The 57,671-nt window shown below is 68.7% G+C and carries 50 protein-coding genes and 1 pseudogene (2 of these 51 only partly in view); 35 read left to right on the forward strand and 16 right to left on the reverse strand.

The features are described from left to right. From carA to K7711_RS24245, 11 genes and pseudogenes are all read left to right on the forward strand, one after another. Window positions 1-155 carry the end of a glutamine-hydrolyzing carbamoyl-phosphate synthase small subunit gene (gene carA / locus K7711_RS24195; RefSeq protein ID WP_222971807.1) on the forward strand. Its footprint begins 946 nt before the window's first position, so only the last 155 of its 1,101 coding nucleotides appear in the window; its start codon lies beyond the left edge, outside the window; the stop codon is at window positions 153-155. Beyond that, the gene (gene carB / locus K7711_RS24200; RefSeq protein ID WP_235747644.1) at window positions 155-3,568 is read left to right on the forward strand and encodes a carbamoyl-phosphate synthase large subunit; all 3,414 of its coding nucleotides are present in this window, start codon (window positions 155-157) and stop codon (window positions 3,566-3,568) included. The genes carA and carB overlap by 1 nt, the downstream gene beginning before the upstream one ends. A 25-nt stretch (window positions 3,569-3,593) precedes the next feature. Beyond that, complete coding sequence (locus K7711_RS24205; RefSeq protein ID WP_222971701.1) at window positions 3,594-3,905, forward strand: hypothetical protein; 312 nt, start codon at window positions 3,594-3,596, stop codon at window positions 3,903-3,905. Then, window positions 3,902-4,726, forward strand: a complete 825-nt coding sequence (pyrF, locus tag K7711_RS24210; protein ID WP_222971702.1) for an orotidine-5'-phosphate decarboxylase — start codon at window positions 3,902-3,904, stop codon at window positions 4,724-4,726. Before K7711_RS24205 ends, pyrF begins: the two co-directional genes overlap by 4 nt. A gap of 624 nt (window positions 4,727-5,350) precedes the next feature. Then, window positions 5,351-5,671: an integration host factor, actinobacterial type gene (gene mihF, locus K7711_RS24215; protein ID WP_040824977.1), complete on the forward strand. Its 321-nt coding sequence runs from the start codon at window positions 5,351-5,353 to the stop codon at window positions 5,669-5,671. Window positions 5,672-5,678: 7 nt separating this feature from the next. Then, complete coding sequence (gene gmk / locus K7711_RS24220; protein WP_040824976.1) at window positions 5,679-6,260, forward strand: guanylate kinase; 582 nt, start codon at window positions 5,679-5,681, stop codon at window positions 6,258-6,260. A 69-nt stretch (window positions 6,261-6,329) separates the two neighbouring features. Continuing rightward, complete coding sequence (gene rpoZ, locus K7711_RS24225) at window positions 6,330-6,605, forward strand: DNA-directed RNA polymerase subunit omega (RefSeq protein ID WP_025350704.1); 276 nt, start codon at window positions 6,330-6,332, stop codon at window positions 6,603-6,605. A 49-nt stretch (window positions 6,606-6,654) separates the two neighbouring features. Then, a complete protein-coding gene (coaBC, locus tag K7711_RS24230; RefSeq protein WP_222971703.1) occupies window positions 6,655-7,872 on the forward strand; it encodes a bifunctional phosphopantothenoylcysteine decarboxylase/phosphopantothenate--cysteine ligase CoaBC in 1,218 nt (405 codons plus the stop codon). A 200-nt stretch (window positions 7,873-8,072) separates the two neighbouring features. Next, complete coding sequence (gene metK, locus K7711_RS24235; RefSeq protein ID WP_222971704.1) at window positions 8,073-9,287, forward strand: methionine adenosyltransferase; 1,215 nt, start codon at window positions 8,073-8,075, stop codon at window positions 9,285-9,287. 262 nt (window positions 9,288-9,549) lie between these two features. After that, a pseudogene (locus K7711_RS24240) lies at window positions 9,550-9,858 on the forward strand (primosomal protein N' family DNA-binding protein); the annotation flags it as partial. Window positions 9,859-10,506: 648 nt separating this feature from the next. Continuing rightward, window positions 10,507-12,210 (forward strand): primosomal protein N', encoded by a 1,704-nt coding sequence (locus K7711_RS24245; protein ID WP_222971819.1) that lies wholly within the window; start codon window positions 10,507-10,509, stop codon window positions 12,208-12,210. Window positions 12,211-12,476: 266 nt separating this feature from the next. On the opposite strand, the gene K7711_RS24250 is transcribed toward K7711_RS24245, so the two are convergent. Further along, window positions 12,477-13,322, reverse strand: coding sequence for an SDR family oxidoreductase (locus K7711_RS24250; RefSeq protein WP_222971705.1), 846 nt, complete (start codon window positions 13,320-13,322; stop codon window positions 12,477-12,479). Window positions 13,323-13,397: 75 nt separating this feature from the next. On the opposite strand from K7711_RS24250, the gene K7711_RS24255 reads away from it, so the two are divergent. Beyond that, window positions 13,398-13,976, forward strand: coding sequence for a TetR/AcrR family transcriptional regulator (locus K7711_RS24255; protein ID WP_222971706.1), 579 nt, complete (start codon window positions 13,398-13,400; stop codon window positions 13,974-13,976). A 39-nt stretch (window positions 13,977-14,015) separates the two neighbouring features. On the opposite strand, the gene K7711_RS24260 is transcribed toward K7711_RS24255, so the two are convergent. Continuing rightward, window positions 14,016-14,738, reverse strand: a complete 723-nt coding sequence (locus tag K7711_RS24260) for a TetR/AcrR family transcriptional regulator (protein ID WP_308014915.1) — start codon at window positions 14,736-14,738, stop codon at window positions 14,016-14,018. A gap of 67 nt (window positions 14,739-14,805) precedes the next feature. Here K7711_RS24260 and K7711_RS24265 point away from each other — a divergent pair, with 67 nt between their 5' ends. The 6 genes from K7711_RS24265 (at window position 14,806) to K7711_RS24290 (ending at window position 21,676) form a co-directional block, all read left to right on the forward strand. Continuing rightward, window positions 14,806-16,239: a carotenoid oxygenase family protein gene (locus tag K7711_RS24265; RefSeq protein ID WP_222971707.1), complete on the forward strand. Its 1,434-nt coding sequence runs from the start codon at window positions 14,806-14,808 to the stop codon at window positions 16,237-16,239. A 99-nt stretch (window positions 16,240-16,338) separates the two neighbouring features. Beyond that, the gene (locus K7711_RS24270; protein WP_372460181.1) at window positions 16,339-17,022 is read left to right on the forward strand and encodes a PadR family transcriptional regulator; all 684 of its coding nucleotides are present in this window, start codon (window positions 16,339-16,341) and stop codon (window positions 17,020-17,022) included. Window positions 17,023-17,176: 154 nt separating this feature from the next. Next, on the forward strand, window positions 17,177-18,142 hold the full coding sequence (locus K7711_RS24275; RefSeq protein ID WP_308014916.1) for an esterase/lipase family protein: 966 nt from the start codon (window positions 17,177-17,179) through the stop codon (window positions 18,140-18,142). 56 nt (window positions 18,143-18,198) lie between these two features. After that, window positions 18,199-18,783, forward strand: coding sequence for a peptide deformylase (gene def, locus K7711_RS24280; protein WP_222971709.1), 585 nt, complete (start codon window positions 18,199-18,201; stop codon window positions 18,781-18,783). Next, window positions 18,783-19,706, forward strand: a complete 924-nt coding sequence (gene fmt / locus K7711_RS24285) for a methionyl-tRNA formyltransferase (protein WP_222971710.1) — start codon at window positions 18,783-18,785, stop codon at window positions 19,704-19,706. The genes def and fmt overlap by 1 nt, the downstream gene beginning before the upstream one ends. Window positions 19,707-20,254: 548 nt before the next feature. Then, complete coding sequence (locus K7711_RS24290) at window positions 20,255-21,676, forward strand: RsmB/NOP family class I SAM-dependent RNA methyltransferase (RefSeq protein ID WP_222971711.1); 1,422 nt, start codon at window positions 20,255-20,257, stop codon at window positions 21,674-21,676. Window positions 21,677-21,723: 47 nt separating this feature from the next. On the opposite strand, the gene K7711_RS24295 is transcribed toward K7711_RS24290, so the two are convergent. The 5 genes from K7711_RS24295 to K7711_RS24315 are packed head-to-tail and all read right to left on the reverse strand — an operon-like array spanning window position 21,724 to window position 25,088. Then, window positions 21,724-21,966, reverse strand: coding sequence for a ferredoxin (locus tag K7711_RS24295; RefSeq protein WP_222971712.1), 243 nt, complete (start codon window positions 21,964-21,966; stop codon window positions 21,724-21,726). Continuing rightward, window positions 21,963-23,312: an NADH-ubiquinone oxidoreductase-F iron-sulfur binding region domain-containing protein gene (locus K7711_RS24300; protein ID WP_222971713.1), complete on the reverse strand. Its 1,350-nt coding sequence runs from the start codon at window positions 23,310-23,312 to the stop codon at window positions 21,963-21,965. Before K7711_RS24300 ends, K7711_RS24295 begins: the two co-directional genes overlap by 4 nt. Continuing rightward, entirely contained in the window at window positions 23,309-23,878 is a 570-nt protein-coding gene (locus K7711_RS24305; protein WP_235747645.1) for a ferric reductase-like transmembrane domain-containing protein, read from the reverse strand. Before K7711_RS24305 ends, K7711_RS24300 begins: the two co-directional genes overlap by 4 nt. Before the next feature lie 8 nt (window positions 23,879-23,886). Next, window positions 23,887-24,819 (reverse strand): FAD:protein FMN transferase, encoded by a 933-nt coding sequence (locus K7711_RS24310; protein WP_235747646.1) that lies wholly within the window; start codon window positions 24,817-24,819, stop codon window positions 23,887-23,889. After that, window positions 24,816-25,088, reverse strand: coding sequence for a hypothetical protein (locus K7711_RS24315; protein ID WP_222971714.1), 273 nt, complete (start codon window positions 25,086-25,088; stop codon window positions 24,816-24,818). Before K7711_RS24315 ends, K7711_RS24310 begins: the two co-directional genes overlap by 4 nt. A 495-nt stretch (window positions 25,089-25,583) precedes the next feature. On the opposite strand from K7711_RS24315, the gene K7711_RS24320 reads away from it, so the two are divergent. Then, window positions 25,584-29,441: a Pls/PosA family non-ribosomal peptide synthetase gene (locus tag K7711_RS24320; RefSeq protein WP_222971812.1), complete on the forward strand. Its 3,858-nt coding sequence runs from the start codon at window positions 25,584-25,586 to the stop codon at window positions 29,439-29,441. Beyond that, window positions 29,441-30,784 carry a M1 family metallopeptidase gene (locus K7711_RS24325; protein WP_222971715.1) on the forward strand — a complete coding sequence of 448 codons (1,344 nt, stop codon included), beginning with the start codon at window positions 29,441-29,443 and terminating at the stop codon, window positions 30,782-30,784. Before K7711_RS24320 ends, K7711_RS24325 begins: the two co-directional genes overlap by 1 nt. A gap of 10 nt (window positions 30,785-30,794) precedes the next feature. Here the strand turns inward: K7711_RS24325 and K7711_RS24330 are convergent, their stop codons facing one another. Then, on the reverse strand, window positions 30,795-32,867 hold the full coding sequence (locus tag K7711_RS24330) for an NAD(+) synthase (RefSeq protein ID WP_222971716.1): 2,073 nt from the start codon (window positions 32,865-32,867) through the stop codon (window positions 30,795-30,797). A 143-nt stretch (window positions 32,868-33,010) separates the two neighbouring features. Here K7711_RS24330 and K7711_RS24335 point away from each other — a divergent pair, with 143 nt between their 5' ends. Together K7711_RS24335 and trxA are read left to right on the forward strand one after the other, a co-directional pair. Beyond that, the gene (locus K7711_RS24335; protein WP_222971717.1) at window positions 33,011-33,469 is read left to right on the forward strand and encodes a MerR family transcriptional regulator; all 459 of its coding nucleotides are present in this window, start codon (window positions 33,011-33,013) and stop codon (window positions 33,467-33,469) included. Continuing rightward, a complete protein-coding gene (trxA, locus tag K7711_RS24340) occupies window positions 33,456-33,797 on the forward strand; it encodes a thioredoxin (RefSeq protein ID WP_308014917.1) in 342 nt (113 codons plus the stop codon). The genes K7711_RS24335 and trxA overlap by 14 nt, the downstream gene beginning before the upstream one ends. A 218-nt stretch (window positions 33,798-34,015) precedes the next feature. On the opposite strand, the gene K7711_RS24345 is transcribed toward trxA, so the two are convergent. Both K7711_RS24345 and K7711_RS24350 read right to left on the reverse strand, forming a co-directional pair. Continuing rightward, window positions 34,016-34,939 carry a SigB/SigF/SigG family RNA polymerase sigma factor gene (locus tag K7711_RS24345; RefSeq protein ID WP_372460182.1) on the reverse strand — a complete coding sequence of 308 codons (924 nt, stop codon included), beginning with the start codon at window positions 34,937-34,939 and terminating at the stop codon, window positions 34,016-34,018. Beyond that, entirely contained in the window at window positions 34,939-35,361 is a 423-nt protein-coding gene (locus K7711_RS24350; protein ID WP_222971718.1) for an ATP-binding protein, read from the reverse strand. The genes K7711_RS24345 and K7711_RS24350 overlap by 1 nt, the downstream gene beginning before the upstream one ends. A 235-nt stretch (window positions 35,362-35,596) precedes the next feature. Here K7711_RS24350 and rpe point away from each other — a divergent pair, with 235 nt between their 5' ends. Then, window positions 35,597-36,250, forward strand: coding sequence for a ribulose-phosphate 3-epimerase (gene rpe / locus K7711_RS24355; RefSeq protein ID WP_040824996.1), 654 nt, complete (start codon window positions 35,597-35,599; stop codon window positions 36,248-36,250). Window positions 36,251-36,263: 13 nt separating this feature from the next. On the opposite strand, the gene K7711_RS24360 is transcribed toward rpe, so the two are convergent. Further along, window positions 36,264-36,692 (reverse strand): hypothetical protein, encoded by a 429-nt coding sequence (locus K7711_RS24360; protein ID WP_308014918.1) that lies wholly within the window; start codon window positions 36,690-36,692, stop codon window positions 36,264-36,266. A 553-nt stretch (window positions 36,693-37,245) separates the two neighbouring features. Between K7711_RS24360 and K7711_RS24365 the strand changes: the two genes are divergently transcribed. From K7711_RS24365 to K7711_RS24380, 4 genes are all read left to right on the forward strand, one after another. After that, on the forward strand, window positions 37,246-37,866 hold the full coding sequence (locus K7711_RS24365; RefSeq protein ID WP_040824959.1) for a riboflavin synthase: 621 nt from the start codon (window positions 37,246-37,248) through the stop codon (window positions 37,864-37,866). A 75-nt stretch (window positions 37,867-37,941) separates the two neighbouring features. Continuing rightward, window positions 37,942-39,192 carry a bifunctional 3,4-dihydroxy-2-butanone-4-phosphate synthase/GTP cyclohydrolase II gene (locus K7711_RS24370; RefSeq protein WP_222971719.1) on the forward strand — a complete coding sequence of 417 codons (1,251 nt, stop codon included), beginning with the start codon at window positions 37,942-37,944 and terminating at the stop codon, window positions 39,190-39,192. 46 nt (window positions 39,193-39,238) lie between these two features. Beyond that, entirely contained in the window at window positions 39,239-39,718 is a 480-nt protein-coding gene (ribH, locus tag K7711_RS24375) for a 6,7-dimethyl-8-ribityllumazine synthase (protein ID WP_040824995.1), read from the forward strand. 4 nt (window positions 39,719-39,722) lie between these two features. Beyond that, window positions 39,723-40,229, forward strand: coding sequence for a PH domain-containing protein (locus K7711_RS24380; protein ID WP_222971720.1), 507 nt, complete (start codon window positions 39,723-39,725; stop codon window positions 40,227-40,229). A gap of 203 nt (window positions 40,230-40,432) precedes the next feature. On the opposite strand, the gene K7711_RS24385 is transcribed toward K7711_RS24380, so the two are convergent. Then, window positions 40,433-42,370, reverse strand: coding sequence for a gamma-glutamyltransferase family protein (locus K7711_RS24385; RefSeq protein WP_222971721.1), 1,938 nt, complete (start codon window positions 42,368-42,370; stop codon window positions 40,433-40,435). 213 nt (window positions 42,371-42,583) lie between these two features. Between K7711_RS24385 and K7711_RS24390 the strand changes: the two genes are divergently transcribed. Further along, on the forward strand, window positions 42,584-44,056 hold the full coding sequence (locus tag K7711_RS24390) for an amino acid permease (protein ID WP_222971722.1): 1,473 nt from the start codon (window positions 42,584-42,586) through the stop codon (window positions 44,054-44,056). Here K7711_RS24390 and K7711_RS24395 read toward each other — a convergent pair. Then, window positions 44,053-44,853 (reverse strand): ABC transporter ATP-binding protein, encoded by an 801-nt coding sequence (locus K7711_RS24395; RefSeq protein ID WP_222971723.1) that lies wholly within the window; start codon window positions 44,851-44,853, stop codon window positions 44,053-44,055. The two genes, K7711_RS24390 and K7711_RS24395, sit on opposite strands and share 4 nt — an antisense overlap. 76 nt (window positions 44,854-44,929) lie before the next feature. Here K7711_RS24395 and K7711_RS24400 point away from each other — a divergent pair, with 76 nt between their 5' ends. Continuing rightward, window positions 44,930-45,613 (forward strand): HAD family hydrolase, encoded by a 684-nt coding sequence (locus tag K7711_RS24400; protein ID WP_222971724.1) that lies wholly within the window; start codon window positions 44,930-44,932, stop codon window positions 45,611-45,613. Window positions 45,614-45,641: 28 nt separating this feature from the next. Here K7711_RS24400 and K7711_RS24405 read toward each other — a convergent pair whose 3' ends face one another. Together K7711_RS24405 and K7711_RS24410 are read right to left on the reverse strand one after the other, a co-directional pair. Continuing rightward, window positions 45,642-46,346 (reverse strand): haloacid dehalogenase type II, encoded by a 705-nt coding sequence (locus K7711_RS24405; protein ID WP_222971725.1) that lies wholly within the window; start codon window positions 46,344-46,346, stop codon window positions 45,642-45,644. 47 nt (window positions 46,347-46,393) lie between these two features. Beyond that, the gene (locus tag K7711_RS24410) at window positions 46,394-48,109 is read right to left on the reverse strand and encodes an FAD-binding dehydrogenase (protein ID WP_222971816.1); all 1,716 of its coding nucleotides are present in this window, start codon (window positions 48,107-48,109) and stop codon (window positions 46,394-46,396) included. A gap of 146 nt (window positions 48,110-48,255) precedes the next feature. On the opposite strand from K7711_RS24410, the gene K7711_RS24415 reads away from it, so the two are divergent. Then, window positions 48,256-49,470: a winged helix-turn-helix domain-containing protein gene (locus K7711_RS24415; RefSeq protein WP_222971726.1), complete on the forward strand. Its 1,215-nt coding sequence runs from the start codon at window positions 48,256-48,258 to the stop codon at window positions 49,468-49,470. A gap of 53 nt (window positions 49,471-49,523) precedes the next feature. Continuing rightward, window positions 49,524-51,467, forward strand: coding sequence for a CocE/NonD family hydrolase (locus K7711_RS24420; protein ID WP_222971727.1), 1,944 nt, complete (start codon window positions 49,524-49,526; stop codon window positions 51,465-51,467). 2 nt (window positions 51,468-51,469) lie between these two features. Here K7711_RS24420 and K7711_RS24425 read toward each other — a convergent pair whose 3' ends face one another. Beyond that, window positions 51,470-52,489, reverse strand: coding sequence for a bile acid:sodium symporter family protein (locus K7711_RS24425; protein WP_222971728.1), 1,020 nt, complete (start codon window positions 52,487-52,489; stop codon window positions 51,470-51,472). Window positions 52,490-52,560: 71 nt separating this feature from the next. Between K7711_RS24425 and K7711_RS24430 the strand changes: the two genes are divergently transcribed. From K7711_RS24430 to K7711_RS24445, 4 genes are all read left to right on the forward strand, one after another. Beyond that, the gene (locus K7711_RS24430) at window positions 52,561-53,436 is read left to right on the forward strand and encodes a LysR family transcriptional regulator (protein ID WP_222971729.1); all 876 of its coding nucleotides are present in this window, start codon (window positions 52,561-52,563) and stop codon (window positions 53,434-53,436) included. Window positions 53,437-53,489: 53 nt separating this feature from the next. Next, a complete protein-coding gene (gene uvrC / locus K7711_RS24435; protein ID WP_222971730.1) occupies window positions 53,490-55,598 on the forward strand; it encodes an excinuclease ABC subunit UvrC in 2,109 nt (702 codons plus the stop codon). Between the two features lie 122 nt (window positions 55,599-55,720). Next, complete coding sequence (gene rapZ / locus K7711_RS24440) at window positions 55,721-56,659, forward strand: RNase adapter RapZ (protein WP_222971731.1); 939 nt, start codon at window positions 55,721-55,723, stop codon at window positions 56,657-56,659. Then, a protein-coding gene (locus tag K7711_RS24445) for a gluconeogenesis factor YvcK family protein (RefSeq protein ID WP_222971732.1) crosses the window boundary here: on the forward strand, window positions 56,656-57,671 show its 5' portion. The gene runs 31 nt beyond the window's last position; only the first 1,016 of its 1,047 coding nucleotides appear in the window; its start codon is at window positions 56,656-56,658; its stop codon lies off the right edge, out of view. Before rapZ ends, K7711_RS24445 begins: the two co-directional genes overlap by 4 nt.

Here is a 57,671-nt window from a genome sequence, read left to right on the forward strand (position 1 = left end):
TCAGCCACACCTGCGCCAACGACGGCACGGTGGAAGGCGTGCGGCTGGTGGACGGCCGCGCCTTCTCGGTGCAGTACCACCCCGAGGCCGCCGCCGGGCCGCACGACGCCGCATATCTCTTCGACCGTTTCGCCGGTCTGATGGAAGGAGCCTGATGCCTCGCCGCGAGGATCTACGCCACATCCTGGTGATCGGCTCGGGCCCGATCGTGATCGGCCAGGCCTGCGAATTCGACTACTCCGGCACCCAGGCGTGCCGGGTGCTGCGGTCCGAGGGACTGCGGGTGTCGCTGGTGAACTCGAACCCGGCCACGATCATGACCGATCCGGAATTCGCCGACTCCACCTACGTCGAGCCGATCACCCCGGAATTCGTCGAGAAGGTCATCGACAAGGAACGCCCCGACGCGATCCTGGCGACTCTCGGCGGGCAGACCGCGCTCAACACCGCTGTGGCCCTGCACGAACGGGGTGTGCTGGCCAAGTACAACGTGGAGATGATCGGCGCCGACTTCGACGCCATCCAGCGCGGTGAGGACCGGCAGAAGTTCAAGGACATCGTCGCGAAGGTCGGCGGCGAGAGCGCGCGCTCCAAGGTCTGCTACACCATGGACGAGGTCCGCGAAACCGTTGCCGAACTCGGCTTCCCGGTGGTCGTGCGGCCGTCGTTCACCATGGGCGGGCTCGGTTCGGGCATGGCCTACAACGACGACGATCTGGACCGCATCGCCGGTGGCGGCCTGGCCGCCTCGCCCACGGCCAACGTGCTGATCGAGGAATCCATCCTGGGCTGGAAGGAATTCGAGCTCGAACTGATGCGCGACCGCCGCGACAACGTGGTGATCGTCTGCTCGATCGAGAACGTCGACCCGATGGGCGTGCACACCGGCGACTCGATGACCGTCGCCCCGGCCATGACGCTCACCGATCGCGAGTATCAGAAGATGCGCGATCTGGGCATCGCGATCCTGCGCGAGGTCGGCGTCGACACCGGCGGCTGCAACATCCAGTTCGCGGTGGACCCGGCCGATGGTCGACTGATCGTGATCGAGATGAATCCGCGCGTCTCGCGCTCGTCCGCATTGGCTTCCAAGGCAACGGGTTTCCCGATCGCGAAGATCGCCGCGAAGCTGGCCATCGGGTACACCCTGGACGAGATCGTCAACGACATCACCAAGGAGACCCCGGCCTGTTTCGAGCCCACGCTCGACTACGTGGTCGTGAAGGCGCCGCGGTTCGCGTTCGAGAAGTTCCCGGGTGCGGACCCGACGCTGACCACGACCATGAAGTCGGTCGGCGAGGCGATGTCGTTGGGCCGCAACTTCTCCGAGGCGCTGGGCAAGGTGCTGCGCTCGCTGGAGACCAAGTCGGCGGGCTTCTGGACCCAGAGCGACGGCGAGTGGACCGACGTGCAGGCCGTCCTGGACGATCTGAAGGTCCCGACCGAGGGCCGGATCTACCAGGTCGAGCGCGCGCTGCGACTGGGCGCGAGCATCGAGGACGTCGCGGCGGCCTCGGGGGTGGACCCGTGGTTCGTGGCCGAGGTCGCGGGCTTGGTCGAGCTGCGTCAGGAGATCATCGACGCGCCGGTACTGGACGAGCCGCTGCTGCGCACCGCCAAGCACTACGGCCTGTCCGATCGCCAGATCGCCGCGCTGCGACCCGAACTCGCGGGTGAGGGCGGGGTGCGCGAGCTGCGTCATCGGCTGGACATCCGCCCGGTGTTCAAGACCGTGGACACCTGTGCCGCCGAATTCGAGGCCAGGACCCCCTACCACTACTCGGCCTACGAGCTGGATCCGGCGGCGGAGTCCGAGGTGGCCCCGCAGCCCGAGCGCGAGAAGGTCATCATCCTGGGTTCGGGCCCGAACCGCATCGGTCAGGGCATCGAGTTCGACTACTCGTGCGTGCATGCGGCGCAGACGCTGTCGGCCGCCGGATTCGAGACCATCATGGTCAACTGCAATCCGGAGACCGTCTCGACCGACTACGACACCGCCGACCGCCTCTACTTCGAGCCGCTCACCTTCGAGGACGTGCTCGAGGTCTACCACGCGGAGTCCGGATCGGGCACCGTGGCCGGTGTGATCTGCCAGCTGGGCGGGCAGACCCCGCTGGGCCTGGCGCAGCGGCTGACCGATGCGGGTGTGCCCGTGGTAGGCACGTCGGCCAAGGCCATCGACCTGGCCGAGGATCGCGGTGAGTTCGGTGAGGTGCTGACGGCGGCAGGCTTGCCCGCGCCCAAGTACGGCACCGCCACCACCTTCGCGCAGGCGAAGAAGATCGCCGCCGCGATCGGCTACCCGGTGCTGGTGCGCCCGTCGTACGTGCTGGGCGGTCGCGGTATGGAGATCGTCTACGACGAGAAGTCGCTGGCGGACTACATCTCTCGCGCCACCGAGATCACCCCGGACCACCCGGTGCTGGTCGACCGGTTCCTGGAGGACGCCATCGAGATCGACGTCGACGCGCTGTGCGACGGCGAGGAGGTCTACCTCGGCGGCGTCATGGAACACATCGAGGAGGCCGGTATCCACTCCGGCGACTCGGCCTGCGCGCTGCCGCCGATCACGTTGGGGCGCAGCGATATCGAAGCGGTGCGCCGCTCGACCGCCGCACTCGCCAAGGGAATCGGCGTGCAGGGCCTGCTGAACGTGCAGTACGCGCTCAAGGACGACGTGCTGTACGTCCTCGAGGCCAATCCGCGCGCCAGCCGCACCGTGCCGTTCGTGTCCAAGGCCACCGCGGTGCCGCTGGCCAAGGCCGCGGCGCGAATCGCGCTGGGCGCCACCATCGCCGGGCTGCGCAAGGAAGGTCTGCTGCCCGCGGAGGGTGACGGCGGGTACGCGCCGATCGAGGCGCCGGTCGCGGTCAAGGAGGCTGTGCTGCCGTTCCACCGGTTCCGCCGCCCGGACGGCACCGGTATCGACTCGCTGCTCTCGCCGGAGATGAAGTCCACCGGTGAAGTCATGGGCATCGACGCGGATTTCGGCACCGCCTTCGCCAAATCGCAGAGCGCGGCCTACGGTTCGCTGCCCACCGAGGGAACCGCGTTCGTCTCGATCGCGAACCGGGACAAGCGCGCCATGGTGTTCCCGGTCAAGCGCCTGCACGACTTGGGATTCCGCATCCTGGCCACCGACGGGACCGCGGAGATGTTGCGGCGCAACGGAATTCCGTGCGAGCGCGTGCGCAAGCAGTCCGATCCGGCGTTCGTCGGTGAGGTCGGTGGAAGCTCCGGGGAAATCGCCGGGCCTTCGATCGTCGACCAGATCAAGGACGGCGAAATCGATATAGTGTTCAACACCCCGTACGGTAATTCCGGACCTCGAGTCGACGGCTACGAGATCCGCACCGCCGCCGTGGGCGCGAATATCCCGTGTATCACGACGGTGCAGGGTGCGGCCGCTGCCGTGCAGGGCATCGAGGCCACAATCAATGGTGGGATCGGTGTGCGATCCCTCCAGGAGCTGCACGCCGTCCTACGGGCCGGTGCCAGCGAACTACCGGCAGGCGGTAGCGAGCGCGATCATCAGGCGCCCGTTGACGCCGCTATCGAGAACAGCTGAGAGAGGAACGAAAACGGTGGGAGCCATGGGTTTTGGTGCGGGACCCCGGCCGGGGACGCCGCGTCGGCGGCGAACCGGTCTCGGCGAGGTACGGGTGCCGGGTGGTGATATCCGGGTGATGCGCAAGGTCGGCGGGTACAGCACCGTCGGCTTCCGCGCCAACCCGCCGATCGATCGCACCCGGGCCTCGGCGCCCGCGGAGCAGTCCGAGTTCGAGCGTGAGCTCGAGGCCATCGACCGCGAACTGGCCGCCGCGGAACGTGATCTGGCCGTCAAGGGGGGGCTCGCCGAGCCGCGTGAGCCCGCTGCGGCCGGTTCGGCGGCGGAGTCACGGTGAAGCCGTTCGGTGTCCGGCTGCACGATGCGATGGGCCGGCACGGTCCGGTGTGCGTCGGCATCGACCCGCATCCGCAGCTGCTGCGCGCTTGGGAGCTCGCCGAGGACGTCGAGGGGCTGAAGCGATTCGCCGATGCCTGCGTGGACGCCTTCGCCGGCCGGGTCGCGCTGGTGAAGCCGCAGGTGGCGTTCTTCGAGAGCTACGGCTCTGGCGGCATCGTCGTGTTGGAGGACACCATCGCGGCCCTGCGCGAGGCCGGCACGCTGGTACTCGCCGACGCGAAACGCGGCGATATCGGCTCGACCATGGCCGCCTACGCGCAGGCCTGGCTGGCGGACGGACCGCTGGCCAGCGACGCGCTGACCGTCTCGCCCTATCTCGGTTTCGGCTCGCTGTCGCCCGCGCTGGAGCTGGCCGCGGCGAACGGCCGTGGGGTGTTCGTGCTCGCCGCCACGTCCAATCCCGAAGGCGCGCAGGTGCAGCGCGCCGCCGCGGCCGAGGGACGCAGCATCGCGCAGACCATGGTCGACGAGGCCGCCGCGCGTAATGCGGGCGCGGAATTCGGCTCGGTCGGCGTCGTCATCGGCGCCACTCTCGCCGAGGCTCCCGACCCGAGCCGCCTCAACGGCCCGATCCTGATGCCCGGCGTCGGCGCGCAGGGCGGGGGAGCGGATTCGATTCGCGCCCTGGTGCCCGCGCAGAGCCTGGGGGCCGTGGTGCCCAACGTCTCACGGGAGGTGCTGGGCGAGGGGCCGTCGGTGGCGGCCCTGCGAACGAGGGTGACCCAGCTCGCCGACGAATTCGCCTTCCTGCAGAACTGAGTTCGGCCGCGGCGGTGAAACGCTGCGGTGACCTCGACGATCGGACCGGTCGCCCCGCACGGCGGGGCGACCGGTCCGTTTTCTGTGAAAGCCGCACTGAGCCATCGGATACGGGTGTCGGGCCAGGAACGCGACAAATGCGCTTTACGCCGTCAGAGTGGCGCAGGGGCGGCGGTGCGGGGCCGTTGCGTGGCAATCCGGTGCCGCCGCTCGTCCGCGCGGGCGTGATGTGCCGAGCGTGTGCTCGCCGGATGGCTCGCCGCGGTGGTTGTCGAAGGCGACACGCTGCGCAAAAATGTACGACACGCGGATAAATTCCAGAAAATTCCTGGTCGGGCGATAACAGCGGGGTTACGAGTTGTCCGGCCGGTTCATCCGGTACCGCGAGTACCCCGTATCTGGTGAAGAAATTGCTGGTCAGATGGCTTTTCATGATTTTTCCGCAGGACGTCGCCGGATCGCCGGAAATCCCGGCCGTACCTCGCGTGAACGCCCCGGCAAGCGCCCGAATCACCCGCTGACCTGGGGGGTGGGTTCGCAATCGGCAGGCCGCGTGGGTACGGTCGCTGAGACCGCCGGGTTACCGGGGGTAGATCATGCAATGAACGATGAGACGGAGGAACCGTGGCCCTTCCCCAGCTGACTGACGAGCAGCGCGCCGCTGCTTTGGAGAAGGCGGCTGCCGCTCGCCGCGCTCGGGCAGAGCTCAAGGAGCGCCTGAAGCGTGGCGGCACCGACCTGAAGACGGTCCTGAAGGATGCCGAGACCGATGAGGTTCTGGGCAAGATGAAGGTGTCCGCACTGTTGGAGGCCCTGCCGAAGGTTGGCAAGGTCAAGGCGGCGGAGATCATGACCGAACTCGAGATCGCGCCGACCCGCCGCCTGCGTGGCCTGGGCGACCGTCAGCGCAAGGCGCTGTTGGCGAAGTTCGACTTCGAAGCCTGATCCGAGGGTGGTCGAGCACACGAAGACGGGTCGACTGGTAGTACTGGTCGGCCCCTCGGCCGTCGGGAAGTCCACCGTGGTCCGCTGCGTCCGCGAGCGGCTGCCGGAATTGGTGTTCAGTGTGTCGGCCACCACCCGGGCCCCGCGGCCCGGGGAGGTCGACGGCCGGGACTACCGGTTCGTGACCAGGGCAGAATTCGACACCATGATCGAAAAGGGGGAGATGCTCGAGTGGGCCGATATCCACGGCGGCCTGCAGCGGTCCGGGACACCGGCCGCACCGATTCGGGCGGCGCTGGCCGCCGGGAAATCGGTTCTCGTGGAAGTGGACCTCGCGGGTGCGCGCTCCATTCGCGCCGCGATACCCCAGGCGCTGCTGGTATTCCTGGCGCCGCCCAGCTGGGAGGAGCTGGTCGCCCGGCTGACCTCGCGTGGCACCGAATCGCCCGAGGTGATCGAACGCCGATTGCTGACCGCCAAGACCGAACTCGCCGCATGTGACGAGTTCGACACAGTGATCGTGAACGACGAGGTGACTGCTGCCTGTGAGCAGTTGGTATCGTTGTTCGTTAGCACAAATTCGCGATAGAGCCCGCCCGGTGTCCGGGCGGCGGCTCTGTCCACCAGACCACTACACAGACCCGCAGGAGCCTCACCAGTGAGCGACACCAAGACCGTGCCCGCGTACGACACCCCGGTCGGCCTCACCAACCCGCCGATCGACGAGCTGCTCGAGCGCACGTCGTCCAAGTATGCGCTGGTCATCTACGCGGCCAAGCGGGCGCGCCAGATCAACGACTACTACAACCAGCTCGGCGACGGGATCCTCGAGTACGTCGGTCCCCTGGTCGAGCCCGGCCTGCAGGAGAAGCCGCTCTCGGTGGCCATGCGGGAGATCCATTCCGACCTGCTCGAACACACCGAAGGCGAGTGAGTCAGCGCCGCGAGGCACAGTGACCCGACGCACCGAAGAGGCATGAGGTATGCGGATCGTTGTCGGCGTAGGCGGCGGGATCGCCGCCTACAAGGCCTGCTCACTCGTTCGTAAATTCACCGAGACCGGACACGACGTCCGGGTGATACCGACCGAGTCGGCGTTGCAGTTCATCGGCAAGGCCACCTTCGAGGCCCTGTCGGGCAATCCGGTGCACACCGGCGTCTTCGCCGATGTGCCCGAGGTTCCGCACGTGCGCCTCGGCCAGGAGGCCGATCTGGTCGTCATCGCCCCCGCGACGGCCGATCTGATGGCGCGCGCCGCGATGGGCCGCGCCGACGACCTGCTGACCGCGACGCTGCTCACCGCGCGATGTCCGATCCTGTTCGCCCCGGCCATGCACACCGAGATGTGGGAGCATCCGGCCACGGTCGCCAATGTGCGCACGCTGCGTGCGCACGGCGCGATCGTCGCAGAACCGGCCTCCGGGCGGCTGACCGGCGCGGATACCGGTCCCGGGCGGCTGCCCGAGGCGGAGGAGATCTTCGCGCTGGCCTCGCTGCTGCTCGAACGCGACGATGCGATACCGCGCGATCTCGAGGGTCGTCGCGTCGTGGTGTCGGCGGGCGGTACCCGTGAGCCGTTGGATCCGGTGCGTTTCCTCGGCAATCGCAGTTCGGGCAAGCAGGGTTTCGCCCTGGCGCGCCTGGCGGCGCAGCGTGGTGCGCGGGTGACCCTGATCGCCGGAAATACGATCGGCCTGGACGCCCCGGCCGCGGTGGAGTTGGTGCACGTGACCACCGCCGAACAGCTGCGCGTCGCGGTCGACAAGCACGCCACCGGCGCGGATGCGGTGATCATGGCCGCCGCGGTGGCAGACTTCCGTCCGATCAACGTCGCCGCCGCGAAAATCAAAAAAGGCGCCGGGGAACCCAATTCGATCGAGCTGACCAAAACCGAAGACATTCTGGCGGGTCTGGTGCAGGCTCGCCGGGACGGTCAGCTGACCGGAACCGCGATCGTCGGATTCGCCGCCGAGACCGGTGACGAACACGGCGACGTCCTCACCCACGCGCGCGCGAAACTGAAGCGCAAGGGGTGTGATCTGTTGGTAGTGAACGCGGTCGGCGAGGGCAAGGCCTTCGAGGTCGACCACAACGACGGCTGGCTGCTGGGTGCCGACGGCACCGAACAGGCCCTCGATCACGGATCGAAGGCATTGCTGGCCAGCCGGGTGCTGGATGCGCTCGGTCCGCTGCTGCGCTGAGCAGTCGGCGGATTCGGCCTATCCTGCAAGAAGGCACACGATGCTCCACGGCATCGGGTGCACGGTTTCACCGATCGCCAAAACGGGGCCCTGTGGAGGCGTTGTGGCTGGTGCGGGCGTCCTTGCGACGTCATGCGAGACCCCACTGCGTCGGTGGTTTGGAATAGTGACGAGAAACCCGTTGAGGGAGAGGGAGAACTGTGGGCACGAGTGGCAGCCGCCTATTCACCAGTGAGTCCGTGACCGAGGGCCATCCGGACAAGATCTGTGACGCTATCAGCGATTCCGTTCTCGACGCCCTGCTCGCGCAGGATCCGCACAGCCGGGTGGCGGTCGAGACCTTGGTGACCACGGGGCAGGTGCACGTCGCCGGTGAGGTGACCACCGAGGCCTACGCGGACATCCCCACGATCGTGCGGGAGAAGGTCCTGGAGATCGGATACGACTCCTCGGCAAAGGGTTTCGACGGTGCGTCCTGCGGTGTGAACATCGCGATCGGCGCGCAGTCGCCCGATATCGCGCAGGGTGTCGATCATTCGCACGAGGCTCGCGTCGGCGGTTCCGACGACGAGATCGAGCGCCAGGGCGCCGGTGATCAGGGCCTGATGTTCGGGTACGCCACCAAGGAGACCCCCGAGCTGATGCCGCTGCCGATCGCGCTGGCGCACCGCCTGTCGCGGCGTCTGACCGAGGTGCGCAAGTCCGGTGTGCTGCCGTACCTGCGTCCGGACGGCAAGACCCAGGTGACCATCGAATACGAGGGTGCGCAGCCGGTGCGCCTGGACACGGTAGTGCTGTCCACCCAGCACGCCGCCGACATCGATCTGGACAACCTGCTGGCCCCCGACATCCGCGAGAAGGTCGTGCAGGCGGTGCTGGGCGAGTTGGAGCTGCCCAATCCGCTGGACACCTCCGATTTCCGGCTGCTGGTGAACCCGACGGGCAAGTTCGTGCTCGGCGGGCCGATGGGCGATGCGGGTCTGACCGGTCGCAAGATCATCGTCGACACCTACGGCGGTATGGCCCGGCACGGCGGTGGCGCGTTCTCCGGCAAGGACCCGTCGAAGGTGGACCGTTCGGCCGCGTACGCCATGCGCTGGGTCGCCAAGAACGTCGTCGCGGCGGATCTGGCCGAGCGGGTCGAGGTGCAGGTCGCCTACGCGATCGGCAAGGCCGCCCCGGTGGGTCTGTTCGTCGAGACCTTCGGCACCGAGAAGGTCGACCCGATCGCGATCTCCGCGGCCATCGGCGAGGTCTTCGACCTGCGTCCGGGCGCGATCATCCGCGATCTGGATCTGCTGCGTCCCATCTACGCGCCGACCGCCGCGTACGGCCACTTCGGCCGCACCGACATCGATCTGCCCTGGGAGCGCACCGATCGTGCCGACAAGCTCCGCGCCGCGGCAGGTCTGTAGGCCATTGGCATACTGCATCGGCTCCGCACGGCCGCACCGCGAAACGCGGTGCGGCCGTGCGGTGTCCGTGGGAGGCCGCGTCGGATCGCGCGTGAGTTCGGTGCGCGCGGCCACCGGACAGTAATTGGCCGAGGCCACGGTGCCCGCGGGAGCCGCCGGATCCGCCTCCGACGCGGCGGGTGCGGGGAAGCGGCGCGGGAAACGAGCGGGGACGTCCGCGTCCGAGGCGGCCCTCTCCCACCCCGTCGCACGGGTTCTGCCGATGCTGGAACCGGCACATCTCGATCGTGACTTCGACTATCTCGTCCCGTCCGAGATGGACGAGCTCGCTCAGCCGGGTGTGCGTGTGCGCGTGCGTTTTTCGGGTCGTCTGATCGATGGTTTCCTGCTCGAGCGACTCGAGCGTTCGGACCACACCGGCACTCTGATGCGCCTCGAACGCGTCGTCTCCGGGGAACGCGTACTCACCCCGGAAATCCTGCGGCTGATCACCGCCGTCGCCGCCCGGTACGCCGGGACTCGCGCGGATCTCCTGCGTCTGGCGATCCCGCCACGACATGCGCGAACCGAAGCGGGGCCGGCACGTTCGAAGAAGGGCCAGGCTGCCCGGGAGCCGGATGCGGAAACGTCCGCTGAGACGACCGTCGCGGCGGATCCGGCCGTGGCACTCGATACACCGGACCTTGCCGAGCCTGCTGTTCCGAGCGATTCGTCGGCAGAGCCAGGGGCCGCACATCCTGATACCGGCGCACAACCCGAGGGTGACGGTACAACAACCGAGACGACCTCGGATTCGTCTCGGCCCGTTGAGGTCTCGTCGCCGCACGACAATGCTGCGGACGCCTGGGCCGAATCACCCAGACCAGCCGATACCGCGACGACTGCCGCTTCGCCCCCGCCTGATCCGGCGGCCGTGGGTGACCGAACTTCGGCTGCGCCTGATTCGGCTGCTGGGGGCGGTGGAACCTTGCCTGCGCTTGATCCGGCTGCTGTAGGTGACCGAGCCTCGTCTGCGTCTGATCCGGTTACCGTGGGTGGCCGAGCCTCGCCTTCGGTTGATCCGGTCACCGAAAACGGCCGAGCTGTCGATGATGCGTCAACTGGAGTCGATGAACTGTCGACCGCTGACCTCGAGCCGACCGCTGACAGTCGGGCGTCCGAGCCCGAAGGGAAGGCTCTGGGTGGGCCGGAGGAATCTGTCGCGGATCGGTCTGCGTCCGTGAACAGCGTTGCGGGAACCGCTGTTTCGGAACTTTCGGAGTGGTCGCGCTATCGGCACGGGACGTCGTTTCTCGGTGCGTTGGCGGCGGGGAAGGGGCCGCGGGCGGCCTGGCAGGCGTTGCCGGGGGAGGATTGGGCGCGGCGGCTGGCGGAGCTGGCGGCCGTGGTGGCGGAGAGTGGACGCGGTGTCGTGGTGATGGTTCCCGATCAGCGGGACCTGGATCGGGTGCTGGCCGCCTGCACGGAACTGGTGGGGGAGGCCGCGGTGGGGCTGGCCGCGGGCCTGGGGCCCTCGGCGCGGTATCGGCGCTGGCTGGCGGCGCTGCGGGGGACCGCGCGAATCGTCGTGGGAACGCGCAGTTCGGTATTCGCGCCGGTGCACGATCTGGGTTTGATCGTGATCTGGGACGACGGCGACGACACCTATGCCGAACCACGGTCGCCGTATCCGCACGCCCGCGAGGTCGCGATGCTGCGCGCGCACGAGACCGGCGCGGCCTTCCTCGCGGGCGGATTCGCGCGGACCGCGGAGATCCAGGCCGTCGTCGCGTCGGGGTGGGCGCACGACCTGGTCGCGGATCGAGCCGTGGTGCGGCAGTACGCACCGCGGATCAGCGCGCCGGGGGACAGTGACGTTGCGCTGGAACGGGATCCGGTCGCGCGGGCGGTCCGGATTCCCGCCGTGGCCTTCACCGCGGCGCGCAAGGCCCTTGCCGCCGGAGATCCGGTGCTGGTGCAGGTGCCGCGGCGGGGCTACGTCCCCGCGCTGTCGTGCGCGCGGTGCCGCACCCCCGCACGATGCCGGCACTGCAACGGGCCACTCGCGCTACCCGGTGAATCCGCCGCGGCTCGTCCGATCGAGGACCCGGGCCGCCCGGGTTCGGCACGGGACCTCGGGGTTGCGTTGTCGCGCAACCGATCCGAGGGGATCGCACACAGTCCCCAGTGTCGCTGGTGCGGCCGGACCGATGCGGCCTTCCGCTGCGGCGCCTGCGGCGCACGGGCGTTGCGGGCGGTGGTCATCGGCGCCGCGCGCACGGCGGAGGAACTGGGGCGGGCCTTCCCGGGCGTGCCGATCCGGGGGTCCGGCGGTGCGACCGTGCTGGATTCGATCTCCGAGGGACCGCAGGTCGTCGTGTCCACCATCGGCGCGGAGCCGAGTGTGCCGGGCGGCTACGGTGTCGCGCTGCTGCTGGACGGTTGGGCGCTACTCGGGCGCGCCGACCTGCGTGCGGCCGAGGATGCGTTGCGGCGCTGGATGTCCGCCGCCACGCTGGTTCGCTCGTCCGGTCAGGTGATCGTGATGGCGGAGCCGTCGCTGCCGACCGTGCAGGCGCTGGTCCGCTGGGATCCGGTGACGCACGCGGATTTCGAGCTGGCGGCGCGGGCGGAGGTCCGCTTCCCGCCCGCGGTCCGCCTCGCCGCGCTCGACGGAACCACCGACTCCATCGCCGAATTGCTCGGTGAGACACAACTTCCCGCCGGTGTGGAGGTGCTGGGCCCGGTACCACTCCCGCCCGGGGCCCGCACCCCGTTCTCCGCCGGTGACGCCCCGACCGAGATCGAGCGGATGATCCTGCGCGCCGACCGGGCCCAGGCAGCAGCCATGTCCCGTGCCCTGACCGCCGCCCTCGCCGTCCGCAGCACCCACCGTTCGGGCGATCCGCTGCGCGTGCAGATCGATCCCATCGACATCGGCTGAGCCACAGCCGCGGACCCGCTCCGCACTGCCCCCGAGGTGTGGTGGGGCAACGCGGAAGGTCGGTCGAGGATGTCCGCGGACGGCTGGCCCAGGGCGAAATAGGCTGAGCCACAGCTGACTCCGCCCCGCAGCACCCGACATGCGGTGCGGGACGGAGGGCGGTCAGCGGAAGACGTCCGCTGCGGGGTGGTCCAGGGCCGAACAGGCTGGGCCGCAGTCGACTCTGCCCGCAGCACCCCGACATTGCGGTGCGGGACGATGAACGGTCAGCGGAAGATGTCCGCGTGACGAGCCGCCCAGGTGGCGAAGGGGGTGGCAGTGCAGCCGAGAACCTTCTCCACGTCCGTGCCGACCTGCTGCTCCTCTGGAGTGGGAGTCCCCAGGATAGACAGGGTGACCTCCGCCACGGGTTCGGGCATGTACTCGGTCATGGCCGAAAGCGCTTGGGCGCGAGTGAGTTCGTGGAAGGCGATCGACTCACCGAGTACCTCGGACAGCGTGCGGACCTGTTCGCGCGGGGTGATGGGTTCGGGTCCGGTGAGGGTGTAGGCACGTCCGGCGTGCTCGTCCGAGCGCAGCGCGGCGGCGGCCACCTCGGCGATGTCGGACGGATCGACCTGGGGCAGTGCGATATCGCCGAACGGCCAGTACACCGCCCGCTGGGTGCGGACCGACTCGATCCAGGCGAAGGTGTTCGAGAAGAATCCGCCGGGCCGCAGCACCGTCCAGGCCAGGTCCGAATCCTGTAGTGCGGCTTCGAAAGCGGTGATCCGCGGGGCGGCGGCGTTCCCGGGACGGGTGTGCGCCGATTGGGAACCCAGCAGCACCACTTTGCCGATTCCGGCCCGCTCGAGCGCGCGCAGCACATCGACGGGCGGAGGTCCCGCGACGCCCTGTTCCCCGGACAGCAGCAGGAACAGCGCGTCGCCACCTGCGGCTGCGGTCGCGAGCGCGTCCGGATCGGACAGATCGGCGCGCCGGTACTCGACGCCCTCCCGAGGGCGGCTCTGCTTCGCGCCCCGGGAGATCGCCACCACCTTCTCGCCCTGCCCGGCCAGGGTCTGCACGAGTGCTTCGCCGACATTGCCGGTCGCTCCGGTCACCACGAACATCGTCATCTCCTAAGTTAGTTGGCTGACTAAAAACAAGATACGGCCCATGACCCGGTGTTGTCTATAGTTAGTTGTATGACTGACTCGGATGAGCCGAAGCGGGTGGGCAAGCGTGAACGGCTCGCCGCCGCCGCCGCGCGGATCTTTCACGAGCAGGGCGTGGAGAAGACGACCATCGCCGATATCGCCCGAGCCGCGGATGTGCCGGTCGGCAACGTCTACTACTACTTCAAGACCAAGGATCAGCTCGTCCAGGCGGCCATCGGCGCGCATGCGGAGGGTCTGCGGAACGTGGTCGCGGAACTCGAGCGCAACGAGGTCCCGGCCGACCGCCTGAAGGAACTCGTCCGGGGGTGGGTCGGCGGGCGCGACCTCGCGGCCCGGTTCGGTTGTCCTTCAGGGACTCTGGCTGCCGAGCTGGACAAGCGTGAGGACGGGCTCGATCGTGAGCTGGCCGTGGTCATGCGGGAGCTGATCGAATGGGTCCGTGCGCAGTTCGCGGCGATGGGGCGGGACGACGCCGCCGAGCTCGCGGTGGCGCTGGTCGCCTCGTATCAGGGAATTTCCCTGTTGACCAACACTTTTCGCGATCCGGAGCTGATGGTCGCGGAGGGTCGTCGGCTCGAGAACTGGATCGATTCGCTGGCAGCCTGAGCGGGATCCGCCGACCGCCCCGAGCGGTCGGCCGCGGTCCTATTCGGTTCCCGTGCTGCCGGGTTCGACGGTGAGTCCGAGCGTTTCGATGATCGTCCCCACGGCGCGCTGCGTCGAAGCCTCCAATTCCGCTGTGTCGCTGCCCATTCCGGTCAACAGGTCGATGGTTGCCGGGCCGAGCACAGCGGTCAGGGCCTGGCCCTGGGTGCCGAGATGTCCGGTCAGTTCCAGCAGGACGACACCGTGGATGAGTCCCCACAGCCGTGCGGCCACCTGCCGGGTCGGATCGGCGCGGATGCACCCGGCGTCGATCATCCGCTGCACGACCGTGACGAGCTGCTGATACGTCGCGGTGTCGGTCCCTTCCCGCAGGGGTTCGGCGGTGAAGTCGTGCACCGAACCGGTGTGCAGTGAGGTCAGGCCGAACATCAGCCGGTAGCGCTGCGGGCTGGCCAGGGCGTACTGGCGGTAGGCCGCGCCCATCACCAGGAAATCGGCGGTCGGATCCTCGGTCGGCGCGACCGCCTCCAGAGCTGCGCCGAACTGGATGAACGCCTCCGCGACGATGGCCGAGACCAGTCCGGGCATGCCCTCGAAATGGGTGTAGACGGCCATCGTCGACGTACCCGCCGCCGCGGCGACCCGGCGGGCCTGCAGCGCCTCGGGGCCGACCTCCTCGAGTAGCCGCGTTCCGGCGTCGATCAGTTGTTCGCGCATGTGTGCGCTGGTCCGCCGATTCGATTGGCGGGGATGAGAACTCACTGTTGCCACACCTCCATAACGAGGTTATTCTAGTCCACATAACGTTGTTATATGGCAGGAGTTCGACATGGCAAATCGCTATCTCGAGGGCGGCTTCGCGCCGCTCCAAGAGGAATTCACCCTCACGGATCTGCCGGTGACCGGCACGATTCCCGATCACCTCGACGGCAGATATCTGCGTAATGGCCCGAATCCGGTCGGTGAGCTGGATCCGGAGCTGTATCACTGGTTCCGGGGCGACGGCATGGTGCACGGCGTGCGCCTGCGCGACGGCCGCGCCGAGTGGTACCGCAATCGCTGGGTGCGCGGCCCGATGACCTCGGTCGCGCTCGGTGAGGAGCCACTCGCCGCTGTGTCGGCCACCGGCGGGGCGGGGCCGAACACCAGCGTGATCGCGGTCGCCGGACGGACGGTGGCCATCGTCGAGGGCGGTGGATCGGCGTACGAACTCACCGACGAACTCGACACGGTCGGGCCCTGCGATTTCGACGGAACGCTGACCGGGGGATACACCGCACATCCCAAACGCGATCCGGCCACCGGCGAGCTGCACGCGGTGTCGTATTCGTTCATGCGTGGAAATCGCGTGCAGTACTCGGTGATCGGCGTCGACGGCCGGGCGCGGCACGTGGTCGACATCGAGGTCGGCGGATCGCCGATGATGCACGATTTCTCGCTCACCGAGAACTATGTGGTCTTCTACGACCTGCCGGTCACCTTCGATGCGCGGATCGCCGCGGAGATGAGCGTTCCGCGCGCGCTGCAGCTGCCGGCCCGGCTGATGCTCTCGGCCATGGTCGGCCGGGTCCGGGTGCCGACGCCGCCGACCCCGGGTTCGGCCACGCCGCCGCTGGATCGGCGGATGCCGTACAGCTGGGATCCGAAGTATCCGGCGCGGATCGGGGTGATGCCGCGCGACGGCGGCTCCGCGGACGTGCGGTGGTTCGACATCGAGCCGTGCTACGTGTTCCACCCGATGAACGCCTACGACGAGGACGGCGTGGTCGTGCTGGACGTGGTTCGCTACGACACGATGTTCGAGCAGGGGCATCGGGGTCCGTCCGGTCGCGCGGCCCTGGATCGCTGGGAGGTCGATCTGGGTGCGGGCAAGGTCCGGCAGACCCGTCTGGACGATCGTCCGCAGGAGTTCCCGCGGGTGGACGAGCGTCGCGTGGGGCAGCGGCACCGTTACGGCTACGCGCCCGCGGTGGGGCGGGATCTGGAGAGCGGCGCGATGCTGTACAAGCACGATCTGCGCACCGGAAACACCACGGAACGTTCCTTCGGGACCGGAAAAGGCTTGGGGGAGTTCGTCTTCGAGCCCGCCTCGCCGGATGCGGCCGAGGACGAGGGCGTGCTGATGGGCTTCGTCCAGGATGCGGCGACCGACCGGAGCGAGCTGGCCATCCTCGATGCCGGAACCCTCGAGACGGTGGCGAGTATCGCGCTGCCGCACCGGGTGCCCACCGGATTCCACGGCAACTGGATCCCCTCGAACTGAGCGAACGGTCGGTTCGTGTTCCGCCTCACACTTGTCTAAGATGCATTGTCGATATATCGTCGATTACGTAATCGTAAGAACAAGCCTGAGGAGGCTGCCATGGAAAACATGGAGAACATGAATATGCGCGGTCGTCGAGGCGGCCCGCGCTCCGGTGATCGCCGATTCGAGGGCCGCGGCCCGGGTGGTCGCGAGCACTTCCGTCGGCACCCGCACGGCGGCGGTCCCGGCTTCGGTCCGGAATTCGGCCCGTTCGGCGGCGGCGATTTCGGTCCCGGGTTCGGTCGTGGTTTCGGTCGCGGCCGGGGTCGTGGCGGACGGGGCCGGCGCGGTGACGTGCGCGCGGCGATCCTGCTGTTGCTGCGGGGCCGTCCGATGCACGGCTACGAGCTCATCCAGCAGATCCGCGAGCGTAGCGGCGATGTCTGGCGGCCCAGCCCGGGATCGATCTACCCGGCGCTGTCCCAGCTCGAGGACGAGGGTCTGGTGCTCATCGACAAGGTGGCCGGTCGCAAGACCGCCAAGCTCACCGAGTCCGGCGTCGAATACGTCGAGCAGCACGCGGGCGAACTCGGCGATCCCTGGCAGGAGGTCCGCGACGGCGTCGGGGATCAGGCCCTGGATCTGCGCGAACTCGTCGGACAGCTGATGGGTGCGGTCGCGCAGGTGGCTCGTGCGGGCACCGCGGAGCAGGCGGCCAAGGCGGCCGAGGTGCTCACCGAGGCCCGTCGCTCGCTCTACCGGATCCTCGCCGACGACGAGACCGGCGAGAAGGACAAGTGAGCCGTGATCTCGGACCGGTGACATCTTATGCGCAGGCACGAGTGTCGGGTCCGGGGTGCGCGATGATCGAGATATGGCACAGTGCGGGCGCCGCAGTGATCGGGAACGATCACCGAGACGATCGCGTCGCCGGAACCGATCACCTCGGGCGGCCGTGGCGGCGGCACTGGCGGGCGTGCTGATCCTCGGGATCGGTACGCCCGCTCGGTCCGAACCGCCGCGGCCGCCCGGATATCGACCGGCGGTCGTGCCCACCGAGCCGGGCCCGCCACAGGTGGAACATCTGGGTGCGGTGCGTTATCAGCAGGCTCATCCCGGCGCGGCTCCGCAAGGCGCCAACGACTTTCGCTGCCGGCCCACAGCCGGACATCCGCGTCCGGTGATCCTGGCGCACGGCACCGACGCCTCGGCCTACATCGACTGGGCGGCGATCGGACCGCAGCTCATGCAGGCCGGATTCTGTGTCTTCGCACCGGATTACGGCGGTAGACCCGGAGCGGACTCCTACGGCACCGAGGATCTGTGGCTCTCGTCCCAGCAGATCGGCGAATTCGTCGACCAGGTGCTGGCCGCGACCGGTGCGCGGCAGGTCGACCTGGTCGGATTCTCCCAGGGCGCCAACGTGACCCGGTACTACATCGACAAGCTCGGCGGCGCGGCCAAGGTCGCGCGCTGGGTCGGGCTCGCCTCGCCGACGAACGGCGGGATCATGTACGGATTGGTGCCGCTGGCGGATGCACTGCCCGGATTGTGGCCGTTCTACCAGGACCTCACCTCGCTGGCCGCGATTCAGCAGGCCGCGGGCGCCCCGTTCATCCGGCAGCTGAACGCCGGCGGCGACACCGTGCCGGGCGTGGACTACACCACGATCATCAGCCGCGTCGACGAGATGATCCAGCCCTTCGACAGCATGCGACTACGCGGTCCGCGCGCGCGTAATCTCGTGCTGCAGGATCTGTGCCCGGTCGATCTGACCGGGCATTTCCACATGGTGTACGACCCGTACGCACAGCAGTTGCTGCGCAATGTGCTCGACCCGGCGCACGCGCGCACCCCGGACTGCCGGTTCGTGCCGCTGGGCACCGGAATTCCCGAGGTGATCCTGGGCGCGCACACCTGAGTTGGGCGATCCGTAAAATAGGGCGACCGCATTCTTCATCGCCCCGGGGAGTTACCGTGACCGTCCAGCCCGTTCGCCTGTTCGGCGACCCCGTCCTGCGCGCCCGCGCGGACGAGGCCACCTCCTACGACCGGGAGTTGCGTCAACTGGTGACCGACCTGACCGACACCATGCATGCCAGCGGCGGCGTCGGCATGGCGGCGCCGCAGATCGGCGTCGGCCTGCGGGTGTTCGTCTACGACACGCTCGCCGCGACCCGCGCCGGGACGCCTGGCGCCGGACATCTGATCAACCCGTCGTACGAGGTACTCGGCGACGAGGAGCAGACCGGCGCGGAGGGATGCCTGTCGATTCCGGGCCTGCGCTACGACGTCACTCGCGCGCTGCGGGTGCGGGCCCGGGGCGTCGACGTGGACGGCGCACTGGTGGAATTCGAGGCCGAGGGACTGCTGGCGCGTTGCGTGCAGCACGAGTTCGACCACCTCGACGGCGTGCTCTATCTCGACCGGCTCGATCCGGCCGCGCGCAAGGCGGCGCTGCGCGAGGTGCGCGAATCCGAGTGGTTCGGTGCGGGCAAGACCGTCATGTCGGCGGCCGAGGTTGCCGGGGCCCGCGTGGCCTCGGCGGGACAGGGGGACTGATGCGGCTGATCTTCGCCGGGACGCCCGAGCCCGCCGCGCCCTCGCTGCGGCGGCTCATCGAGTCCACGCGGCACGAGGTGGTCGCGGTGGTGACCCGTCCGGACGCGGTCTCGGGCCGCGGTCGGAAGGTGTCGCGTTCGCCGATCGGCCGTCTGGCCGACGAGCACGGGATTCCGGTGCTCACCCCGCACAAGCCCGCGGATCCCGAATTCGTCGCGCAGCTCACCGAGTTGGCCCCGGACTGCTGTCCGGTGGTGGCCTACGGCGCGCTGCTGCCGCAACAGGTGCTCGACATCCCGCGGTACGGCTGGGTGAATCTGCATTTCTCGCTGCTGCCCGCCTGGCGCGGCGCCGCACCGGTGCAGGCCGCGATTCTGGCCGGGGACGAGATCACCGGCGCGTGCACCTTCCGGATCGAGAAGGGGCTGGACACCGGGCCCGTGTTCGGTGTGCTCACCGAGAAGATCGGCGTCGGTGACACCGCCGGGGCACTGCTCGGGCGGCTCGCCGAATCCGGTGCGCGACTGCTGGATTCGACCATGGACGGGATCGAGGACGGTGTGCTGCAGGCCGTTCCGCAGGCCGGCGAGGGGGTGTCGTACGCGCCGAAGGTCGATGTGGATGCCGCGCACGTCCGCTGGGATCAGCCCGCGCTGGCGGTGAACCGGCGCATCCGCTCGGTCACTCCCGCACCCGGCGCGTGGACCGAAATCGACGGTAAGCGAATCAAACTCGGTCCGGTGGAACTGGTGCAGGAGGTGCTGCCGCCGCGCGTGATCGAGGTCCGTAAATCGGGCGTCTTCGTCGGCACCGCGACCACCGCGGTCCGGCTGGATCAGATTCAGCCGCCCGGCAAACGCATGATGCCCGCTCTCGACTGGGCGCGCGGGGCTCGCCTCGAGCCCGGCGCGGTGATCGGATGACCCGCCCGAAGCGGGACGGGGACGACGAGTTTTCGGGTTCGCCGCGTCGCGGTGCGGCGGGCGATTCACGCGACTCCGGGGGCGATCGTCGTCGCGGCGGTACCGAGGCCGGACGCGCAGGGCGTTCGAACAGCGATGCGCGCCAGGGTGGTTCGGGCCGTGCGTCCGATGGTCGTGACGCATCTTCTACCGGGCGTCGGTCGGGTGACGCGGGGCGCGGGAACCGTACGGCGCCTCGGGCGGATTCGGACCGCCGCCGGTCCGGTGGAGAGCAGGGGGAACGCGTCCGCGGCGGTCGGTGGGATGACTCGCGCCGAGGCGATGACGGTGCCCGGGGTGCCGATTCTGATCGTTCGGGGACTCGGCGAGTGGGAGGTTCGAAGGCGTCGGATCGGGCGTCCACGGCGCGAGGTCGGGCGAAAAGCGATGCGTACCGGCCGGATTCGCAGGGACAGCCGGGAGCAGGGGGACGGCGTGCTTCCGGCGATGCGGATTCGTCGGTTCGTGCCGGGAGCGGGCAGGGCGGTGGTCGGCCGGGCAAGCGGCCTGTGAAAGGCGCTCCACGAGGGCAGGAGAATCGTGCCCGGGCGGGGGAGGGGGCGGGGCGTGGCCGTCGGCAGGGCGGGGGCAAGGCCACGACGGTGGACGCGCCACGGGAGGTGGCGCGGGATGTGTTGCGTGCGGTGCGGGAGCGCGACGCGTACGCGAATCTCGTACTGCCCGGGTTGCTTCGGGAGCGGCGGGTGTCGGGGCGGGATGCGGCGTTCGCGACCGAGTTGGCGTACGGGGCGTGCCGGTCGCTCGGGCTGCTGGACGCGGTGATCGAAGCAGGCGCCGGACGTCCGGTCGACGAGATCGACGGCGCGCTGCTGGACGTGTTGCGCCTGGGTGTGTACCAGCTGTTGCGGACACGGGTCGGTGCGCATGCCGCGGTGGACACGTCGGTGGAGTTGGTTCGGGCCGAATTCGGTTCCGGCAAGGCGGGTTTCGTGAACGCCGTGCTGCGCCGGGCGGGCGAGCGCGATCAGCAGGCGTGGGTGGATGCGCTCGCTCCGACGGATCCGGTGGGGCGGATGGCGTTCGAGTTCGCGCATCCGGTGTGGATCGCGCAGGCTTTCGCCGATGCGCTCGGCGCGTCGGCGGGGGAGTTGCACGAACTGCTGGCCGCCGACGACGAGCGTCCGGCCGTCCATCTGGTGGCGCGGCCCGGTGCGATCACCGCCGAGGAGTTGGCGCTGGTGACCGGTGGTGAGCCGGGCCGCTGGTCGCCCTATGCGGTGTACCTCGAGGGCGGCGATCCGGGTGCGCTGGAACCGGTGCGCGAGGGGCTGGCCGGTGTGCAGGACGAGGGCAGTCAGCTGGTGGCGCTCGCGCTCACCCGCGCCGAGCTGCTCGGTCCGGACGGCGGCCGCTGGCTCGACCTGTGTGCGGGGCCCGGCGGTAAGGCCGCACTGCTGGGATCCCTGGCGGATATCGATGGTTACCAGGTGGATGCGGTCGAACCCGCCGAGCATCGGGCCGAACTGGTGCGCACCGCGACCCGCGACCTGCCGGTGACCGTTCACGTCGCCGACGGCCGCGACAGCGGGCTGACCTCGGGCTACGACCGCATCCTGGTCGACGCACCCTGCACCGGACTGGGCGCGCTGCGTCGTCGCCCGGAGGCGCGCTGGCGGCGCACCCCGGCCGATGTGCGCGATCTCACCGTCCTGCAACGCGAATTGCTCACCGCCGCATGGGATCTGCTGCGTCCCGGCGGTGTCGTCGTGTACTCGACCTGCTCGCCGCATCTGCCCGAAACCGTCGCGGTGGTCGCCGACGTCGTGCGTCGCACCGGCGCGGAGGAACTCGACACCCGCCCGCTGCTGCCCGATGTGACGGATCTCGGCGACGGCCCCGCCGCCCAGTTGTGGCCGCACCGGCACGGCACCGACGCGATGTTCGTCGCGGCCCTGCGCAAACCACTGTGAGCCGCGGACCGGAGGATCCCCCGACGCGAGGATCCTCCGGTCCCCGATCAACCCCGCCGGATCCGGTCCAGCCGCAGCGCCAGTCGCGGGCACAGTTCGACGGCGTCACGGGCGGCGGCGATCCGGTTCGGCCCGACGACCGGGTCGCGATGGTCGTGCGTGAGCGGATAGCCCCAATCGTCGCGCCCGAGGACCTCCGGCAGCAGTTCGCTGCACACACCCCGCCCATCACAGCGAGTCCAGTCGATGTGCAATCGCGACTCGCCCTGCCCTTGTTCGGCACGACTCATGACGTTGCCGCGTTCTCGGAGGCGACCTTCGATAGCGAGCGCATCGGCCGAGTGCGGTCCGTGTCGATGCGCGTCGTGGAAGTTCCTGCCGCAGTGTCCGTTGCGGTGCGCGGTATGGCCACGCCCTGATCGTGACCGGTGACCTGGCATCGGCCGTGCAGATGTAGCGCGACGTCCTGCGCGAACACGTCGAGTGCCGAACGGACCAGGCGTGCGGTGCCATCGGGGTGTGCGCATGCGCCGCGGCCGTCGACCAGGTTCGCGAGCCGGGCAATGTCGCGGGGATCGACCGGATGGCCCGCGGCGAGCGGAGCGAATGTCTCGGCGAGGGCGGGGAGGCCGTTGCGGCACGGACCGCACTGCCGGGCGCTCTGGGCGGCGAGGTAGGTGATGATGTCGGCGGATGCTCGCAGGCCGCATTCGGTTCGGGAGAGCACCCGGACCACCCCCGCGCCGGGTGACGCGTGCAGGGGACGCAGTGCGGCGGACGACAGGGCAGCCCGGTGCAGTGCGGCGGCGGGGATCCAGGTGCCGTGGTAGCCGCCGACGAGGATGGCGCGCACGGTGCGCGGATCGGTTCGTCCGTGGCGGGCGATCAGATCCAGGAGCGGAATGCCCAGGGGTACCTCGACGACGCCGGTCGCCGTGGTTCCGGACAGCGTGACCAGCATGGTGCCGGGTTCGTCGGGGGTGCCCGCGGTGCGGAACCACCGGGGTCCGTAGCGGGCGACGAGGGCCAGATGCGCGAGGGTCTCCACGTTGTGCACCAGCGTCGGACGACCGCGTAATCCGGCCTGCGACGTGCTGATGAGCTGATCGCCGGGCAGTGCGGGCAAACCCGCGATCCGGTTGACGACGGCGGTCTTCTCCCCGGACAGGAAGGTCTGGGCCGACGCGGTGAGCCGGACCGTGCGCCGGTCGTAGCCGGATGCCCGGCGTTCGTCGAGTGCGCGACGGACGCCGTCCAGGAGGGTCGCGGGCGCGTAGAGATGGCATTCCCGCGCGCCCACGATATCCGCGGCGATGCCGAGCCCGTCCAGCACCAGATGCGGTGCGCGGGAGAGCAATACGGCATCCTTGCTGCTGGCGGGTTCGCCCTCGGCGCCGTTGGCGATGACGACGGCTCGGCGTCCGGCGGCGACCGCGGCGAGTTTGCGTGCGGCCGGGAAGGCCGCTCCGCCCCGGCCGCTCAACCCGGAGGCGGTCACGGCGTCCAGAAGTGTGGCGCCTCCGGTAGGTGCAGGCCCGAAACACTTCGTATGCGAGGCCAATTCAGGACCCGCAAGCAGTAATCGTCGAACGCCGGTCGGTGCGGCGGGCTCGATGATCGCGGTCGTCGTGCTCATCGTGCACTCCTTCGCTGTATCCGTCCGAATTCGGTGAAATTGCCTGCGGTCCGCCAGGTCACGGCGGCGGCGACGGCGAGAATGCAGGCCCCGGCAACCGTGAGCAGCCACGGCCGGGACGCGTCGGTGCCGGTGCCCAGTGCGTGGATCAGCGCGACCGGCCACAGACCGTATGCGGCCCAATGGATCAAGCGGAATGTCCGCGGGCCGAGCCGGTGCCGCAGCAGCGCCGAGACGACCACCGCGATGAGCAGATCGACCGCGACGGTTCCCAGGCCCATCCACACCGGCCGGTAGTTCGCGGCGAAGGGCACCACGATGTCGATCAGCCGCAACTGTGCGTCCGGATCGGCGAGCAGGCTCAGCACATGAATGCCGACGAGCGTGCACGCGATGAGCGACGCGCCGCGGTGCAGATCGGCGATCGCGGTGCGGGGCAAGGTGATCGCACGTCCCGAGCGCGCCGCGATACCGGCGACGACGGCGACGGTCAACACCGCCAGCGCGGCGATCCCGCTGCCGCGGCCGAAGGCCCACAGCGCCTCCGTCATGGCCGAATGTCCCATGATGTCCCCTACCGTTCCGCGGGCCAGCCGCCGAGGGTGGTGATCCGCCCCGCGCGATCGACCAGCCGCGCGGGCGATCCGGACCGATGCAGCGGTTCGAGCGCGTCGCGTCCGCGCACGACGGCGGCCGTCGCGGCCGCATTGGCCGCCAGACAAGTGTTCGCCGCGACCGAGACTGTGCGCCAGACGGTTTCGGCGGCGACGCCGGTTCGCGGATCGACGATGTGATGGACCAGATGCCCGCCGCGCTTCCACCGTCGCCGCACGGTGCTGGAGGTGGCCAGCGCAGCGCCGACCGGGATGCTGATCCGGCAGCCGGGCTCGCCCGCCCCGTCGCGAACCTCGATCTGCCAGCCGCCGTCGGGTGCCGCCCCAGCGGTGGCGATATCGCCACCGAGGCTCACGAGCGTTCCGCAGCCGAAGCGTTCGGCGATCAGGTGTGCGCAGCGGTCGGCCGCGATCGCCTTGGCGGTGGCGCCCAGATCCAGCCGGACACCGCGCGGCACCGTCACGGTGCGCTCGTCGAGCAGCACCGTCGTCCAGTCCGTGCGCGGGGTGAACACCGCCTGGATCGGGGCGGCCGTATCCGTGTTCGCGACGAGCGCGTAATCCCGGTCGTACCCCAGCCGTTCGAGCGCCGCGCCGACCGTGGGATCCACGTCTCCGGCGGTGCTCTCGGCCACCGCGAGCGCCGCGCGCAGATACTCCGCGAACAGGGGCCCGATGACGACCGGACGACCCGGATGTGCACTCAGCCCACTGAGTTCGGAATCGTCACGGAACCGGCTGCAGGCGCGGTCGACGGCGTCGAGATATTCGCACATCGCCTCCCGGGCCCCGGCCAGATGCGCGGGATCGGTCACGACCAACCGGGCATTCGTACTCCACACCGACCAGTCGGCCGTCGCGATGCGGTCCGGTTCCAGGGTCGGCGCGGTCATGATCCGGCCGATTGTGCGTGGGAGTTGCCCGATCCGGTCCCGAGCTGCGGGACGGTTCCGGTCCCCGACGACGTGCTGGAATCGTTCGAGGAGACGTTGTTCCGGGTTGTCGTGCTCGTACTGCTGTCACTGCTGGTGGTGCTCGCGCTCGCGGTGTGGGTGTCCGTGTAGGCCAGGGCGGCCGCGCCGATGGTTCCGGCGACGCCGAGCGCCGCCAGCACCCGGGTCGCGGTGCGACCGGCCCGGCGGCCGGGATCCGATGACGTCATCGCATTCCTGTTCACTCGTGCGAGCGCATCGTTCGGCTCGTGTTCCCCGAGCATCCGGGCCGTTGCTGGGAGCGTCGTGAGAATTCGTCCGGTGCTACCTGTGTGAGCTGATCTCCGGCTCCCCCGCCTCTCCGGGACTTCAGCGGGTCGTATCGGGATTCGCCGGCGGCGGGAAAAGCTGCGTCCGAGCAACCTCGAATCCGGGCCCCGACTCGCCGTCGGTAGCGCGGTCCGGGACAACCCTCCGCCGCAACCCTTCCGACGACCTGGGACAATAGCTCCGGCAAATCGCGACGATTGGCCCGGCAGGGACCCTCCGCTTCGGTACAGGGTGAGCCAAACGGAAGTTTCGCGTTTGCGCACCGGTAACCCTGACGTGAGACAACGGTTTGCGCGCTCTCGGCGCCGATCCGGAAAGGTGGACAGTACGTGACGCTCCAGTGGGACGTTTCGCGGCCGCAGGTCCCGGGCCCGCAGGGTTCGCCGTCCTCGCCCCTGCTGCGATCCGCGCACGCCGCGCCGCCACGCACCCTCGTCGACGTCCTGGCCGCGACCGCCGGGGAACATCCCGATGCGCCCGCCCTCGACGACGGCGGCGATGTGCTCAGCTATGCCGAACTGCTCGCGGAGGTCGACGACACCGCCGACCGCCTGCGCGCGGCCGGGGTCCGCCGGGGCGACCGGGTCGGGGTCCGCATTCCGTCGGGCACCGCCGAGCTGTACGTGACGATCCTCGCGGTGCTGTACGCCGGGGCCGCGTACGTCCCGGTCGACGCCGACGATCCGGACGAACGCGCCCAGCTCGTCTTCGGCGAGGCCCGTGTCAGCGCGATCGTGACGGCCGCCGGGATCACCGCGACGGGCGTCGCGAGCCCGGCCCGGCCCGCACCGGACGCCGCACCCGAGCCCGGCGACGACGCCTGGATCATCTTCACCTCGGGATCCACCGGAACGCCGAAGGGGGTGGCGGTCACCCACCGCAACGCTGCCGCCTTCGTCGACGCCGAGGCCCGGATGTTCCTGCAGGACAAGCCGATCGGTCCCGGCGACCGCGTACTGGCCGGACTCTCGGTCGCCTTCGACGCCTCCTGTGAGGAGATGTGGCTGGCCTGGCGGCACGGCGCGTGCCTGGTGCCCGCACCCCGCGCGCTGGTGCGCAGCGGCATGGATCTGGGTCCGTGGCTGGTGCGCCGGGAGATCAGCGTGGTGTCCACGGTGCCGACGCTGGCCGCGATGTGGCCCGCCGAGGCGTTGGATGCGGTGCGGCTGTTGATCTTCGGCGGTGAGGCCGTCCCGCCGGACCTGGCCGAGCGGCTCGCGGGCAGCGGCGAGCGGGAGGTGTGGAACACCTACGGCCCCACCGAGGCCACCGTCGTGGCCTGTGCGGCTCTGCTGACCGGTGAGGGACCCGTGCGGATCGGATTGCCGCTGGACGGCTGGGATCTGGCCGTGGTCGATCCGGTCTCGGGAAAGCCGGTGGCCGAAGGGGATTCGGGCGAACTCGTGATCGGCGGCGTCGGCCTGGCGCGCTATCTCGACGCCGCGAAGGACGCCGAGAAGTACGCGCCCATGCCGACTCTCGGCTGGCAGCGGGCCTATCGCAGCGGTGACCTGGTCCGCTTCGACGGCGCCGGGCTGCTGTTCCTGGGGCGCGCGGACGATCAGGTCAAGATCGGCGGCCGCCGGATCGAACTCGGCGAGATCGATACCGCGCTGCAGAATCTCCCGGGCGTCAGCGGTGCGGCGTGCGCGGTGCGAACCACCAAGGCGGGCAACCGGATTCTGGTCGGCTACCTCGCCAGCGCCGATCCGGATTTCGACGTGCAGGCCGCCCGTGCCCTGCTGGCCGAGCAACTGCCCGCACCTCTGGTGCCGCGCCTGGCATTGCTGCCCGAACTGCCCACCCGCACCTCGGGCAAGGTCGACCGCAACGCGCTGCCCTGGCCGCTGCCGGGTGCGGGCTCGGCCCCCGAATCCTCCGGCGAACTCGAAGGCACCGCGCAATGGCTTGCCGGACTGTGGAATGCGATTCTCGGCGCGGAGGTCACCGACCTGCAAGCCGACTTCTTCGACCTCGGCGGCGGCTCGCTGTCGGCCGCGCAACTGGTGACCGGATTGCGTGAGCGTTTTCCCGAGGTGACCGTCGCGGATCTCTACGACCATCCGCGGCTGGGCGCGCTGGCCGAGCGGCTCGACGCCGCCGCACCAGCCGCCACCGTGCTGCCGCGCTTCGTGAAACCCACACCGCGCCTTGCACAGTGGACGCAGGTGCTCGCCGGGGTGCCGCTGACCACGCTGACCGGATTGCAGTGGCTGACCTGGCTCGGCATCGTCACCGATATCGCCAGCTGGTCCGGTTCGCTGCCGTGGCTGCCGGTGTTGTCGTGGTGGTGGCTGCTGCTCGCATTCGTCCTGTTCATCTCCCCGCTGGGTCGCATGGCGATCTGCGTGGCCGGCGCCCGGACGTTGCTCTGGGGTGTGCGGCCCGGCAGTTATCCACGCGGCGGCGCGGTCCATCTGCGACTGTGGGCCGCGGTGCGGCTGTCCGAGGCCAGTGGCGCGGAGAATCTGTCCGGCGCGCCGTGGATGGTGCCGTTCGCACGCGCCCTGGGCGCGAAGGTCGGCAAGGGCGTGGACCTGCACACCCTGCCGCCGGTCACCGGCATGCTCGAACTCGGCGACGGTTGCAGCGTCGAACCCGAGGTCGACCTGGCCGGGCACTGGATCGACGGTGACGTGGTGCACATCGGCAGCATCCGGATCGGCGCGGGTGCGGTGATCGGCTCACGCTCGACGCTGCTGCCCGGTGCGGTGGTCGGTAAGAATGCGGTGGTGGCGCCGGGTTCCGCGGTCTTCGGCAAGGTGAAGGCGGCACAGGAGTGGGCCGGTTCGCCCGCGGTGAAGGTCGGCAAGGCCGAACATCCCTGGCCGCCGCGCACGCCCGCGCGGGCCGCGCACTGGGTGGTCGCCTTCGGTCTGACCTCGATGGCGCTGGCCGCGATGCCGGTGCTGGGTCTGGCGGTCGGCGGTGTGCTGCTGGCCTGGTGGATTCGGGACGATCGCACCGGCGCGGCCGCGCTCGGGCACGCGTACGCGATGCTTCCGGTCGCCACGGTGCTGAGTCTGGCGGTCTTCGCCGCAGTGACCGTGATCGCGGTGCGGCTGCTGAGCATCGGGCTGCACGAGGGCTACTACCCGGTCCGCAGCCGGGTCGGCTGGCAGGTGTGGACCACCGAACGGCTGATGGACTCCGCGCGGACCTTCCTGTTCCCGCTGTACGCGAGCCTGCTGACGCCGGTGTGGCTGCGCCTGCTGGGCGCGCAGATCGGCAAGGGTGTGGAAGCCTCGACGGTGCTGCTGCTGCCGAAGTTCACCACCGTCGCGGACGGCGCGTTCCTCGCCGACGACACCATGATCGCCAGTTACGAACTCGGCGGCGGCTGGATGCGCATCGGTGAGGCGAAGGTGGGCAAGCGGGCCTTCCTGGGCAACTCCGGGATGACCGCACCGGGTCGCCGGGTGCCGAAGAACGGTCTGGTCGCGGTGTTGTCGGCCGCGCCGGAGAAGGCCAAGGCGGGTTCGTCGTGGCTGGGCAGCCCGCCGGTTCGATTGCGGCGCACCGCCGGTGACTCCGATACCGCGCGCACCTTCGATCCGCCCGCGCGGCTGCGGGTGGCGCGCGCGTTCGTCGAGACCTGCCGGCTGCTGCCGGTGATGGTGACCTTCGGCATCGGGCTGGGTGTGTTGTTCACCCTGGCGTGGACGGCCGCGACGGTCGGATACTGGTTCGCCGCACTGGTTTCAGGTCTGGTCCTGCTGGTCGCGGGCGTCTTCGCGGGCGGCTGCGCGGTGACCGCGAAATGGCTGCTGGTCGGCCGGATCGAGCAGGTGGAACATCCGTTGTGGAGCTCGTTCGTCTGGCGTAACGAGGTGTCCGACGCGTTCGTGGAGACCGTCGCCGCGCCGTGGTTCGCCCGCGCGGCCACCGGCACCCCGGTGATGAACATCTGGTTGCGCGGTCTGGGCGCGAAGATCGGCCGCGGCGTGTGGTGCGAATCCTATTGGCTCCCCGAGGCCGATCTGGTGACGCTCGGCGACGGCGCGACGGTGGAACGCGGATGTGTCGTGCAGACGCACCTGTTTCATGATCGGATCATGTCCATGGATACGGTGCGACTCGAGGCCGGGGCCACACTGGGCCCGCACTGCGTGGCGCTGCCCGCGGCGCGGATCGGGGCCGGCGCGACGGTCGGCCCGGCCTCCCTGGTGATGCGTGGTGACACGGTTCCCGATTCGACCCGCTGGCAGGGCAACCCGATCGCGCCGTGGCCGGATCGGCAGGGGCGCCGTTGATGACGGACAAGTTCTACGCACCGCCCATCGACGAATACCTACCCCAGAACGGCAATCGCGGCTATCGGGTCTCCCGGTACGAGTTGGACCTGGTCTACAAGGTGTCCAGCAACCGGCTGTCCGGCCGCGCGACGATCACCGCGGTGACCACCGCGGTGCAGCCGCGGTTCGCGCTGGATCTGTCCCAATCCCTCGGTGTGACCAAGGTTTTCGTGAACGGGTCCAAGGCGGCGAAGTACACGCACCATCGCGGCAAGCTCACCGTCACCCCCGCGCACAAGGTGCCCTCGGGCGGCGCCCTGGTCGTCGCGGTCCAGTACGCGGGCACACCCACACCGGTGCGCGGACAGTGGGGCGAGGTCGGTTGGGAGGAGCTGACCGAGGGCGCGCTCGTGGCCAGTCAGCCCAACGGGGCCGCATCCTGGTTCCCGTGTGACGACCACCCGAGTTCCAAGGCCAGCTATCGGATTTCGATCACCACCGACTCGCCCTACTACGCCGTCGCCAACGGCGCGCTGGTCCGCAAGCAGACCAAGGCCAGCCAGACCACCTGGGTGTACGACCAGCCCGAGCCGATGGCCAGCTATCTGGCGACGATTCAGATCGGGCCGTATCGCAAGTACCGGGTCGGTTCGGTGCACGACGACGCCGTGCCGATGCAGGCCATCCTGCCCGCGCGGCTGCGGGCGAACTTCGACTACGACTTCGCCCGGCAGCCTCGGATGATGGCCGAGTTCGCCGAGCGGTTCGGGCCGTATCCGTTCGGGTCGTACACGGTCGTGGTCACCGACGACGACCTCGAGATTCCGATCGAGGCGCAGGGGATGTCCATCTTCGGTGCGAACCACTGCGACGGGCAGCGCGGCGCGGAACGCCTGGTCGCACACGAGCTGGCGCATCAGTGGTTCGGCAACAGCCTCACCGTGGGGCAGTGGCGTGACATCTGGTTGCACGAAGGGTTCGCCTGTTACGCCGAGTGGATCTGGTCGGAAGCCAGCGGCGGCCCCGACGCCGACGAGCTGGCCCGCGCGGCACGGCAGAACCTGGCTCGTTCGCCGCAGGACATCGTGGTCGGCGATCCGGGCCCGCGGCTGATGTTCGACGACCGCGTCTACAAGCGCGGCGCGCTGACCCTGCACGCCCTGCGACTGTCGCTGGGCGATCCCGGATTCCTCGGGCTGCTGCGGGAATGGACTGCGCGCTACCGGCATTCGACGGTCAGCACCGAGGAGTTCGCCGATCTGGCCGGACGCTACAGCACCGGGTCGCTGCGGCCACTGTGGAACCGCTGGTTGTACGAGACCGCGTTGCCGGAGCTGCCCGCGCCCGGTGCGACGAGGTAGCGGATCGGGCTCAGGCGTCGGGGACGTTCTGCGCCAGCTCGTCCAGCCACGCCGTCGCGATGGCATCGCTGGGTGCGCGCCAGTCGCCGCGCGGGGACAGTGAACCACCCGAACCGACCTTCGGCGCGTTGGGCAGCGTCGAGCGCTTGAACTGGCTGGTCTGCACGAAGCGGCGCAGGAATTCCGCCAGCCAGTGCTTGATCGTCGGCAGATCGTATTCGTGGCGGTCGTCCTCGGGAATCAGATCCGGCCACGGCCCGCGGGTGCGATCGGACCAGGCGTGCCGGGCCAGATAGGCGATGCGGCTGGGCAGATAGCCGAATCGCAACAGGTAGTACAGGTGGAAGTCCTGTAGTTCGTACGGCCCCACCACGGCCTCGGAACTCTGTCCGGGCTGGTCCTGCGACGCCGGATCATCCTGTGCCGCAACGGGTACGAGTTCGGGGGAGATCTCGGTCTGCAGGATCGAGCGCAACACCTCGTCCGCGTCCGGGCCGAGATCGCCGGTCTGTACCGTCCAGGCGATCAGATATTTGATCAGGGTCTTGGGCACCGAGGCATTGACGCTGTAGTGCGACATGTGATCCCCGACGCCGAAGGTGCACCAGCCCAGCGCCAGTTCGCTCAGATCACCGGTGCCGATGACGATCGCGCCGTTCTGATTGGCCAGCCGGAACAGATGTGAGGTGCGCTCGCCGGCCTGTACGTTCTCGTAGGTCACGTCGTACTGTGGAACGCCCTGGGCCGCAGGATGATTCAGATCGTGCAACATCTGGGTGGCCGAGGGCCTGATATCTATCTCGTGTGCCGAGACGCCCAGCGCCCGCATCAGCCGATGCGCGTCGGTGCGGGTGCGCGAACCGGTGGCGAAGCCGGGCATGGTGTACGCCAGCACATTCGAGCGCGGCAGGCCCAGCCGGTCCATCGTCTGCACCGCGACGATCAGCGCCAGCGTCGAATCCAATCCGCCGGACACCCCGATCACCACACGCTGTGATCCGGTCGCGGCCAGCCGGGTACTCAGGCCCGCCACCTGGATGTGGTGCACCTCCGCGCAGCGTTCGTTGCGCATCGCGGAATCGGCCGGGACGTAAGGGAATCGGGGAACGGTGCGCCGCAACGTCACCGCATCCGCCGGGATCGGCAATTCGATATCGATGCGCCGCATGCTCGCCAGCCGGTCGTGGTGGTCGTGCACGGTGTCGGCGAAACTGGTCATCCGCAATCGGTCCGCGGCCAGCCGGCGCAGATCCACATCGGCGGTCACCAGTTGCGGGCTCTCGGTGAAACGCGCACCCTCGGCGAGCAATTCGCCGTTCTCGCACACCAGCGCCTGACCGTCCCAGGCCATATCGGTGGTGGATTCGCCGTATCCGGCGGCCGAATACAGATAGGCCGCGATATAGCGCGCGGAATGCGAGGCGCACAATTGCCGGCGATAGTCGGCCTTGCCGACGACGATATTGCTCGCCGACAGGTTCACCAGCACCGTGGCCCCCGCCAGAGCGGCGAAACCACTGGGCGGCAAGGGAACCCAGCCGTCCTCGCAGATCTCCAGGTGGAAGACGAATCCCGGTACGTTCGTCGCGGTGAACAGCAGATCCGCGCCGAACGGAACGCGCTGCCCCGCCACGGTGATCCGATCCCCGAGCGACTCCCGCGCCGCCGCGAACTGCCGCTTCTCGTAGAACTCACGATAATTGGGCAGATAGCTCTTGGGCGCGACGCCCAGGATCCGCCCGCGGTCGATCACGATCCCGCAGTTGAACAATCGCCCCTGCGCGCGCACCGGCGCACCCACCACGAGCACCGTGTCGATGCCGGCGCTCTCCTCGACGATCCGCCGCAGCGCCTGCTCGACGGCGTGATCCAGAGCGTCGGAATGGAACAGGTCGTCGGCGGTGTAGGTGGACAGTCCGAGTTCGGGGAAGACGGTCAGCACCACCCCGTCCGCGGCCGCGCGTCGTGCGAGCGCGAGGGTCTGCTCGGCGTTGTAGGCCGGATCGGCGACCCGCACCGGCGGCACCGCCACCGCCACCCGGGCGAATCCGTGCCGGTACAGCGAATCGAACGGCAGCTGCATTCCACAACCCCTTACCCGCGGTGCGGTGATCATGATCGTGCTGAAATCTACGGCACCCGCGCGGTTGCCTTGACCTCGGCGTCAACCTCTAACGTCGGATACGGCGCCGCATCGCAGGTGGATGCGGGCCGGGAGGAGTACGAATGCGGATCGGCGAACTGGCCCGGCGGGCGTCCACGACGCCGCGGGCACTGCGCTACTACGAATCACGCGGTCTGCTGACCACGCGGCGCGATGCCAGCGGGTACCGCAGCTACGACGAGGCGGATCTGACGATCCTGCGACAGATCCGCACGTTGCAGGACTGCGGATTCGAGCTGGAGGACATCCGGCCGTTCGTGGACTGTCTGCGCGCGGGCCACCCGACGGGTGATGCGTGCCCGTCCTCGGCACAGGTCTACCGCCGCAAGCTGAGCGAACTGGACGAGCTGATCGGGCAGTTGCACGGAGTGCGGGGTTGGATCGCCGGTCAGCTGGCCGGTGTCGAATCAGTGGCCCCCGACCTGCCGCGATGCGAGTTCGGCCCGCCGCTGTCTGCCTCCGATTGCGACCGTCAACCCTCGAATACACCGATACCCGGAGAAGATGATGACGAACACTGAGACGACCACCGGCCTGACCACCGTCTCCGACGCGACCTTCGCCCACACGGTGCTGGACGCCCCACTCCCGGTCCTGGTCGAGTTCACCGCACACTGGTGCCCGCCGTGCCGAATGATCGAGCCGGTCCTGACCGAGATCGCCGCCGAACAATCCGACCGCCTCACAGTCGTCCAACTCGACGTCGACGCCAACCCCGTCACAACCGCGGCCTACAGCGTCCTGTCCATGCCCACCCTCATGGTGTTCCGCAACGGCACCGCGATCCACACCCTGGTCGGCGCCCGCTCGAAACGCCGCCTGTTGACCGAACTAGCTGACGCACTCTGAGCGGAACAAGAACCCACCGGGGCCGCCGACAACCGATCACGGCGAACCCGCCACCTGCGAGTCTCGCTACGCAACACCTGATTTCGCACGAACATCGGTAACTCACCGGGAACGTCCAAAACCCAGCCGCCCTCCCGACCGTCGGCCCGAAGCTGAACGGTGTCGGCACCTCACGACCCGCTGAAGTCTCGGGGTGGCGGGGGAGCGTGGCGGGGGAGTTATTCGCGGGAGGTCTGCTCCCGCAGGCGCGCAAGGGTTTTCGCGAGAATGCGGGAGACGTGCATCTGCGAGATGCCCATCCGCTGGGCGATCTGCGTCTGGGTCATCGACTCGAAGAAACGCATGGTCAGGATGCGACGCTCGCGTTCGGGGAGTCCGGCCAGCAGCGGCCGGATGGCCACGTACTCCTCGACCCGGTCGAACTGGGACTCCTCCTCGCCCAGGGTGTCCAGCAGCGAGGCCTCGGTATCGCGGCCCACCGACACCGCATCGATCGAACTGGGCTGGTACGCATTACCGGCGATGACCGCCTGGGTCACCTCGTCCGGATCGATGTCGAGTTCGGCGGCGATCTCCTTGGCGGTGGGGGAGCGGCCCAGCGACTGCGACAGCGCGTCGATCGCCGAGCCGATGCGCAGATGGGTCTCCTTGACCCGGCGGGGGACTCGCATCGCCCAGGTGTTGTCGCGGAAATAGCGCCGCACCTCGCCCATGATCGTGGGCACCGCGAAGGACAGGAAGTTCGAGCCGCGCGAGATGTCGAACCGGTCCACCGCGTGCACCAGCCCGACCCGGGCGACCTGGGTCAGATCGTCGAAAGGCTCACCGCGACCGCTGAACTTGCGCGCGATGTGATCGGCCAGCGGGATGCACCGGCTGATCAGCTGGGCACGCAACTCCCCGTGCCGCGCGCTGCCCTCCTCGACAGCGGCCAGTCGCTCGAAAAGGATTGCGACATCGTCGTATCCGGAAACGGACTGGGTGACCTCCTCGACCTCGTCGGCGGCCACCTCCTCCTCGGACGTGGTCTCCTCGGGCTCCCCGGGCTTGCGCTCGCCGGTGGGGGTCGTGTCCTTCGGAGCTTGCGGATCGGGAGATGCCACGGCGTCGTCGGATTCGAACACGGTGTCCTCGTCCGCCACTATGCCTTCCCCCGGGCCCGCCGGAATTCCACGATCGTCGGGTAGCCGGAAGCGACCTGGTCGAAGGGATCCTGCGTGGCCTGCACCTCGTCGGTGAGGGTGCGCAGCACGTGCCAGCCGAAGCTGCGCTCGTCGGGTAGGCCCTCCAGGGCGGCGATACCGCGCACGCGCACAATCAGATCCGTATCGCCGACGGAGAATCGGCACTGCAGGGTGGTGTCGGGGGCTGCGAGGCCGATCAGTGTCGAGCACACCTCGTCGACCGCCAGCCGGACGTCGGCCACCTCGTCGAGGGTGAAATCGCTGAGGAGAACCAGGGTTTCGGCGAGCCCGCGCACAATCGGGAGTTGCGACACGGCCGCGGCCACGCCGATCTCCACCGGGGTGCCGCGCAGTCCCTGTTCCGCCGAAATATTGATCACAAGGTGAAGGCTACCCAAACAACCCGGCCACAATCGAATCCGCGGCCGAATTCGCGGCACTCGTGAGCGGGGTGAAAGGTGTTGCCGTCGCATTCGGCCGATGCGGGGGTGGGCTGCGGCGGTCGGGCCCGGCGGGTGATACGGGGCCGCTACACTTCGCGCTGTGCCCGCCTCCGACGTTTCCAGTACCGACACCGCCCCGCGAACCGAGACGGAGTTCCACCGTCCGGCCCCGATGATCGCGCCCTCGATCCTGTCCGCCGACTTCGCGAATCTCGCCAGGGATACCGCGGAGATCGTGGGTGCGGACTGGGTGCACGTCGATGTGATGGACAACCACTTCGTGCCGAATCTGACCCTCGGCCTGCCCGTCGTGCAGAGCCTGCTCAAGGCGACGGATCTGCCGCTGGACTGCCATCTGATGATCACCGACCCGGGTCGCTGGGCCCCGCCTTATGCGGAGGCGGGAGTCTACAACGTCACCTTCCACGCCGAGGCGACCGATGATCCGGTCGCGGTGGCGCGCGATATCCACGCGGCGGGCGGTAAGGCGGGGCTGGCGGTCAAGCCGAACACCCCGATCGAGCCGTATCTGGAGATCCTGCGGAATTTCGACACCCTGCTGGTGATGAGCGTCGAGCCCGGTTTCGGCGGCCAATCGTTCATCGCGCACGTCCTGGACAAGGCGCGCACCGTGCGCCGTCTGGTGGACTCCGGCGAACTGCGCCTGGTGGTGGAGATCGACGGCGGCATCAATATGGACACCATCGAGCAGTCCGCCGAGGCGGGTGTGGATTGTTTCGTCGCCGGATCCGCGGTGTACGGCACCACCGATCGCGCTGCGACCGTGGAAGCGTTGCGCCGCAAGGCGATCCAGGCCGGACGCTAGCCGACCGGCGAACTCACGGACGCTGCGCTCGACCCGCCGCGCCGGCCTCGGCGCGCGCGGCCTCGATCACCGTCTCCAGCGGCGGCACCGCATCGCCCCCGCCCGGTGGCTGGACCCAGACCCGGTATCCGGTGCGCTCGTCGTCCGCCGAGGGCAGCACCACCGGGCTGCCCGCGCAGGCCACCGTCGTGTAGAGCCGGAACAATTCGGCCGCGACCGCGGTGCTCGGGCTGCCCGGACCGGTGATGAACGTCCAGCGGCGGGCGCGGGGATGGTGGACGACCGGTCCGGCGACGCCGGCCCGCTCGAGCTGCTGTTGCACGCGTTCGCCGAGGTCTGCGGGCATGGTGATGGCGCCATAGCGGGAGCCGACCTCGAGCAGGATGTGGTGCGACGCCGGGTCGACCCAGGCGGGCAGGTGGGATTCACAGCGATATCGCACGCAACGAATTTCGAGTGTCGAATCGAGAATCATGGTCACGTCGCACCCCCGTCTGTGTAGTCGGTCAACCCTGCTCCGGCCTGGGCGAACCCCGATTTCCCTCCGGCCGGAACGTGAAATGAACCGTGGGAATCAACTGCATAACAATGCTGCTGCCGATCGCATCGAAACGCAAGCCTGAGGTGTGAGCGCGTCGCGGAATGGGTAAATAGGGCTGCTGAGTCGTTGTCCGGCCCGGTATATCGATCGGATGCTTCGAGAAAATGCGCCGATCGATACCGATCACCATAATTCGCGCAGAATTCGTATAGGTATTTCCCGATTCCGCCACGAATTCCGCAGCGATATTCGGTGTGCCGGTATCGGCCCGGTCGTCGCGTCGGCTTCCGGCCGGATTCGCCGGTCTGGCGGTCCGGAGTCCGTGGAGCGGGACGGCGAGGTGCCGCGGCCGGATCGGCCTGGTTAGGCTGAGGACGCACCGGTCCGGCAGGGAATATCGCCCGCGGTCCGGGGTGTTGCCGAAGGCGGGTACCGGGTGAGAAGGAGAGCGGGCATGTTCACAGGCATCGTCGAGGAGCTCGGCGAAATCGTGGCGGTCGAGCCGCTGGCCGATGCGGCGCGGCTGACCATTCGAGGCAAGCTCGTGACCTCCGATGCCCGGCATGGCGACTCCATCGCGGTGAACGGTGTGTGCCTGACCGTCGTCGACGTCGTCGACGGCGACAGCTTCACCACCGACGTGATGGGCGAGACGCTCAACCGATCCAGCATCGGCACACTCGATCTCGGCGCGAACGTCAACCTCGAGCGCGCCGCGGCGGTCGACAGCCGCCTCGGCGGGCACATCGTGCAGGGCCACGTCGACGGCACCGGCGTCATCCTCTCGCGCAGCCCGCAGGAGAACTGGGAGGTCGTGCGCGTCTCGGTGCCCGATGCGCTGGCCCGCTACGTCGTGGAGAAGGGCTCGATCACCATCGACGGCATCTCGCTGACGGTGTCGGGTATCGGCACGGATACCGAGGGTGAGGCTGGTCACCTCGACTGGCTCGAGGTCTCGCTCATCCCGACCACCCGTGAACTCACCACGCTGGGGTCCGCGCCGGTAGGGGCCACGGTCAACCTCGAGGTGGACATCATCGCGAAATACGTGGAGCGGCTCATGCAGCGCGGATAGTTCGGGTGGCGAACAACCCAGCTGCCCGACGCCGTACTGTAATTGGCATCCATATCGAGACGGAGCACAGCAGACGTGACCAGGTTCGACACCATCGAGCGCGCAGTCGCCGATATCGCCGCCGGTAAAGCGGTCGTCGTCGTCGACGACGAGGGCCGCGAGAACGAGGGCGACCTCATCTTCGCCGCGGAGAAGGCCACCCCCGAACTGGTGGCCTTCATGATCCGCTACACCTCCGGTTACATCTGTGTACCGCTGACCGGCATCGACTGCGACCGTCTGGGCCTGCCGCCGATGTACTCGATCAACCAGGACAAGCACGGCACCGCCTACACCGTGTCGGTGGATGCGCGCGAGGGCGTCACCACGGGTATCTCCGGCGCCGACCGCGCGCGTACCATGCGCCTGCTCGCCGACCCGTCGGCGACGGCCGATCAGTTCAACCGTCCCGGGCACGTGGTTCCGTTGCGCGCCAAGGAAGGTGGTGTGCTGCGCCGCCCCGGGCACACCGAGGCCGCGGTGGATCTGGCCCGCCTGGCCGGGCTCTCCCCGTCGGGCGTGATCTGCGAGATCGTCAGCCAGAAGAACGAGGGCGATATGGCCCGCACCGAGGAGTTGCGGGTCTTCGCCGACGAGCACGAGCTGGCGCTGATCTCCATCGCCGACATGATCGCCTGGCGGCGCAAGCACGAGAAGCAGGTGGAGCGGATCGCCGAGGCGCGAATCCCCACTCGCTACGGCGATTTCAAGGCCGTCGGCTACAAGAGCATCTACGACGAGGTCGAGCACGTCGCGCTGGTACTCGGTGACGTCGCGGTGGACGGCGGCGAGGACGTGCTGGTACGCGTGCACTCGGAGTGCCTCACCGGCGACGTGTTCGGCTCGCTGCGGTGCGACTGCGGTCCGCAGTTGCACGCGGCGATGGAGATGGTCGCGGCCGAAGGCCGCGGCGTGGTGCTCTACATGCGCGGGCACGAGGGCCGCGGCATCGGCCTGATGCACAAGCTGCAGGCCTATCAGCTGCAGGACAACGGACACGACACCGTCGATGCGAATATCGAGCTGGGCCTGCCCGCCGACGCGCGTGACTACGGCACCGGCGCGCAGATCCTGGTCGATCTGGGCATCACCTCGATGCGCCTGCTGACCAACAATCCGGCCAAGCGCGTCGGCCTGGACGGCTACGGTCTGAGCATCACCGAGCGGGTGCCGATGCCGGTGCGTGCCAACGCCGAGAACCTGCGGTACCTGCGCACCAAGCGCGACCGCATGGGCCACGATCTGGTCGGGCTCGACGACCTGGACCTGGGCGAGACCGCACAGTAGAACCGCCGGGCCGCGTCGGGCGGTGACGGCTACGGAAAGGAATCCGATGAGCGGTACTGGAGTACCGGCCTTCGATCTCGACGACGCCAAGGACCTCAAGGTCGGCGTCGTCGCGTCGCGGTGGCACAGCACGATCTGCGACACCCTGCTCGCGAACGCCGAGCAGGTGGCGCGCAAGGCGGGCGTCGATCAGCTGACCGTGGTGCGCTGCGCGGGGGCGATGGAACTTCCGGTCGTCGCGCAGGCGCTGGCCCGCACCCACGACGCGGTGATCGCGCTGGGTGTCGTGATCCGTGGTGAGACACCGCATTTCGAGTACGTCTGCGATGCGGTGACCGCCGGGCTCACCCGCGTCTCGCTGGACGAGAGCACCCCGGTCACCAACGGCGTGCTGACGGTGAACACCGAGGCGCAGGCCCTGGACCGGGCCGGACTGCCCGATTCGGCGGAGAACAAGGGCGAGCAGGCCGCCGCTGCCGCTCTGGATGCGGCGCTGACGTTGCGCGCGCTGCGGCAGGCAGTCTGATCCGATGACGCCGGTCGTCCGAATCTGGAAGCGCACACCGCAGGCGGCGCCCGAAACCGCCGATGCCGGTTGGGATCTGGAGGTGCGCCCGCATCGCGCGGTGCGGAACTCCCGGATCGTCGCCGCGGTGATCGCGATCGTGTTCGTCCTGGCCGGGGTGTTGTCGAACCACAGCCACACCGGGGTGAATTTCCGCGGCGCCGATCAGGCGGCGGTGATCGTGTTCGGCCTGCTGTTGGCCGCCGCGGTGCTCCTGCTGACCCGCCCGCGCGTGCGGGTCGGCGCGCGGGGCGTGGTCGTGCGCAACATCCTGGGGGACAACGCGTTCGCCTGGAAGGACATCCTCGGGGTGTCGATCCCGGACAAGAAGGCCTGGGCCAGGCTGGAATTGGTGGGCGACGAGTACGTGCCCATGCTGGCGATCCGGGTCAACGACAAGGACTACGCCGCGCAGTCGTTGGAGCGCTTCCGCGAGCTCGGCGCGAAATACACTGCCGCCCAGGACAAGTGAGCGCGAACGTCGGTCGATTCGTCGGGATGCCATCCCGGACGGACTGATTCGAGGCCGAGCTGCGGCATCCGCGCTCCGATCTCGGTGTTGTCTGGTCCGGTCGAAGGGCAGTGGCCTCGAACGGTTGCGATCCCTGCTGGACGCCACGCTCCCGGCATGTCTGTGCTGCTCGCTCGGGGCGTGGCGTCAGGAAGTCGACCGATCTAGTTGGAGTCGCCCATGACCGCGCCTTCGCGTCGTGGATCGGCTCCACCGATCCAGCCGTCCGGCGTGCGCTTCAAGGCGCTGAGTCCGCTGGATTGCTGGACCACGGAGACCTGATGTCCCATCGCGCGCAACTGCTCGACCAGCGGGTTGTGATCGCCGTTCGATACGGCGTCGATGTCCGGATCCTCGCCGCCGATCCCGGTGACCGGTGTGTTGGCCGCGCCGAAATCGGCCAGGGATACCGCCTGCTGCGGGTCCAGGCCCCAATCCAGCAATCCGACAAGGGTTTTCACGACGAACTGCGGGATCATGCCGCCGCCCGGTGAACCCGTGACGTAGCTGAGCTGTCCGCGGGATCCGTCCGGGTTGCGGTCGAAGACCAGGGTGGGGCTCATCGAGCTGCGCGGGCGCTTACCGGGTTGGATCCGATTGGCGACAGGGGTGCCGTCGGCGGCGGTGGGCGTCGCGCTGAAATCGGTGAGTTGATTGTTGAGCACGAATCCGTCGACGACGTGGAACGAGCCGAACGCCGATTCGACGGTGGTGGTCATGGTGGCGGCATTGCCGTATCGATCCACCACCGAGATGTGGCTCGTACCGTGTTCGGGCTGTTGCGGTCCGGTCGCCACGGGGACCGGTCCGAAGTCGCCGGGCTGCGCGGTGCCCATGCTGTGCGCCGGATCGATCAGTGCCGCACGCTGTTTCAGATAGTTCTCGTTCAGCAGGGTGTCGGGCGAGTTCCCCGGCAGCGGGACGAAGTCGGGATCGGCGACGTACTTGTCGCGGTCGGCGTACGCGAGGCGTTCGGCCTCGGAGATCAGGTGCACCGCGCGGGCGGTGGGAATTCCGCCGTTGCGATCGAGATGCTGTGGCGCCAGCGAGGCCATGTCGAAGTTCTGCAGGATGCCCAGCGTGGCGCCCACGGTGATACCGCCGGAGGACGGGCCGGGCATACCGCACAGCTCGTGCGTGCGGTAGTTCGTGCAGATCGCCGTGCGTTTCTTCGCCTGGTAGTCGCTCAGATCCGCGAGGGTGAGCTGGCTGGGAGTGCGTCCGGCCGAGGTGGTCGTGGCGGCCGCCACGATGTCCCGGGCGATCGTGCCGGTGTAGAAGGCGTTCGCGCCGCCGTCGGCGATCGCCCCCAGTGTCTTGGCCATTCCCGGGTTGGTGATGGTGGTACCGGCCGGTTTGGGCGAGCCGTCGGGTCGCAGGAAATACGCCTTGGCGTTGTCGTCCCGGGCCAGATCCGACGCGGAGGCGGAGATTTCGGCGGCCATCCGGGGACTGATCGCGAAGCCGTGGTCGGCCAGATCGATCGCCGGGGTGAACAGGTCGTGCCAGGACTGTTTGCCGTGATCGGTGTGTGCCCGCTCGAGCAGTCGCAGGGCGCCCGGTACACCGATGGACCGGCCGCTGGCCCGGGTGCTGGGTTGCGGCGTGGTCTGATCGGTGTCGCTCACCCAGCGCAGATAGTTCTCCGTCGCGGCGGCGGGTGCGGTCTCGCGGCCGTCGTACGCGTCGATGGTCCTGGTCTTGGCGTCGTAGTAGAGCAGGAACGCGCCGCCGCCGATGCCGGTGGCCTGCGGTTCCACCAGGCCCAGCACCATCTGCACCGCGACCAGTGCGTCGGCGGCGGTGCCGCCGGAGGCGAGCACTCGGCAAGCCGCCTGGGTGGCGATGGGATTGGCGGCCGAGACGGCGTAGTTGTGCGTGCGGACCGCCGTCATATCGGTGCGATATCCGGTGCCGACCTCCGGATTGTTCGCGATATCGCCGGAAGCGGTCGGCGCGGCCGCAGTGACGTGGGTGCCGTTCTGCGGGTCGGCACACGGACCGCTCGCCCCGTTGGACTGATCCGAGCAACCTGTCAGCAGACCTGCGATGAGCAGCAGGGCGGCCGCGGCTGCGCTGGTGAGGTGCCGAGTGCGCGTCATGCTCGGACTGTAGCGGGAGTCGTCGTCGCGGTGCTGCCAGTATCGGGAAGCCGATTGTGTTGGCGCTCGGCTACTTTTGTGCCGACGTCATTCACCGCCGACGCCACTGTGATCGGGCGGTGGCTGTGCTCGGCAGAGGCCGATATGTGGCGCCTGGCTATCGGCCGGGTAACCTCTGCGTCGACCATCGACCGCGAAGGACTCAACTGTCATATGACCGAGGTACGGGGCAAGGAATTCCTCGGCGCGGAGGACAGCGGCTATCACAAGAGCCTCAAACCGCGTCAATTGCAGATGATCGCCATCGGCGGAGCGATCGGCACCGGGTTGTTCCTGGGTGCCGGTGGTCGTCTCGCCAGTGCCGGGCCGGGATTGTTCCTGGTCTACGGCATCTGTGGCATCTTCGTCTTCTTCATCCTGCGAGCGCTGGGCGAACTGGTACTGCACCGGCCCTCGTCCGGCTCGTTCGTCTCCTACGCCCGGGAGTTCTACGGGGAGAAGGCGGCGTTCGTCGCGGGGTGGATGTACTTCCTGAACTGGTCGATGACCGGGATCGTGGACACCACCGCGATCGCGACCTACTTCCACTACTGGGGCGGTTTCCGGTCCGTCGCGCAGTGGCTCCTGGCGCTGATCGCGCTGGTCATCGTGCTGAGCATCAACCTGGTGTCGGTGAAGTGGTTCGGTGAGCTGGAGTTCTGGGCCGCGCTGGTGAAGGTCGTCGCGCTGGTGGCCTTCCTCGGCGTGGGCGTGGTGTTCCTGGCCGGTCGTTTCACGATCCAGGGCGCGAGCACCGGGCTGGGCGTGATCAACCACACCGGGGGCTGGTTCCCGACCGGCGCGCTGCCGCTGGTGACCGTGACCTCCGGTGTCGTATTCGCTTATGCCGCAGTGGAAATGGTCGGCACCGCGGCCGGTGAGACCGCGGACCCGCTGAAGATCATGCCGCGGGCGATCAACTCGGTGATCATGCGTATCGCGGTGTTCTACGTGGGTTCGCTGATTCTGCTGGCGCTGCTGCTGCCCTACACCGCCTACTCGAAGGACGAGAGCCCGTTCGTCACTTTCTTCTCCAAACTCGGTGTGCCGCATGCCGGTTCGGTGATGAACTTCGTGGTGCTGACCGCCGCCTTCTCCAGCCTCAACGCCGGGCTGTACTCCACCGGCCGCATCCTGCGCTCGATGTCGATGAACGGCAGCGCGCCGAAGTTCACCAGCGTGATGAACCGGCGCGGCGTGCCCTACGGCGGCATCCTGCTGACCGCGGTGATCGCGCTGTTCGGCATCGGGCTCAACTATCTCGTGCCCTCGCAGGCGTTCGAGATCGTGCTGAACGTGGCCTCGCTCGGCATCCTCGCGTCCTGGGCGACGATCGTGCTGTGCCAGTTGCAGATGTGGCGGTGGTCGCGCGCCGGGCGGGTGGAACGGCCCCAGTTCCGGATGTTCGGCGCGCCCTACTCCGGAATCGCCACGCTGCTGTTCCTGGCGGCCGTGCTGGTGCTGACCGCCTTCGACTATCCGGTCGGGACCTGGACCGTGGCCAGTCTCGTGATCATCGTCCCGGCGCTGGTCATCGGGTGGTTCGCCGCGCGCAAACGAGTGTTGGCCATCGCGCACGAGCGCGAGGGGTACACCGGGGAGTACCCCGTCGTCGCCAACATCCCCGTCGACGGACAGGAGCGCTAGGCCAGGACACTTCGGTCGGTGCGGACCTGCCAGCGGCCGTCGGTCCGGGTCAGCCGGATCGGATGGTCGAAGCAGGCGCTGATGTTCTCGCTGGTCAGCACGTCGTCGACGGGGCCCGCGGCGATCCGGCGGCCGTCGCGCAGCAGCATGGCGTGCGTGATGCCGGGCGGCAGCTCCTCGAGGTGGTGGGTGACCAGGATCGAGGCCAGGTCCGGATGGGCGGCCTGCAGGCGGTCGATCCGGTCGATGAGCTGTTCGCGCCCGGCCACGTCGAGTCCGGTGGCCGGTTCGTCCAGCAGCAACAGGCTCGGGTCGGCCATCAGGGCGCGGGCGATCAGCGCGCGGCCGCGCTCACCCTGGGACAGCGTGGGCCAGCGCGCGTCGCGGCGGTGGGCGAGGCCGAGCAGTTCGACCAGCCGGTCCGCCTCGACGATCTGCTCGGCGGTCGGTGTCCAGCGCTGCTGCAGATCGGCGGTGTTGGTCAGACCCGTCAGCACGACCTCGTACACCCGCAGCGGATAGGGCAGGGTGTGCCGCGGATCCACATGGCCGATCGAGGTGCGCAGTTCGCGCATGTCCACTCGGCCCAGTCGTTTGCCGAGTACCTCGACCGTGCCGCGGGTGGGATGTTCGAACGCGCCGGCCATCTTCAGCAGGGTGGTCTTGCCCGCGCCGTTGGGGCCCAGCAGCGCCCAGTGCTCGCCCGCGCGCACCGTGAGCGAGATGTCGGCCAGGATGGCGTTGCCGTTGCGCACGAAATCGACGGCGCCGACCTGCAGGATAGGGGACTCGACCATGTGTCCACGGTAACAAGTCCTCAGACAAGCTGATAGGTGATCTGGGTCATGGGATGACTTCGGTACGCTGTGCGGCGTGACGATTCGCGCGGTGCTGTTCGATTTCTCGGGAACGTTGTTCCGGCTCGAGGCCGACGAGAGCTGGGCCACAGATCTGGTGACGGCCCAGGGCCGTCCCTTCGACGAGGCCGAATCGGCCGAGATCCTGGACCGGATGACCACGCCGGTCCATCAGGCGGTGCAATTCGACGCCCATCATCAGCACGCCTGGGAGCAGCGGGATCTGGATCCGGCCAGGCACCGGGAGGTGTATGAGGAGGTGCTGCGCCAGAGCGGGGTCGAGGGTGAACCGGCCCGGCGGCTGTACGCCCGCATGGTGGACCCGTCGCTGTGGACGCCCTATCCCGACACCGGCAAGGTGCTGGAGGCGTTGTCGGGCAACGGAATCCCCGTCGCGGTGGTCAGCAACATCCCGTTCGACATCCGACCGGCCTTCCTCGACCACGACTGGGACCGGTACGTCGATGTGTACGCGCTGTCGTTCGAACTCGGTGCGGTCAAACCGGATCCGCCGATCTTCGAATGGACGCTCGATCGGCTCGGCGTGCCGCCCGAGGACGCGCTGATGGTGGGCGACAGCCGCGAGAACGACGGCGCCGCAACCGCACTCGGCTGCGCCTACGAATGGGTGGACCCGGCGCCCACCGCCGGCCGCCGGACCGGTCTACTCGATGCCCTGGCCCGCCACGACGTGCTCTGATCCGCGATGTCACCGGTCAGCGCTGCGGTCAACATCCGAGCTGATCGGCCAGATCCAGGAAATCCACGGCGTTGACATCGAACTCGTCCGAGAACTCGACATCGGCGAGGCTCGGATCGCCGAACTCGTCGGGCCGGGCGATGAACGCGGTCCGCATGCCCAGCCCGGATGCCGCCCGCAGATCGTATTTGTGACTGGCCACCATCATGATCTGCGAGGGTGACAGCCCCAGGTACCCCGCGGCGAGGTGATAGGCCCGGGGATCGGGTTTGAACGCACCGGCCATCTCGGCGGCGAAGACCGCGTGCCACGGGAAGTCGCAGTGCCGCGTGATGCTCACCACCGCGTCGACGTCGGCGTTGGACAGCGTAGCGAGGGTATACGCGCCGCGCAGCCGGGTCAGTCCGGGGACGGCATCGGGCCAGGGATCCAACAGTTTCCACGCCGCAGTGAGTTCCGCGCGGCCCTCGGGATCCAGCTCGATACCGTGCTCGTCGAGGATTTCGTCGAGGGCGATGCGATAGATCGACGCGACGCTGATCCACTCGCCGGTCCGGTTCTCGGCGCCCGTTCCGCGGAAATACGCTGCGCGCCAGTCGTTCACGAAACCGGCCCAGTCCCGGTCCGGATATCGCGAGCCCAGCACGCGGCGGCTCGCCGCGGTGATCGTGGAGTGGAAATCCGTGGCGGTGCCCTGGACGTCGAACAATAGCGCCTGCGGCCGGTCGGTCATGCCATGGATGGTATTCGTCCGGCACGGCCGACCGACCACCTGCGGGCTCAGCGCGGCAGGCGGGCCATCGCGCGTCCGGCCGAACGTCCGGAGAAGATGCATCCGCCCAGGAAGGTGCCTTCCAGGGCGTTGTAGCCGTGCACGCCGCCACCGCCGAATCCGGCGACCTCGCCCGCGGCGTACAGCCCCGCGAAAGGTGTTCCGGCCGAATCGATCACCTGGGAGTCGAGATCGGTCTGGATGCCGCCCAGGGTTTTTCGGGTCAGGACGTTGAGCCGGACGCCGATCAGCGGGCCGTGCGCGGGGTCCAGGATGCGATGCGGGGACGCGACGCGGGCGATCTTGTCCCCGAGCGCGCGGCGGGCGTTGGCGATGGCCATGATCTGGGCATCCTTGGCGTACTTGTTCGCCACCTGCCGGTCCCGCGCGACGATCTGGCGTTCGAGGTCGGCGAGATCGAGCTGTGGGCCACGGGCGAGCTTGTTCATGCCCGCGACGAGTTCGGGCAGCGTATCGGCGACGACGAAGTCCACGCCGTGCCGCAGGAACGCGTCGACGGGCGGGGTCGCGCCCTTCTTGAGGCGGCTCTCGACCAGCAACCTGCGATCCTTGCCGGTGATGTCGGGGTTCTGCTCCGAACCCGAGAGCATGAACTCCTTCTCCACGATCGACTGGTTCAGCACGAACCACGAGTAGTCGTATCCGGTGGCCAGGATGTCGCGCATCGAGGCGTTGGTGTCGAAGCCGGGGAAGGACGGTGCGGGCAGGCGTTTTCCGTTGGCGTCGAACCACATCGAGGACGGTCCGGGGATGATCCGGATGGCGTGGTCGGGCCAGATCGGATCCCAGTTGTGCAGGCCCTCGGTGTAGTGCCACATGCGGTCGCGGTTCACGATCCGCCCGCCCGCCTGTTCGGTGATGCCCAGCATCCGCCCGTCGACGTGGGCGGGGACGCCGGGAATCATCGTCTCCGGACAGGGGCCGAGCCGTTCGGTGGGCCAGTTGCGGCGGATCAGATCGTGGTTGTGGCCGATGCCGCCGGAGGAGACCAGCACCGCGGGCGCGCGGAATTCGAACTCGCCCACCACGTTCCGCGAGGAGGCCTTGCCGCGGTCCAGATCGGTGGGTTCGAGGATCCCGCCGCGCGCGCCGACCACCGTGCCGTCCTCGACGATCAGTTCGTCCACCCGGTGCCGGAAGGCGAATTCGACCAGCCCGCGCCGTTCGGCCGCCAGGACCGGTTCCAGGAAGACCCGCACCACCTCCGGTCCGGTGCCCCAGGTGAGGTGGAAGCGCGGCACCGAGTTGCCGTGCCCGTCCGCGGTGGATCCGCCGCGTTCGGCCCAGCCCACCAGCGGGGTCACCCGAAGGCCCAGATCGTGCAGGTACTGCCGCTTCTCGGTGGCGGCGAACTCGACGTAGGCGCGGGCCCAGCGCCGGCCCCACAGATCCTCGTCCTCGCGGTCGAATCCGGCCGAGCCCTGCCAGTCCTGCCAGGCCAGTTCGAACGAGTCCTTGATGCCGAGGCGGCGTTGCTCGGGACTGTCCACGAAGAACAGTCCGCCCAGCGACCAGAACGCCTGTCCGCCCAGGTTGTTGCGATTCTCCTGGTCCAGCACGAGCACCCGGCGTCCGGCCCGGGTGAGTTCGTAGGTGGCCACGAGTCCGGCTAGACCGGCCCCGATGACGATGGCGTCCGGCTGCGGTGACGATGCCACGGGAACTCCTCCGGGTCGGGTGCGCGCGGGCGGGTCGCCGCGCATCGGATACATGAATGTATCGAACTGGTCCCCAACCTAGCAGACCAACGGCCGCGGGTAGCCGGTTCCGGGGTCCGGCGCGTGTGGATCCGAGCAGGTGGCGAGCGGTGCCGCGAAAGATGTCGGTACCACATGGCATGGTTCTTCGGGTGCGTACGATGACCGCCGCCGCGGCCCGCCGGACCGCCCTGGCCGCCCAGGGCTTCGGCGTGGCGCGCCCCGCCTCGCCCGATCGCCGGACCGTGCTGCGCGTCCTGGAGAAAACGCAGGTGCTGCAACTGGATTCGGTGTCGGCGGTGGTGCGGGCGCACTACGCGCCGGTGTTCAGCCGCATCGGCCCCTACGACCGGACGCTGCTGGACGAGGCCGCCTGGAGTCACGCCGCGCGACGTCCCCGTCGGCTGGTGGAGTACTGGGCGCACGAGGCCGCGATGCTGCCGGTCGAGGACTGGCCGCTGATGCGCTGGCGGATGGCGCGGTACCGGAACGGCCGGTGGGGCGGTGCGCGTCAGGTGCTCGAACGCAATCCGTCGCTGCCCAAGGATGTGCTCGAGGTCGTCCGCGAATTCGGCCCGAGCACCGCGGGGGAGGTGGAGAAACATCTCGAACTGGACCGCCCGCGCAGTAAGGACCACTGGGGCTGGAACTACAGCGATACCAAGGTCGTGTGCGAGCAGTTGTTCGCCACCGGTGAGTTGTCGGTGGGCAAGCGGGTCGGATTCCAGCGGCACTACGACCTGACCGAGCGAGTCCTACCGCAGCAGGTGCTCGCCCGCGAACTCGATGAGTCCGAGGCGGTGCGCGAACTCGTCCGCCGATCGGCCACGGCCCTGGGCATCGGCACCGAGCCGGATCTGCGCGACTACTACCGGCTGCATCGCAGCCAGACCGAACCGGCCATCGCCGATCTGGTGGATTCCGGTGAGCTGGAACAGGTTCGGGTGGACGGTTGGGATCGCCCGGCGTATCTGCGCGCCGGTGCGCGGGTGCCACGGCGGATCACCGGGGCCGCGCTGCTGTGCCCGTTCGATCCGCTGATCTTCTTCCGCCCGCGCACCGAGCGGATCTTCGACTTCCACTACCGGATCGAGATCTACACCCCTGAACACAAACGGGTGCACGGCTATTACGTCTTCGCCTTCCTGCTGGACGGTGAATTGGTGGCGCGGGTGGATCTGCGTGCCGAGCGGGCGTCCGGGCGGCTGCTGGTGCCCGGCGCCTTCGCCGAGCCGGATCGGGACACCCCGCACGTCGCGGCCGAACTGGCACGATCCCTGCGGGAACTGGCCGACTGGCTGGAATTGGACACGATCGAGGTGGGGGAGCGCGGGGATCTGGCAGCTCTGCTGACGGCAGTCGCCTGACCGGTCGGCCGAACCCGATCATGACCGGTGCCGCCCGGTGCTACCGTCGGTGAATGTCGTGGAATCGGGGGCGGCGCAATCGAATTCTGCGCGGCGGTGCGCTGCTGGCCGCGGCGATACTGGTCCTGAGCGGTTGTAGCGGATCACCGAGCGCGCCCTCGGACGGCCCTTCCGTATCCGCTGCATGGCCGCCGTCGCAGGGGCGCGGGAAATGCGCGGTCGCCGAGCAGGAGAACGTCCCCGCGGCCATGCGCGACGGCGTCGTACTGAAGGCCGACGTGTACCGCCCGAAGACCGCGGACCCGGTGCCGGTGATCCTGATGCGCACCCAGTACGGCAAGGCCGAGGCGCAGGTGAAGCCGTATCGCTACCAGTCGCCGGACTGGTTCGCCTCGCACTGCTATCTCGTTGTCGTGCAAGACATCCGGGGGCAGGGCGCCTCGGGCGGCACGTTCACCGAATTCGGCAACGACCGGAACGACGGATACGACTCGGTCGAGTGGGCCGCGCGGCTGCCCGGCTCCAACGGCAAGGTCGGCATGTACGGATCGTCGTATGTGGGTGCCACACAATGGCTTTCGGCGGTCACCGCGCCACCGCACCTGGTCACCATCGTGCCCTCGAACACCGCGTCGGACTACTACGACGGCTGGACCTACGAGGGCGGGGAATTCCGCCTCGCCTTCGTCGAGCCCTGGGCGATGGGAACGATCGCGCGGACCGCCGCGACCAACCGCGGCGATACCGGCACCGCGAAACAGTTGGCCGCCGACCAGTCGCAGTACACCCGGTGGATGGGATATCGGCCGTATCAGCAGTTCCCGCCGATGCACCCGGACGATCCGGCGGTCGCGCCGTGGTTCTTCGACTGGATACGGCATTCCGCCCGCGACGACTACTGGAAGCAGTGGAGCATCCGCGACCACTATTCGAACGTGCAGGTTCCGGTGCTCGATTTCGAGGGCTGGTACGACGCGTTCCTGGCGGGCGGAACCGAGAATTTCAGCGGGATGGTGCACGACGGCGGCACCCCGCAGGCCCGCGGTAATCAGCGGCTGGTCATCGGGCCGTGGGATCACGTGGGCTGGGGGCGTCCGGGCAGCGGCGTCTCCGCGCCGATGCTCGCCGCCGCCGGAGCCGCGGGAGACAGCCCGGTCAACGATCTGATGCTGGCCTGGTTCGACCACTTCCTGAAGGGACAGGACAACAAGGTCGCCGGGCAGCCCACGGTGAACTACTTCCTGATGGGTGCGAACAAGTGGAAGACCGCGACCGCGTGGCCGCTGCCGAACACCCGCTGGACCACCTACTACCTGTCCGGCAGTGGCGCAAACGGGCTGTCCGGCCGCGTGGGCGCGCTGAGCGCCGCGCCGCCGAAGGATCCGCAGCAGCCCGACACCTACTATTACGATCCGCTCGATCCGGTGCCCAGCGCCGGTGGACACTCCTGCTGCGGCGCGTCCTCGGGGCCGCAGGGACCCTACGATCAGTACGTCGTCGAGCAGCGCTCGGATGTGCTGACCTACACCACCGCCCCGATGTCGGCGGACACCGAATTGACCGGGCCGACCGAGGTGAAACTGTGGGCGTCGTCCACCGCGCCGGACACCGACTTCACCGCGAAACTGGTCGCCGTCGCACCCGATGGGTCCACGGTCAACCTGAACGACGGAATCATCCGCACCCCGTTCCGGGATTCACTGGACGACCCCACCCCGACGGTGCCCGGCCAGCCGTATCAGTACACGATAAAGATCTGGCCGACCAGCTATCTGGTGAAGGCCGGTTCGCGTATCCGCGTGGAGATCTCCAGCAGCGACTATCCGCAGTTCGCCCCGAATCCCAATACCGGTCAGCCGTTCGGTGCGAGTGCCGATACCCGGATTGCGACCCAGACCATCCTGCACGACGCGGACCATCCGTCGTCGGTGGTGCTGCCGATCATCCCGGCGGGTGGCGCCGCATCGAGCCGATTCCCCATGGACGCAACGAAATAGCGTCAGGCGACCTCGGTGGCGACCGATTCCTCGTCCGCGGCTTCGGACTCCGCGGCGGCATCGGCCTGCCGCTCCCACCGCCCGGCGAGCCAGGCGCAGACGAACAGCTGAATCTGGTGGAAGATCATCAGCGGCAGCACGATCAGGCCGATCGGGTGCCCGGCGAACAGGACCGTGGCCATCGGCAGTCCGCTGGCCAGGCTCTTCTTGGAACCGCAGAAGATCATCACGATGCGATCGCCGCGATCGAATCCGAGCAGACGGCTCGCGACCGTGGTCAGCGCCAGCACCGCCGCGAGCACCGCGATGCACACCACGACCACGGCCAGCAGGGACAGCAGCGAAATGCCGCCCCAGATGTGTTCCACCATGCTGTCGCTGAACGCGGAGTAGACGACCAGGTAGACCGAACCTCGATCGACCACCTTGGTGACGGTGGCGTGGCGCATGAGCACCTGCAGCGGCTTGCGCAACACCTGTCCGGCCAGGAACGGCAGCAGCAGTTGCAACACGATCGCCACGATCGATCCCATCGACACCGTCGCCTGGCCGGTGGTGTCCATCAGCAGCATGACCAGCAGCGGCGTGACGAAGACGCCGAGCAGATTGGACAGTGACGCGCTCACCACCGCACCGGCCACATTGCCACGCGCGATCGAGGTGAAGGCGATGGAGGACTGCACGGTCGAGGGCAGCAGGCACAGGTAGAGCACGCCGGTGTAGAGGTCGTCGGTCAGTACCGAGGGGACCAGCAGTCGCAGCGCCAGCCCGATCAGCGGGAAGACCAGGTAGGTCACCGCCAGCACGCTCGAGTGCAGTCGCCAGTGCTTGAGCCCGTCCAGCGCCTCACGCGGCTTCAATCGCGCGCCGTAGAGCAGGAACAGGATCCCGATCGCGATCTTGGTCGCCCAGCTCAGCACGCCGGCGGCATCGCCGCGAGCGGGCAGGACTACGGCGACCAGCACGGCGGCGAGCAGGCCGAGCATGAAGGCGTCGATTCGGAATTTGGCGAGAAGCTGCACAGATGAACGATACGTTCCGGGTGAATGATCGCGAAAGTCGTTCGATTCGATATCTATGAACGAGTATCGTGATGAATATGTTCGATCCGGATCAGTTGCGCACCTTCCTCGCCGTGGAGCGGGCCGGTGGATTCACCGCCGCGGGGCGCATCCTGGGCCTGCGTCAATCCACCGTCAGCGGGCATATCGCCAAACTCGAACAGGCGGCCGGGCGAGCGCTGTTCCGCCGGGACACCCGCAATCTGGCGCTCACCGCGGACGGTGCGGCGATGGTCGGCTTCGCGCGCAGCATCCTCGATGCCCAGGCGCACGCCGAACGCTATTTCTCCGAGTCGAGGCTGTCCGGGCTGATTCGCCTCGGCGCCTCGGACGATCTGATGGCTCGCGAACTGCCCGATGTGCTGCTGGAATTCCAGCGCAGCCATCCGGGCGTGGACCTGGAGTTGACCGTCGGGCTCAGCGAGACGCTGCGGACCCGGCTCGAGGCCGGGGAACTGGATCTGATGGTGGCCAAGCGGCGGCCGGGGGAGCAGCACGGGGAGTTGCTCTGGCGCGACCGGCTGGTGTGGGCGGGGCGCTCGGGAGCAACGGGTTTCACCGATCCGGTGCCGCTGGTGACCTATCCGCCGCCGAGTATGACCCGGCAGGCGGCGCTGCAGGCGCTCGAACGCGAGGGGCGCACCTGGCGGATCGCCTGCGTGAGCGACAGTCAACTGGGCTTGCGGGCGGCCGTGCTGGCCGGGCTGGGTGTCATCGTCCATGCGGAAAGTCTGCTTCCCGCAGGACTTTTCGCCGTCGCGGACGATCGGCTGCCGAAACTGGGGGATCTGGAGTTCGTGCTGCTGCGCCGCCGCAGCCGGTTGTCCGAGCCGGAGCGGGCGCTGTGCGATGCGATCGAGGCGGGCGCCCGCCGCGAACACGCGTCCCTGCCCCGTCGTACCGGATGAGCGCGCCGCAGTGGGCCCGATCGCCTGTCGGTGCTTCTCGCTAATCTGGTCGCGTGGCAGATCCAGCGACGTACCGGCCTGCGCCGGGCACCATTCCTGTAGATCCCGGTGTGTACAAGTTCCGGGATTCCTTCGGGCAGGTCATCTACGTCGGCAAGGCCAAGAGTCTGCGCAGCCGGTTGAATTCGTATTTCGCCGATATCGCCGCGCTGCATCCGCGCACCCGCCAGATGGTGACCACGGCCGCGAGCGTGGAGTGGACCGTGGTGTCCACGGAGGTGGAAGCCCTTCAGCTGGAATACAACTGGATCAAGGAGTTCGATCCGCGGTTCAACGTCCGGTACCGCGACGACAAGACGTACCCCATGCTCGCGGTGAGCATGAACGAGGAGTACCCGCGGGTATTCGTCTACCGCGGCGCGCGCAAGAAGGGGGTGCGGTACTTCGGCCCGTACGCGCACGCCTGGGCGATCCGCGAGACGGTGGATCTGCTGCTGCGGGTGTTCCCGATGCGCACCTGTTCGGCGGGAGTCTTCAAGCGGCACGGTCAGATCGGCCGTCCGTGCCTGCTCGGCTACATCGACAAGTGTTCCGCGCCGTGTATCGACCGGGTCAGTGCCCAGGAGCATCGGCGCATCGCCGAGGACTTCTGTGACTTCCTGGCCGGTAAGACCGATCGCATGGTGCGTGAGCTGGAACGCCGGATGCACGCCGCGGCAGAGGAATTGGACTTCGAGAACGCCGCTCGGCTGCGCGACGACGTGCAGGCGCTGCGTCGCGCGCTGGAGAAGCAGGCGGTGGTGCTGGGTACGGGTACCGATGCCGATGTGGTCGCCTTCGCCACCGACGAACTCGAGGCCGCCGTGCAGATCTTCCACGTGCGCGACGGCCGGGTCCGCGGTCAGCGCGGCTGGGTGGTCGACAAATCCGGTGACGCGGTCGATCTGGTCGCGCAGGATGCCGCCGAGCCCGGCGAGGATCGGGCCGCGGACTCCGGTGCGGATCAGGCCTGCGCGGCGTCCGCTGACGTCCCGGATTCCGCGGAGCCCGGTGATGATGCCGAATCGGGCGGCGAGAGCGTCGTGGCGGAGTCCAGCGGCGAACTGGCCGCGCTGGTCGAGCAGTTCCTCATGCAGTTCTACGGTGAGCAGGCCGCGTTCGCCGACCAGGCCGGTGCGGAGCCCGCGGGCACGGTCGTGCCGCGCGAGGTCCTGGTACCCGCGCTGCCCGGTGACGCCGAACAGGTGCAGGGCTGGCTCTCGGGTCTGCGCGGTTCGGCGGTGCAGTTGCGGGTGCCCCAGCGCGGGGACAAGAAGGCGCTGATGGAGACCGTCCAACGCAATGCCGCCGAGGCGCTGGCCCAGCACAAGCTCAAGCGCGCCGGCGATCTGACCGCGAGATCGGCTGCGCTGCAAGGTATTCAGGAGGCACTGGACCTCGACTCCGCACCGCTGCGGATCGAGTGCGTGGACATCAGCCATGTGCAGGGCACCGACGTCGTCGCCTCCCTGGTCGTCTTCGAGGACGGGCTCGCGCGCAAATCCGAATACCGGCACTACGCGATCAAGGAGGCCGCGGGCGAGGGCCGCTCGGACGACGTCGCGAGTATCGCGGAGGTCACCCGCCGCCGATTCCAGCGGCTGCGCCGCGACCAGGAGCTGTTCGAGGCCGAGGACAATCCCACGCCGGGCATCGATCCGAAGACCGGTAAACCCCGGAAATTCTCCTATCCGCCCAATCTGTACGTCGTCGACGGCGGCGCGCCGCAGGTCGCGGCCGCCGCGGAGGTGCTGGACGATCTCGGCATCACCGACGTCGCGGTGATCGGCCTGGCCAAGCGCCTGGAGGAGGTGTGGGTCCCGGGCGAGCCGGATCCGGTGATCATGCCCCGCAACAGCGAGTCGCTGTACCTGCTGCAGCGTGTGCGCGACGAGGCGCACCGATTCGCCATCACCTTCCATCGCAGCAAACGCTCCCGGCGCATGACGGCCTCGGCGCTGGACGCGGTTCCCGGGCTCGGCGAGACGCGCCGCACCGCGCTGGTCACGCACTTCGGGTCCGTCGCCCGGCTCGAGCAGGCTACGGTGGAGGAGATCACACAGGTTCCGGGCATCGGGGTGGCAACAGCGAAGGCGGTGCTCGCGGCCCTGCACGGCGAATAGTCGCCACCTATCACTCTGATGGCACGGTTACGTCTCGATGTCGCCCGGCGCGCGTATCCGGCGCCGGATGTGGGAAAAAGGCAGGATGATCGCATGAGCGCCAGCAACGGATCCGGTAGGACATGACCAGCGTGGAATCGAACGGTAGTGCGGCGGATCCGTCGGCGTCCTCGCCCGCGCCCGATTCGGCGGGGGTCGAGGTCGTCATCGTCACCGGGCTGTCCGGCGCGGGCCGTGGCACCGCGGCGCGGGTGCTCGAGGATCTGGGCTGGTACGTCGCGGACAACCTGCCGCCGGAGCTGATCGAGCGGATGATCGAGCTGGGCGTGTCGGCGGATCCGCCGATCCGGCGCCTGGCGCTGGTGATGGATGTGCGCAGTCGCTTCTTCACCGGAAATCTGTCGGCGGTGACCGAGCAGTTGCGGTCCGGGGGCGTGCGCACGCGGGTACTGTTCCTCGAGGCGTCCGACGATGTGCTCATCCGCCGGTTCGGCTTCGCGCGGCGGCGGCACCCGCTGCAGAGCGAGAGCGCCGACGGCACGCTGTCCGCGGGCATCGCCGCCGAGCGCGCCCGGCTCGACTCGGCGAAAACAGCCGCCGACCTGGTGATCGATACAACCGCCCTGTCGGTGCATCAGCTGCATCGCAAATTGGAGGAGGCGTACGGCGGCGGTGCGCCCAAGGCGCTGCAGGTCACCATCCAGTCCTTCGGTTTCAAGTACGGCGTGCCGTTGGATGCGGATATGGTGTTCGACTTGCGTTTCCTGCCCAACCCGCATTGGGTACCGGAGTTACGTGAGCACACCGGACAGGACTCGGTGGTCAGCGAGTATGTGCTGTCCCGTCCGGGTGCACAGGACTATCTGCGGACCTGCCGTCACCTGATAGACCTGACCACCGACGGTTACCGCCAAGAGGGGAAGCGTTATATGACCGTGGCAGTGGGTTGCACCGGTGGAAAGCACCGCAGTGTGGCCGTAGCGGAGGCGCTGGGTGAGGCGCTCGGCGAATCGAGCGCGGACCCCGTGCGCGTGGTGCATCGAGACCTGGGGCGCGAATGAGTGCGGAGGGGCCGGATTCGGCCCTGGTCGCCATGGGTGGTGGGCACGGGCTGTACGCGACGTTGACCGCGGCGCGACGCCTGACCTCGAATATCACCGCCGTGGTGACGGTCGCCGACGACGGCGGCTCGTCCGGGCGACTGCGCGCGGAACTCGGCATGTTACCGCCGGGCGATCTACGCATGGCGCTGGCGGCGCTGGCCGAGGAGACCGACGGGGTGTGGGCGCGCACCGTCCAGCACCGTTTCGGCGGAACCGGTGCGCTGGCAGGGCATTCGGCCGGGAATCTGATCCTGGCCGCGCTGACCGAGGTGCTCGGTGATCCCGTCGCCGCACTGGACACCGTGGGTTCGCTGTTGCGCACCACCGGGCGGGTGCTGCCGATGTCTCCCGCCGCGCTCACCATCGAGGCCGACGTGTCCGGACTCGAGGCCGACCCCCGGGTGAGCCGGTGCATCCGCGGACAGGTCGCGGTCGCCACCACGCCCGGTAAGGTGCGGCGGGTGCGGCTGATCCCGTCGGACCCGCCGGCGAGTCCCGAGGCGACGTCGGCGATCGAACACGCCGACGTGGTGATCCTCGGCCCCGGATCATGGTTCACCAGCGTCATCCCGCATGTGCTGGTCCCGGGCCTGCACGAGGCGCTGGTGCATACCCGCGCCCGAAAAGTGCTGGTACTGAACCTCGCTGCCGAGCCCGGCGAGACGGCCGGATTCTCCGCCGAGCGCCATTTGCATGTATTGTCCCAGCACGCACCGGATTTCGCGGTGGACCACGTGGTGGTGGACTCCGGGTCCGTACCGGAGGGTAGGGAACGCGAACATGTGGCAAGAGCTGCCGAACAGCTGCGTGCGCGAGTAACCTTCGCTGATGTCGCCGAGGCGGGGACGGACCGGCACCACCCTGGAAAGTTGGCTGTCGCACTGGATCAGGTGATCCGAGCGTCTCGGCCGGAATCAGCAGGGCTTCGAGTCGAAGGACGGCACATGGGCCAGGATGTGCGGTCCGCGTT

Origin of the sequence: Nocardia coffeae (assembly GCF_019890715.1) — a bacterium.
GTDB classification, from domain to species: domain Bacteria; phylum Actinomycetota; class Actinomycetes; order Mycobacteriales; family Mycobacteriaceae; genus Nocardia; species Nocardia jiangxiensis.

Coding starts and splice junctions, on each gene's coding strand:
- carB (WP_235747644.1), top strand. CDS start 155: ATGCCTCGCCGCGAGGATCTACGCCACATCCTGGTGATCGGCTCGGGC.
- K7711_RS24205 (WP_222971701.1), top strand. CDS start 3,594: ATGGGTTTTGGTGCGGGACCCCGGCCGGGGACGCCGCGTCGGCGGCGA.
- coaBC (WP_222971703.1), top strand. CDS start 6,655: ATGCGGATCGTTGTCGGCGTAGGCGGCGGGATCGCCGCCTACAAGGCC.
- K7711_RS24250 (WP_222971705.1), bottom strand. CDS start 13,322: ATGTTCGTGGTGACCGGAGCGACCGGCAATGTCGGCGAAGCACTCGTG.
- K7711_RS24255 (WP_222971706.1), top strand. CDS start 13,398: ATGACTGACTCGGATGAGCCGAAGCGGGTGGGCAAGCGTGAACGGCTC.
- K7711_RS24265 (WP_222971707.1), top strand. CDS start 14,806: ATGGCAAATCGCTATCTCGAGGGCGGCTTCGCGCCGCTCCAAGAGGAA.
- K7711_RS24270 (WP_372460181.1), top strand. CDS start 16,339: ATGGAAAACATGGAGAACATGAATATGCGCGGTCGTCGAGGCGGCCCG.
- fmt (WP_222971710.1), top strand. CDS start 18,783: ATGCGGCTGATCTTCGCCGGGACGCCCGAGCCCGCCGCGCCCTCGCTG.
- K7711_RS24295 (WP_222971712.1), bottom strand. CDS start 21,966: ATGAGTCGTGCCGAACAAGGGCAGGGCGAGTCGCGATTGCACATCGAC.
- K7711_RS24300 (WP_222971713.1), bottom strand. CDS start 23,312: ATGAGCACGACGACCGCGATCATCGAGCCCGCCGCACCGACCGGCGTT.
- K7711_RS24305 (WP_235747645.1), bottom strand. CDS start 23,878: ATGGGACATTCGGCCATGACGGAGGCGCTGTGGGCCTTCGGCCGCGGC.
- K7711_RS24310 (WP_235747646.1), bottom strand. CDS start 24,819: ATGACCGCGCCGACCCTGGAACCGGACCGCATCGCGACGGCCGACTGG.
- K7711_RS24315 (WP_222971714.1), bottom strand. CDS start 25,088: ATGACGTCATCGGATCCCGGCCGCCGGGCCGGTCGCACCGCGACCCGG.
- K7711_RS24325 (WP_222971715.1), top strand. CDS start 29,441: ATGACGGACAAGTTCTACGCACCGCCCATCGACGAATACCTACCCCAG.
- K7711_RS24330 (WP_222971716.1), bottom strand. CDS start 32,867: ATGCAGCTGCCGTTCGATTCGCTGTACCGGCACGGATTCGCCCGGGTG.
- K7711_RS24335 (WP_222971717.1), top strand. CDS start 33,011: ATGCGGATCGGCGAACTGGCCCGGCGGGCGTCCACGACGCCGCGGGCA.
- trxA (WP_308014917.1), top strand. CDS start 33,456: ATGACGAACACTGAGACGACCACCGGCCTGACCACCGTCTCCGACGCG.
- rpe (WP_040824996.1), top strand. CDS start 35,597: ATGATCGCGCCCTCGATCCTGTCCGCCGACTTCGCGAATCTCGCCAGG.
- K7711_RS24365 (WP_040824959.1), top strand. CDS start 37,246: ATGTTCACAGGCATCGTCGAGGAGCTCGGCGAAATCGTGGCGGTCGAG.
- ribH (WP_040824995.1), top strand. CDS start 39,239: ATGAGCGGTACTGGAGTACCGGCCTTCGATCTCGACGACGCCAAGGAC.
- K7711_RS24380 (WP_222971720.1), top strand. CDS start 39,723: ATGACGCCGGTCGTCCGAATCTGGAAGCGCACACCGCAGGCGGCGCCC.
- K7711_RS24385 (WP_222971721.1), bottom strand. CDS start 42,370: ATGACGCGCACTCGGCACCTCACCAGCGCAGCCGCGGCCGCCCTGCTG.
- K7711_RS24390 (WP_222971722.1), top strand. CDS start 42,584: ATGACCGAGGTACGGGGCAAGGAATTCCTCGGCGCGGAGGACAGCGGC.
- K7711_RS24395 (WP_222971723.1), bottom strand. CDS start 44,853: ATGGTCGAGTCCCCTATCCTGCAGGTCGGCGCCGTCGATTTCGTGCGC.
- K7711_RS24405 (WP_222971725.1), bottom strand. CDS start 46,346: ATGACCGACCGGCCGCAGGCGCTATTGTTCGACGTCCAGGGCACCGCC.
- K7711_RS24410 (WP_222971816.1), bottom strand. CDS start 48,109: ATGCGCGGCGACCCGCCCGCGCGCACCCGACCCGGAGGAGTTCCCGTG.
- K7711_RS24420 (WP_222971727.1), top strand. CDS start 49,524: ATGTCGTGGAATCGGGGGCGGCGCAATCGAATTCTGCGCGGCGGTGCG.
- K7711_RS24430 (WP_222971729.1), top strand. CDS start 52,561: ATGAATATGTTCGATCCGGATCAGTTGCGCACCTTCCTCGCCGTGGAG.
- rapZ (WP_222971731.1), top strand. CDS start 55,721: ATGACCAGCGTGGAATCGAACGGTAGTGCGGCGGATCCGTCGGCGTCC.